57 protein-coding genes and 1 pseudogene (1 of these 58 running past the window's edge) are annotated in these 57671 nt (G+C 45.1%); 9 read left to right on the forward strand and 49 right to left on the reverse strand.

Annotated features, from left to right (window positions below):
- Positions 1-258: 258 nt before the first annotated feature.
- The 6 genes from AC1DLI_RS00005 to AC1DLI_RS00030 form a co-directional block, all read right to left on the reverse strand.
- Positions 259-1188, reverse strand: a complete 930-nt coding sequence (locus AC1DLI_RS00005; protein ID WP_477598745.1) for a tyrosine-type recombinase/integrase — start codon at positions 1186-1188, stop codon at positions 259-261.
- 166 nt (positions 1189-1354) lie between these two features.
- Complete coding sequence (locus AC1DLI_RS00010; RefSeq protein ID WP_477598746.1) at positions 1355-2569, reverse strand: Ger(x)C family spore germination protein; 1215 nt, start codon at positions 2567-2569, stop codon at positions 1355-1357.
- The gene (locus AC1DLI_RS00015) at positions 2550-3668 is read right to left on the reverse strand and encodes a spore germination protein (protein WP_477598747.1); all 1119 of its coding nucleotides are present in this window, start codon (positions 3666-3668) and stop codon (positions 2550-2552) included. Before AC1DLI_RS00015 ends, AC1DLI_RS00010 begins: the two co-directional genes overlap by 20 nt.
- A gap of 24 nt (positions 3669-3692) precedes the next feature.
- Entirely contained in the window at positions 3693-5144 is a 1452-nt protein-coding gene (locus AC1DLI_RS00020; RefSeq protein WP_477598748.1) for a spore germination protein, read from the reverse strand.
- A gap of 5 nt (positions 5145-5149) precedes the next feature.
- Positions 5150-5275: a hypothetical protein gene (locus AC1DLI_RS00025; RefSeq protein WP_477598749.1), complete on the reverse strand. Its 126-nt coding sequence runs from the start codon at positions 5273-5275 to the stop codon at positions 5150-5152.
- 357 nt (positions 5276-5632) lie between these two features.
- Entirely contained in the window at positions 5633-7573 is a 1941-nt protein-coding gene (locus AC1DLI_RS00030) for an ATP-dependent DNA helicase (protein WP_477598750.1), read from the reverse strand.
- A gap of 167 nt (positions 7574-7740) precedes the next feature.
- Between AC1DLI_RS00030 and AC1DLI_RS00035 the strand changes: the two genes are divergently transcribed.
- Positions 7741-8163, forward strand: coding sequence for a DUF5658 family protein (locus AC1DLI_RS00035; RefSeq protein ID WP_477598751.1), 423 nt, complete (start codon positions 7741-7743; stop codon positions 8161-8163).
- A gap of 67 nt (positions 8164-8230) precedes the next feature.
- The gene (locus tag AC1DLI_RS00040; protein WP_477598752.1) at positions 8231-9460 is read left to right on the forward strand and encodes a voltage-gated chloride channel family protein; all 1230 of its coding nucleotides are present in this window, start codon (positions 8231-8233) and stop codon (positions 9458-9460) included.
- A 41-nt stretch (positions 9461-9501) separates the two neighbouring features.
- Here the strand turns inward: AC1DLI_RS00040 and AC1DLI_RS00045 are convergent, their stop codons facing one another.
- The 17 genes from AC1DLI_RS00045 to sleB form a co-directional block, all read right to left on the reverse strand.
- A complete protein-coding gene (locus AC1DLI_RS00045; RefSeq protein ID WP_477598753.1) occupies positions 9502-10344 on the reverse strand; it encodes an undecaprenyl-diphosphate phosphatase in 843 nt (280 codons plus the stop codon).
- 103 nt (positions 10345-10447) lie between these two features.
- The gene (locus AC1DLI_RS00050) at positions 10448-11128 is read right to left on the reverse strand and encodes an ABC transporter permease (protein WP_477598754.1); all 681 of its coding nucleotides are present in this window, start codon (positions 11126-11128) and stop codon (positions 10448-10450) included.
- A complete protein-coding gene (locus AC1DLI_RS00055) occupies positions 11121-12044 on the reverse strand; it encodes an ABC transporter ATP-binding protein (protein WP_477598755.1) in 924 nt (307 codons plus the stop codon). The genes AC1DLI_RS00050 and AC1DLI_RS00055 overlap by 8 nt, the downstream gene beginning before the upstream one ends.
- A gap of 183 nt (positions 12045-12227) precedes the next feature.
- Entirely contained in the window at positions 12228-13157 is a 930-nt protein-coding gene (locus AC1DLI_RS00060) for a sensor histidine kinase (protein WP_477599327.1), read from the reverse strand.
- Between the two features lie 7 nt (positions 13158-13164).
- On the reverse strand, positions 13165-13875 hold the full coding sequence (locus tag AC1DLI_RS00065; RefSeq protein WP_477598756.1) for a response regulator transcription factor: 711 nt from the start codon (positions 13873-13875) through the stop codon (positions 13165-13167).
- A gap of 31 nt (positions 13876-13906) precedes the next feature.
- The gene (locus AC1DLI_RS00070) at positions 13907-14782 is read right to left on the reverse strand and encodes a radical SAM/SPASM domain-containing protein (protein WP_477598757.1); all 876 of its coding nucleotides are present in this window, start codon (positions 14780-14782) and stop codon (positions 13907-13909) included.
- Between the two features lie 131 nt (positions 14783-14913).
- Complete coding sequence (locus AC1DLI_RS00075; protein WP_477598758.1) at positions 14914-15591, reverse strand: DUF4166 domain-containing protein; 678 nt, start codon at positions 15589-15591, stop codon at positions 14914-14916.
- Positions 15564-16520: a DoxX-like family protein gene (locus AC1DLI_RS00080; protein ID WP_477598759.1), complete on the reverse strand. Its 957-nt coding sequence runs from the start codon at positions 16518-16520 to the stop codon at positions 15564-15566. The genes AC1DLI_RS00075 and AC1DLI_RS00080 overlap by 28 nt, the downstream gene beginning before the upstream one ends.
- A complete protein-coding gene (locus AC1DLI_RS00085; protein ID WP_477598760.1) occupies positions 16510-16977 on the reverse strand; it encodes a thiol-disulfide oxidoreductase DCC family protein in 468 nt (155 codons plus the stop codon). The genes AC1DLI_RS00080 and AC1DLI_RS00085 overlap by 11 nt, the downstream gene beginning before the upstream one ends.
- A 123-nt stretch (positions 16978-17100) precedes the next feature.
- The gene (locus AC1DLI_RS00090; protein WP_477598761.1) at positions 17101-17748 is read right to left on the reverse strand and encodes a response regulator transcription factor; all 648 of its coding nucleotides are present in this window, start codon (positions 17746-17748) and stop codon (positions 17101-17103) included.
- A gap of 22 nt (positions 17749-17770) precedes the next feature.
- Positions 17771-19084 (reverse strand): sensor histidine kinase, encoded by a 1314-nt coding sequence (locus tag AC1DLI_RS00095; RefSeq protein WP_477598762.1) that lies wholly within the window; start codon positions 19082-19084, stop codon positions 17771-17773.
- A 141-nt stretch (positions 19085-19225) separates the two neighbouring features.
- Positions 19226-19441 carry a cold-inducible protein YdjO-related protein gene (locus AC1DLI_RS00100; RefSeq protein ID WP_477598763.1) on the reverse strand — a complete coding sequence of 72 codons (216 nt, stop codon included), beginning with the start codon at positions 19439-19441 and terminating at the stop codon, positions 19226-19228.
- A gap of 46 nt (positions 19442-19487) precedes the next feature.
- Complete coding sequence (locus AC1DLI_RS00105; RefSeq protein WP_477599329.1) at positions 19488-20570, reverse strand: lactonase family protein; 1083 nt, start codon at positions 20568-20570, stop codon at positions 19488-19490.
- Positions 20571-20685: 115 nt separating this feature from the next.
- Positions 20686-21099 carry a VOC family protein gene (locus AC1DLI_RS00110; RefSeq protein WP_477598764.1) on the reverse strand — a complete coding sequence of 138 codons (414 nt, stop codon included), beginning with the start codon at positions 21097-21099 and terminating at the stop codon, positions 20686-20688.
- Between the two features lie 29 nt (positions 21100-21128).
- Entirely contained in the window at positions 21129-21332 is a 204-nt protein-coding gene (locus tag AC1DLI_RS00115) for a hypothetical protein (protein ID WP_477598765.1), read from the reverse strand.
- A 23-nt stretch (positions 21333-21355) separates the two neighbouring features.
- Entirely contained in the window at positions 21356-22075 is a 720-nt protein-coding gene (locus tag AC1DLI_RS00120) for a DsbA family oxidoreductase (protein ID WP_477598766.1), read from the reverse strand.
- A gap of 160 nt (positions 22076-22235) precedes the next feature.
- Entirely contained in the window at positions 22236-22892 is a 657-nt protein-coding gene (sleB, locus tag AC1DLI_RS00125; RefSeq protein WP_477598767.1) for a spore cortex-lytic enzyme, read from the reverse strand.
- Positions 22893-23223: 331 nt separating this feature from the next.
- On the opposite strand from sleB, the gene AC1DLI_RS00130 reads away from it, so the two are divergent.
- The 3 genes from AC1DLI_RS00130 to xerS all read left to right on the forward strand — a co-directional run bounded on the left by AC1DLI_RS00130 (position 23224) and on the right by xerS (position 26183).
- Complete coding sequence (locus AC1DLI_RS00130; protein ID WP_477598768.1) at positions 23224-23856, forward strand: NAD(P)-dependent oxidoreductase; 633 nt, start codon at positions 23224-23226, stop codon at positions 23854-23856.
- 157 nt (positions 23857-24013) lie between these two features.
- On the forward strand, positions 24014-24832 hold the full coding sequence (locus AC1DLI_RS00135; protein ID WP_477598769.1) for an SDR family oxidoreductase: 819 nt from the start codon (positions 24014-24016) through the stop codon (positions 24830-24832).
- A gap of 256 nt (positions 24833-25088) precedes the next feature.
- The gene (gene xerS / locus AC1DLI_RS00140) at positions 25089-26183 is read left to right on the forward strand and encodes a tyrosine recombinase XerS (protein WP_477599331.1); all 1095 of its coding nucleotides are present in this window, start codon (positions 25089-25091) and stop codon (positions 26181-26183) included.
- Positions 26184-26230: 47 nt separating this feature from the next.
- Here the strand turns inward: xerS and AC1DLI_RS00145 are convergent, their stop codons facing one another.
- The 3 genes from AC1DLI_RS00145 to AC1DLI_RS00155 form a co-directional block, all read right to left on the reverse strand.
- On the reverse strand, positions 26231-28039 hold the full coding sequence (locus tag AC1DLI_RS00145) for an ABC transporter ATP-binding protein (RefSeq protein ID WP_477598770.1): 1809 nt from the start codon (positions 28037-28039) through the stop codon (positions 26231-26233).
- 20 nt (positions 28040-28059) lie between these two features.
- Positions 28060-29805, reverse strand: coding sequence for an ABC transporter ATP-binding protein (locus AC1DLI_RS00150; protein ID WP_477598771.1), 1746 nt, complete (start codon positions 29803-29805; stop codon positions 28060-28062).
- A gap of 315 nt (positions 29806-30120) precedes the next feature.
- On the reverse strand, positions 30121-30663 hold the full coding sequence (locus AC1DLI_RS00155; protein WP_477598772.1) for an ADP-heptose synthase: 543 nt from the start codon (positions 30661-30663) through the stop codon (positions 30121-30123).
- Between the two features lie 218 nt (positions 30664-30881).
- Between AC1DLI_RS00155 and AC1DLI_RS00160 the strand changes: the two genes are divergently transcribed.
- Positions 30882-31856 carry a YpdA family putative bacillithiol disulfide reductase gene (locus tag AC1DLI_RS00160; RefSeq protein WP_477598773.1) on the forward strand — a complete coding sequence of 325 codons (975 nt, stop codon included), beginning with the start codon at positions 30882-30884 and terminating at the stop codon, positions 31854-31856.
- 45 nt (positions 31857-31901) lie between these two features.
- Here the strand turns inward: AC1DLI_RS00160 and AC1DLI_RS00165 are convergent, their stop codons facing one another.
- The 10 genes from AC1DLI_RS00165 to AC1DLI_RS00210 all read right to left on the reverse strand — a co-directional run bounded on the left by AC1DLI_RS00165 (position 31902) and on the right by AC1DLI_RS00210 (position 40970).
- The gene (locus AC1DLI_RS00165; RefSeq protein WP_477598774.1) at positions 31902-33254 is read right to left on the reverse strand and encodes a DUF4129 domain-containing protein; all 1353 of its coding nucleotides are present in this window, start codon (positions 33252-33254) and stop codon (positions 31902-31904) included.
- Positions 33251-34393: a DUF58 domain-containing protein gene (locus AC1DLI_RS00170; protein ID WP_477598775.1), complete on the reverse strand. Its 1143-nt coding sequence runs from the start codon at positions 34391-34393 to the stop codon at positions 33251-33253. Before AC1DLI_RS00170 ends, AC1DLI_RS00165 begins: the two co-directional genes overlap by 4 nt.
- Positions 34394-34404: 11 nt before the next feature.
- A complete protein-coding gene (locus tag AC1DLI_RS00175) occupies positions 34405-35364 on the reverse strand; it encodes an AAA family ATPase (RefSeq protein ID WP_477598776.1) in 960 nt (319 codons plus the stop codon).
- 15 nt (positions 35365-35379) lie between these two features.
- Positions 35380-36303, reverse strand: a complete 924-nt coding sequence (locus tag AC1DLI_RS00180; protein ID WP_477598777.1) for a polysaccharide deacetylase family protein — start codon at positions 36301-36303, stop codon at positions 35380-35382.
- Positions 36300-37283 carry a phosphotransferase gene (locus AC1DLI_RS00185; RefSeq protein WP_477598778.1) on the reverse strand — a complete coding sequence of 328 codons (984 nt, stop codon included), beginning with the start codon at positions 37281-37283 and terminating at the stop codon, positions 36300-36302. The genes AC1DLI_RS00180 and AC1DLI_RS00185 overlap by 4 nt, the downstream gene beginning before the upstream one ends.
- Positions 37284-37288: 5 nt before the next feature.
- Entirely contained in the window at positions 37289-37969 is a 681-nt protein-coding gene (locus AC1DLI_RS00190) for an MOSC domain-containing protein (protein WP_477598779.1), read from the reverse strand.
- Between the two features lie 470 nt (positions 37970-38439).
- Positions 38440-39045, reverse strand: a complete 606-nt coding sequence (locus tag AC1DLI_RS00195) for a response regulator (protein WP_477598780.1) — start codon at positions 39043-39045, stop codon at positions 38440-38442.
- Positions 39046-39108: 63 nt separating this feature from the next.
- Complete coding sequence (locus AC1DLI_RS00200) at positions 39109-39720, reverse strand: DUF3298 and DUF4163 domain-containing protein (protein WP_477598781.1); 612 nt, start codon at positions 39718-39720, stop codon at positions 39109-39111.
- A gap of 15 nt (positions 39721-39735) precedes the next feature.
- On the reverse strand, positions 39736-40248 hold the full coding sequence (locus tag AC1DLI_RS00205; RefSeq protein ID WP_477598782.1) for a GNAT family N-acetyltransferase: 513 nt from the start codon (positions 40246-40248) through the stop codon (positions 39736-39738).
- Positions 40245-40970, reverse strand: coding sequence for a phosphonate ABC transporter ATP-binding protein (locus tag AC1DLI_RS00210; RefSeq protein ID WP_477598783.1), 726 nt, complete (start codon positions 40968-40970; stop codon positions 40245-40247). Before AC1DLI_RS00210 ends, AC1DLI_RS00205 begins: the two co-directional genes overlap by 4 nt.
- 159 nt (positions 40971-41129) lie before the next feature.
- Here AC1DLI_RS00210 and AC1DLI_RS00215 point away from each other — a divergent pair, with 159 nt between their 5' ends.
- Together AC1DLI_RS00215 and AC1DLI_RS00220 are read left to right on the forward strand one after the other, a co-directional pair.
- Positions 41130-41354, forward strand: coding sequence for a hypothetical protein (locus AC1DLI_RS00215; protein WP_308994891.1), 225 nt, complete (start codon positions 41130-41132; stop codon positions 41352-41354).
- Positions 41355-41697: 343 nt separating this feature from the next.
- Positions 41698-42432 (forward strand): HAD family hydrolase, encoded by a 735-nt coding sequence (locus AC1DLI_RS00220; protein WP_308994892.1) that lies wholly within the window; start codon positions 41698-41700, stop codon positions 42430-42432.
- A gap of 85 nt (positions 42433-42517) precedes the next feature.
- Here AC1DLI_RS00220 and AC1DLI_RS00225 read toward each other — a convergent pair whose 3' ends face one another.
- The 11 genes and pseudogenes from AC1DLI_RS00225 to pdhA form a co-directional block, all read right to left on the reverse strand.
- Positions 42518-44782 (reverse strand): type IA DNA topoisomerase, encoded by a 2265-nt coding sequence (locus tag AC1DLI_RS00225; RefSeq protein WP_477598784.1) that lies wholly within the window; start codon positions 44780-44782, stop codon positions 42518-42520.
- A 239-nt stretch (positions 44783-45021) separates the two neighbouring features.
- The gene (locus AC1DLI_RS00230; protein WP_477598785.1) at positions 45022-46170 is read right to left on the reverse strand and encodes a hypothetical protein; all 1149 of its coding nucleotides are present in this window, start codon (positions 46168-46170) and stop codon (positions 45022-45024) included.
- 50 nt (positions 46171-46220) lie between these two features.
- Entirely contained in the window at positions 46221-46541 is a 321-nt protein-coding gene (locus tag AC1DLI_RS00235; protein WP_477598786.1) for a hypothetical protein, read from the reverse strand.
- Between the two features lie 215 nt (positions 46542-46756).
- Entirely contained in the window at positions 46757-48244 is a 1488-nt protein-coding gene (locus AC1DLI_RS00240) for a glutamate synthase subunit beta (protein ID WP_308994896.1), read from the reverse strand.
- 247 nt (positions 48245-48491) lie between these two features.
- Positions 48492-48980, reverse strand: a complete 489-nt coding sequence (locus AC1DLI_RS00245) for a dihydrofolate reductase (protein ID WP_477598787.1) — start codon at positions 48978-48980, stop codon at positions 48492-48494.
- Between the two features lie 39 nt (positions 48981-49019).
- Positions 49020-49979, reverse strand: coding sequence for a thymidylate synthase (locus AC1DLI_RS00250; protein WP_477598788.1), 960 nt, complete (start codon positions 49977-49979; stop codon positions 49020-49022).
- Positions 49980-50038: 59 nt separating this feature from the next.
- Complete coding sequence (locus AC1DLI_RS00255; protein WP_477598789.1) at positions 50039-50524, reverse strand: acyl-CoA thioesterase; 486 nt, start codon at positions 50522-50524, stop codon at positions 50039-50041.
- 114 nt (positions 50525-50638) lie between these two features.
- Entirely contained in the window at positions 50639-52054 is a 1416-nt protein-coding gene (gene lpdA, locus AC1DLI_RS00260) for a dihydrolipoyl dehydrogenase (RefSeq protein WP_477598790.1), read from the reverse strand.
- A gap of 3 nt (positions 52055-52057) precedes the next feature.
- Positions 52058-53380, reverse strand: coding sequence for a dihydrolipoamide acetyltransferase family protein (locus AC1DLI_RS00265; protein ID WP_477598791.1), 1323 nt, complete (start codon positions 53378-53380; stop codon positions 52058-52060).
- Between the two features lie 15 nt (positions 53381-53395).
- A complete protein-coding gene (locus AC1DLI_RS00270; protein WP_477598792.1) occupies positions 53396-54373 on the reverse strand; it encodes an alpha-ketoacid dehydrogenase subunit beta in 978 nt (325 codons plus the stop codon).
- Between the two features lie 20 nt (positions 54374-54393).
- A pseudogene (gene pdhA, locus AC1DLI_RS00275) lies at positions 54394-55461 on the reverse strand (pyruvate dehydrogenase (acetyl-transferring) E1 component subunit alpha).
- Between the two features lie 290 nt (positions 55462-55751).
- On the opposite strand from pdhA, the gene AC1DLI_RS00280 reads away from it, so the two are divergent.
- Entirely contained in the window at positions 55752-56489 is a 738-nt protein-coding gene (locus AC1DLI_RS00280; protein ID WP_477598793.1) for an alpha/beta hydrolase, read from the forward strand.
- A 172-nt stretch (positions 56490-56661) separates the two neighbouring features.
- Here AC1DLI_RS00280 and AC1DLI_RS00285 read toward each other — a convergent pair whose 3' ends face one another.
- Both AC1DLI_RS00285 and AC1DLI_RS00290 read right to left on the reverse strand, forming a co-directional pair.
- A complete protein-coding gene (locus tag AC1DLI_RS00285) occupies positions 56662-57150 on the reverse strand; it encodes a low molecular weight protein-tyrosine-phosphatase (protein WP_477598794.1) in 489 nt (162 codons plus the stop codon).
- Positions 57147-57671, reverse strand: the 3' portion of a protein-coding gene (locus AC1DLI_RS00290; protein WP_308994964.1) for a trimeric intracellular cation channel family protein. Its footprint extends 117 nt past the window's final position; 525 of the gene's 642 nt are visible here — the last part of the coding sequence; the start codon falls outside the window, past its right edge — the gene reads right to left on this strand; its stop codon occupies positions 57147-57149. Before AC1DLI_RS00290 ends, AC1DLI_RS00285 begins: the two co-directional genes overlap by 4 nt.

Here is a 57671-nt window from a genome sequence, read left to right on the forward strand (position 1 = left end):
CAATTCAATAGCCTTCATCTTTGTTTCCACCAATTCAATAGCCTTCATCTTTGTTTCCACTGGGTAGCTTACTCTTGTTGCCAACGCAAAAACACCTCCAAGGTTGTATCCACATCTTACGACATGTTCACATTCTCTTGAAGGTGTTTTGATTTGTCTCACTCTAGGGGGTCAGTCCCATACGCTAAGTATCTGTCAACAGCTTTTTTTAATAAAAGAAACGAATTTGTTGTATTTGTTTACATAATTATAATTACGTTATGTATTATGAAACTTTAATGGAATTTTGCTTGCAATGTTGTTCATTGCGCTCCGAAGCTGTTTATTATCAATATGCGTATAAATTTGCGTAGTTTCTATGCTCGCATGACCGAGCAGCTCCTGCAAGGTTCGAATATCGGTACCGCTGCGGATTTGCATAGTCGCGAAAGAGTGGCGCAGTTTATGGCTTGATAGCCGTTTATCAGCTAAGGCCGGCATCCGTTCCTTTAGCTGCCTGATCGTTTCATCTGCAACAGTCTGAATCATGCGAATGGACAATCTCCGTCCAAATTGGGAGACAAAAAACGGCTGCTCCTTGCCCTGCTTTGACTCCTTACGATCCGCGAGCGCTTCATTCAGCATATGCTGCAATGCTTCCGGCAGCGGGATAACGCGCCATTTGCGTCCTTTCCCAAGAATATGGATGGACCCGTCCTGCCGGAAATCCTGTACATTCATCCGGTGGACTTCTCCCACGCGCAATCCGGCATATGCCATCAATAGTACAATTGAAACATTTCGAATATAATATTTGCCTTTCATCGTATGGATCAGCGCTTCAAGCTCGTTCTCCTCCAAATAGACGGGAATTCGATTTTTCTCCTGCTTTGACTTCGCAATGAGCGCTGCGGGGTTACTCTCCAAATGCTCCATTTCGATCAACGCTTTAAAAAAAGAACGCAAGGAAGAGAGCTTCCGGTTCCGCGCCTCATCACCTGCTCCCTTTTCACGGCAGACGGCCATATATCTCATAATATCCATTTTCGTAATTTTCTTCGTATCTGTCGGATGTACCGTCTGAAGAAAATAGTTGACATCACTTATGTAGGCTTGATGCGTTGACTTCGTCATCCCTTTATTCTTCATCCAAATGGAAAATAGATCCATCTCTAACCCGTAGCTATCCTTTACTTCATGTTGACCCATATAAATTGTAAATCCTCCATATGTATCCATATTATTCACTCTATTTAGTTGATCACTATGCTAGTATGATAGCTTAAAAATCGATATAAAAGCAAACTGCGTGAAATATGTATTTCACGCAGTTTTTTGAAGCGTAAAAACAACCTTTTCCGGCTTATTTAAACGATTAGTGTCCTTGCTTTGAGCCCGATTCCGTTATTGAGACCTTCACATCATAAGTAATGGGAACACCGCTAAATTCCTCATCCCAATCCTCTTTTATCGTTTTCCATACCTTGGGGTGCTTTATACTCAATTTTGTTCCAAAACCAACAACATCCGTTTTATACTCTTTCTGTATTTTAATAAGTCCCAGATTGATCAGCCGTTTTATTTCCTTCTCCACTGACTGCTCCGCCTTACTTAAAAATTTTTCATCTATAGGTTCATTCGTAACCAACCATTCTTCAATTAACCGTCCTTCGGTTTCGATGTTGACTCGAAAACTGATTTTACTGCCTTCGACGTAAGGAACAATTTTGCTCTTCATTGATTTTAATTCGTACGTGATAACCTGTTTGGTTTTTGGATCATAGCTCTTTACGACGCCGCCTTTCCCATCGCCTTTTAACCAGGTTACCCCTAACAATTCTTCCTCGCTTAATCTCCCTCTAAATTTCTGTGTCTTGCCTTTGATAACGGCTGCTCCCGAAAATTCCACTTCGCCGTCAACCGCTATGACGTTTTGCAATAAATAACTGGATTTGGAATTCATTTTTCCTTCAAGCTTGATGAGAGACATTGGCGGCAAAATTTTATACGTGCGATAACGATTGTCAACCATGCCAAAGAGCCGAAAGGCAGGAATAATTGCTTTCCCTTTTGCTTCCAACACATCTCTTGCTATCCCTCTGCTCATGACAACTAGGCAATTGAGACGAATATCGTTATCCCGCAGCATGAAGCTGAGAAGATTATTCATATCATAGCGACGAGATAATGACTCATTGATGACGATCACTTTCATATGATGACCGATAATCGGCCGTTCCAAGCGGGCGGAAAATTGTCTGATCATCTCGAAGAGTGAATCTCCGGTTTCCGATACGTTAAGATAAGGTTTGGCCGAGGTATCGCTTTTCGTATCTCCGCTCCTCGCCTCCGACTGCTTATCTACGATTTGTAACGTATAGGTAACGATGTCTTTCTTCCGGTAATTTGAACCACGTTTCTCCAACTTTTCCTCAAGCTGCGTTTCATTTGCCATATCTAGGCCCATGCCTACAATGATACTAAGATCTTCAATTTCATCCTTGCTCCAGCAGCCCGTTTGAAAGAGCAGCGCAATTAGGCAAAGAATGATTGCTATTGGGCGAAAATTACTATGACTTCGGTATCTCATCATCCTTCGCTCCTTTATTGCTTTTCTTCCATTTAGTTAGTATTAACATCAGGATCGGAATCGGAATAAACAAATACAAAGCCAAATTGCCAAGAAAATCACCAAATGCAAACAACGCGCTTATATCTTTGGGGAGCGTTGAAATCATAAATATGATCGTGAGCAGCACGTACAAGCATTTTATGATTTTAACCTTAAAAATCTGCGACATCCCTAAAGCCGCTGCATAATACGTAATCGTGAAGGTGGAATAAATTTGCATAATCCAGATGACCAGCAGCAACGACTCGAATCTCTCAAAAATCAAGCCTGTAAACTCAAAGCTTCGAACAAGATCAAGAGTCGGCCATGTTCTCGTACTTACCCCGTCAATCGATAACCCTCCAATAACGACAACTACGGTGAGAATATAAATAATCATAGGTATGGCTGTGCCAATTGCAACGGCTTTTACCGATTTATTAGGGTTACTCATAAAGGCAGTAATAACCAAAATAATCTCAACACCTGTGAATGAAAGTGCTGTTGATCGAATACCGTTAAAAACAGGTAAAATACCATGTCCCAAAAAAGGCCGCAAATTCTCCCAGTCAAAAATCTTAAGCGACATAAGCATCACCAATAAATAGATGACGATCGTTACAGGCAAAATCAATTCAAACAATCGCGCGATTGGATTTATTCCGTCGGTCATCAAATAGAGACTAACCCACATAAATACCATGACAATAGCCCAAGATGGCGTTCCTTCAAGCAAGAATAGCCCCGTTACTTCTGACAGTGCGCGCACCTGATATGCGGCAGTCATGAAAAAATAAATGATATAAGCTAAACCGATTAAACCACCAATCCATTTTCCCACCAGCAATTGATAAAATTGAAAAACAGTTAAGCCTGCATGTGATTTTGATAAAACGGCCATGATGACACCAGCGGTAATGGCAACCAAACCGCCTAACAAAACCGATAACCATACATCCGGCGTCCCCACTAGATCTACGGAAGCTCTGGGCAAGGTCAGGATCCCCGATCCGAGTATAAAATTGGAGACGATCACAGCGGTTTGTACGGTAGTAATTCGATCCTGAGCTTTTTTCATTGGAGCCTCCTTCTACTACAAGAACTACTTTTTTTTCCTCCTTACATTTGCAGGATGCAGCATTTCGGGTCTCTTTTTCATCAAAAAAATAGGTGCGCGTACAAAAAAGTCCTTCCAATCTCCTACGCGATAAGGTGCTCCGGGACTAGCATAGGGTACGCCAAAGCTCTTCAGCTTGCATATATGCGCGCATAACAGAAGAACAAACAATACGACGCCATAAAGCCCGAAAGCTGCCGCGCAAAACATAGCTCCAAAACGAAGCATGCGAAGCGCGATACCCGCACTGTATTGCGGAATTGAAAAGGACGAAATAGCCGTTACCGCAACAACAATGACAAGAATAGGACTGACGATTCCAGCTTGCACGGCAGCTTCGCCGATGATCAAACCGCCCACGATGCCCATGGCTGGTCCGATTGGTTTTGGCAATCGAAGCCCGGCTTCCCGTAATATTTCTATCGCTAACTCCAAGATTAATGCTTCTACTAATGAGGAAAAAGGAACGCCAACCCTTGCTCCGATAATCGAAATCGCAAGCTTTGTAGGAATTAAGCCGGGATGGAACGATATAAACGAGATATACATGGCAGGCGCCAACAGAGCAACCATTGCCGCGAAAAAACGAAGGATTCGGAGGAACGAAGACGCAAGCCAGCGTTCATAATAATCCTCGGGAGATTGCAGCAGCATACTAAAGGTAACCGGCGCTATTAAGGCAAAAGGAGTACCGTCAAGCAGAATCGCAACCCTGCCTTCCATCAATGCCCCTATGACACGATCCGGTCTCTCCGTGCTCTGAATCTGCGGAAACGGACTGAGAAAATTATCTTCGATTAACTGCTCGACATAGCCGGATTCCGGTAAATTATCAATATCAATTTTATTGACTCTGTCCTTAACCTCCTCCAAAAGTTCAGGATCAACAATATCTTTAATATAAGCAATAACAAGCTCTTTTTTCGCGCGTGATCCCACCTGCATGCTAATAAAAGCCATACTATCATTTTCGCCATGTCTGCGCAGCAGCGCTGTGTTATCGGATATGCATTCATTAAAGCCTGCACGCGGTCCCCTTACCAGTGCTTCTGAAATCGGCTCCTCGATGCTCCTCGATTTATTTTTTGCCGTCCCGATCAAAATCATTTCCGGCATTCCATCGATAATTAGTGCAGTTGCGCCCATCAGCACCTTAGGAATCAACTCATCTAAAACATTTACTTCCGTTAGCTGACTGACCGTTAATACCTGGTTAATCAAATAAGATTTTGTAACAGGCAAACAATCCCGTGACAAGGACATTAACGGCCGCAAAACATGAAGATCTATCAAATCACGATCGGCTAATCCATTCACAAACACAATAGCGGCTTTAATTTCGGTATCACCAAGCATAAACTCTCGTATCGCAACATCGGAATGAAATGACATTTGCTGGCGTATATCAGCAATTTTTATCGTTAAGTTTTCATTCATCTCCATTATTCATCCCTTGTTTGACGGATCCTTTTAAAAATACAAGAAATAGTAAGCGGAATGATTAAGACAACAATTGCTTCCAAATAAACAATCCATTCGGGAATTTTCAGTTCAATGCCTGTTGTCATCGATAAGCCCCCCCGTAGAATTTTGTCGAATAATCAATATTTTTGCCGTAATCAGATKGTTATAAACACCAATGTATAGCATCTCAAAAATTATGCGTTTAAATATCCAAAAAGCTGGCTCAACAGGGTTACCCCCGTTAAACCAGCTTAATAAACGATTTATGACAAAATATTCGCGCTGCTTGGCGTGACGGTCACGTTGCTCCAACTCGAAGCCATCGCGGGAAAATCATACGGGTAATCCCAGTTGGAAATCATTTCATTTTCATTTGTTCTTATATTGCAATTTGATCACTCAACATAAAAAAGAGAAGAAGGATTAATCCTTCTTCCCGAAGTGGCGCAAGCCACTATTCCCTACTGCTCCACCCGAACGTTGCTCGGTAGGATGTGCAAAATTTGATCGCGTACCGCTTGCTCGCTCAGCTTCTCACCAAAAATAACGATTTTGCCGCTGTCCTCGCGCGTCCGTATCAAGCGTCCGATTCCTTGTCTTAAGCGAAGCAGCATGTAAGGCATGTCCACCTGCTCAAACGGTTCTTCCGCATCGTTTCTTCTAGCCGCGAATAAGGGATCATTCGGAGGGAACGGAAGCTCCCATACAATAACCTGGGATAAGGAAGGTCCCGGTATATCTAAGCCTTCCCATAACGTCACCGCGCATAATATACTCGCTTCATCATGCTGGAACTGTTCAATTAGATGGCTTATTTCGCTTGTTCCTTCATAATAGAACGTGTAATCTGCCGATGAGGCATGCAAGTCCGCATTAGCTTTGAATTGCTCCAGCTGTTCCATAGAGGGAAATAAAATAAGAGTCCGGCCGCCGCTTTCATTCAGTAAGCGAAAGGTCTCCTCAACCTTATCATTTAACCCCATTAAATGATTCGTTTTTGGAATGGAAACCGTCATTTGCTGCTCATAGTCATAAGGTGATGGCACTGAGAAAGATAATGAGCTTTCCATGCCCAGAATCTCCATCATGTAATTGAAAGAGCCATTCACCGACAACGTAGCGGAGGAGAAAACGATTGGCATTTTACGGGAAAACACCTGCTCCTTTAGCACTTCCTTCACCCATTTAGGCATGATAACAAGTGAGGTTCCTTCCTTGTCCTGCGACACCCAGCAAATCGGCTTGTCTTCTTTCTTGAACAGCGAAAGCGCAAATTGAATCATTTCCAAATGCTCTTCAACGATTTTCAGCTGGTACGTATCAATCGTGTATAAGCCGCTTTCGAATACAAGCTCCTCTTCTATGACAGAGAGCGTGTCCTGCAAACGATTGATCTCACGAATCAGCTCAGCGCTCCATATGATCTCCTTACGATCCGATGCCGGAACCTTTTGGCTGTGTTTATTCATCATTTTAAACAAATATTCACTTTGCGTTATGGCATCCTCCACTGCAACGGCTAACGACTCGCGTATCTCCTCTTGGAGCAATCTTGTCACAATGCCTTCAAATACGGCATGATTGAGTTTATAGGTTAGCGCTTGCTGCGCAGCGGTTTCCAACAGATGGCCCTCGTCAAAGACGACAGAGCTGTACTCAGGCAGCAAAGGAAGCTGACCCTCGCGTTTTCTAGCCTCATACGTCCAAATATGCTCCATGTAGAAATCGTGAGAGCAAATGATCACGTCTGCCGCTTTACGATAATGATCGCGCGAGAGGGTTTGACCGCAGCGATGTCTGACATCGCATACCAGACAATCCTGAAAAACATCCCAGCCGAGCTCGTTCCACTGCTCATCGTTCAAGTTCGGATAATCCTTGCGATTTCCATAGGGATGAAAACTTTGCATGGAATCCGGCTTGTGAACGAAGCTTGGAAGCTCACGGTAAATACTGTCGAACAGCTCCGCGTTATCCTGTCCTGCTCTCGCGTCTTCAAGCTTATTCAAGCAAATATATTGATCCGCGGATTTCCCCAATCTCGCATCAATCGTTAACTCCAAATAGCGGGCCAGCTTGGCGATATCCCCTTCGGGCTTCACGAGCTGTTCAATTAACGATTCATCTGCGCATGCAATAATAGCCGGTTTTCTCGTATATCTTGCATACGTAATGGCATACAGCAGATATACGAATGTTTTTCCAGTTCCCACTCCTGCTTCGGCAAAAATGGTTTGTTTATCGGCATAAGCGCGTTCCAATTGAAAAGCCATATAAATTTGTTCATCTCTTATTTCAAAACCGGCTTCAGGCAGCTTCTCATAAAAAACATCAGCGATCCAATCGCTCGCCTGAGCCATAAAAGGTTGTTTCGGGTCAAAATCAAACGGATATTTATTCAAGGGTAGCTTGCCTCCATATAATAGGCACAAACAGCTGCGTGGATGCACACAACCGGCTGTGAAATCTCCTGCACTTATCGCACACTCAAATATATCACTAGATTGTATGCGGAGTCAAAGTTTTGATGGTAACATACTTCTTTTAATGCTATCGGAATCCCCGTGGAATGATAAGCCATAGGCAACATATGCATCTTATATGGGCTTCATCGCGATTTTCTATCGATTGGAGGACGAATGCCATCTCTGCTATCGTAAAATGGGATTTAAAAGCGCTGCTTTTCGGATTATTATTATTATCTTTCGCGGATGCTGTATTTACTGACATCGGACTGCGTTTTTTCCTGATCGACGAGCTCAACCCAATCGTTAAGCGCATTTATGAATGGAATATCGTCAGCTATTACGCCATGAAGCTATTGCTTCCCATGCTCCTGATCGTCATATATTACTTTACGAAAAACCGGAAATGGATTAATCCGTGTATTCTTCTCACGGTGGTTCTCTATTTCTTCGTCAATATCTATCATTTGATTTGGATTTCACTCGGTGTTCAAGGCGGATGGCTATCCTTTAATCCTTTGGCATGATTTTCTTTACCTCTTAGAAGGGAGATGTATAATAGTTGTTAGGAGATCGGCGAAGGAGTTATTCAGCATGGTTGAGGCAAGACATTTAAACCCCGTTTATCTATTGAAATTTATGTTAAAATGGCTTCTTATGGCCGGAAGCGTAGGTATTCTCTCCGGCTCTGCTTCCGCGTTGTTTCTGACCAGTCTTGACTGGGTTACAGAAGCCAGATATCAGCATCCATGGCTGTTTTGGCTGCTTCCCGCGGGCGGTGCGTTCATTAGCTATCTATATCTCAAGGTTGGGAAAGAATCAGGCAGAGGCAATAATCTCATTATCGAGCAAATACATTCCGGAGAAGGCGCGGTTCCTTTAAGAATGGCACCACTTGTTTTATTAGGAACGCTTACGACGCATTTGTTCGGCGGGTCAGCCGGCCGGGAAGGAACGGCCGTTCAAATGGGCGGCAGCTTATCTGAAGGGTTAGGCAAGCTGTTAGAATTAAATCGGCTGGACCGTAAAATTATTTTGATGTGCGGGATCAGCAGCGGCTTTGGCGCCGTATTCGGCACTCCGCTAGCGGGTACGCTATTCGGATTAGAGGTTCTTGCCATCGGCGTCATCAGCTATGAAGCGCTGCTGCCCTGCTTCATTGCAAGTTATGTGGGTCATTTGGTTACCACCGCATGGGGAATCAATCATATCCATTATGCAATAGGCGATATCCCTCCGCTTGGCTGGCTAGTCGTATTAAAAGTCGTTTGCGCATCGGTGCTTTTTGGTTTAACGGCTATTTTATTTACTCAGCTAACCCGGAGCCTAAAGCAGTTGTTTAGCAAATGGTTTACGAATCCCGTGTTAAAGAGCGCAATTGGAGGCTTGCTCGTCATCGCTCTTGTCTATGCTCTCGGCACACGTGATTATTTAGGCCTTGGTATTCCGCTCATGCAGCAGGCCTTTCAAGAAGCGCTATCCCCTCTCGTTTTCCTGCTCAAAACTCTATTTACGGCCTTGACCCTTGGGACAGGCTTTCAGGGCGGAGAAGTTACGCCGCTCTTTGTTATCGGTTCAACGCTAGGGAGCGCGCTTGCCGGATTGTTTCAAATATCCGTTCCCTTTCTCGCAGCCATCGGTTTCATCTCGGTATTTAGCGGAGCTGCGAAGACCCCGCTTGCCTGCTTCATCATGGGCATTGAGCTATTTGGCTCCGAAGGGGCGATTTACTTGTTCATCGGCTGTATGATCGCTTTTCTTTGTTCGGGCCGCATCGGTATTTATGAAGCTCAAAAACCAATCGCTTACCGCATCGAAAAATAAAAATGGCTTGCTCACCTTTTTCGGGAGAGCAAGCCATTTTTTTAGAAGTAAACGATATAGATAACAGCTGCGAGCACGATGCGGTAAATCGCAAAAGGAACCAGCTTGATCTTATTAATCAGCTTCAAGAAGAAACGAATCGAAATCAGTGCGAATACGAAAGCACTTAGAAAGCCTGCAATAAAAAACGGCAATGAATCCACTGTGAAGTATTCCCAGTTTTTAGCCAAGGACAGCAAGCTTGCACCCGCCATGATCGGCACCGCCATAATGAATGTGAAATCCGCCGCTGCCCGATGGCTCATTCCAAGCAATACCCCACCTGAAATCGTCGAGCCCGAACGTGAGAATCCCGGCCAAAGCGATAAACATTGAATCAATCCCACCGATAGAGCCTGCTTGTAAGTAATTTGGTCAACAGTCTCAATCTTAGCCTTGGCAGGTCGGAAGCGATCAGCGATTATCATGAAAATTGCTCCGATAACAAGCCCTACGAGCACCGTTTTAATCGAAAACAAATATTCATCGATGTAATCGTCAAACAAAAGTCCGAACACGCCTGCAGGAATGAGTCCTACCAGCACATGCGTAAGCTTCAGCTTTCGCTTTGGCTCCGAAGCACTCTGAACTGCTTCCTGCCCTCCGCGCCGCAATCCAAGCAAATCAATGAAACGATATCGGAAGATAATGACCACAGCCAGAATCGAGCCTAACTGAATAACGATTTTGAACGTGTTCGCTACGTATTTCGTCAAATATAGCTCTGACTGAAGCCACATATCATCGACGATAACCATGTGTCCCGTCGAGGATACGGGGGCAAATTCCGTCAGTCCTTCCACAATGCCCAAAATAATCGCTTTTAAAATCGTGAGAAAGTCCATTTGTCTTTGAATCTCCTAACTTTTTTGAATGATAGATTGATAGAAAAGAACAACATGAAACAAATCATAACACAAAAGGTCCCCGCCCAACAATTCCAGCCTCTTACATAATGTCCTCCCGTATAGCTTTGCGAATCGAAACGATAGCGGATATCAATCCTAAAACAAGGCAGAACATCGCGATCGAAATCGCTCCGGACCAATTACTGCCGCTTTCATCATGCGTGCTTCCGAACATCAACGCCAAAAACATGGAACAAACCATAAAGGCAGGTACAGACTTACGGATCAGCCCTATGTAAAGCGGGATTATCCCCAGACCCACTACGGAACAGCTGTTGATTACGATTCGAAAGAATTCCTCGCGCAGCATAAGCAAAGTCAGAGGCTCAGCTATAAAGCTTCTCTGCGAGTCAACGAATAAAAAAAACGCGGCAACAAACCCGTTGGAAAGCAGCGCCGTCAAAAATGAGAAAAGACAAAACAAAATTAGCTTTGCGATAAGAATATGATGTCTTGGCACAGGATAAGTGAACAATACGGAAATCGTTCTGTTTTTGTATTCATCCAGGAAAAGCTTAGAAAGCAATACCGAGGAAAATACGATAAACGTAATCTCCACATAAGATCGAATGCTGTAAAAAGCCTCTAAATAGCTTTTCACCCCTTCATCCGGCAAATTCGTGCTTACCCAAAGACTGATCAAGAGATTTGCTATGATTGCACATATCAGCCAATTTCTCAGCTTTATTTTTTGCAGCTCCAACATGATGAGCTTACCCATTATCGCTGCCTCCTTGAATCCATTTGACGAAATGCTCCTCGAGTGAAATGCTTTTCCGGGTCAAGGATTCAATTCCGATATCATTTAGCACCAGTGACCTTGATAATTGGACGGCTGTAACACTAGGGTCATATACTCGAAGCGTGTGATCATCCGTTACTTTATAGTTTACAATACCCAGCTTGTCCTCTAGGACAAAGGCCGCCAGCTTGCCATCTGTCGTAATCACTTCGATATATTCGGCTTGCTCGCTGCGCACCTGCTCCATCGACAGTTCCTCAATCAGTCTCCCGTTGTGTATGACGCCAATCGTATCTGCAAGCAGCTCGATTTCCTGCAAAATATGGCTGGAAATGAGCAATGTCATACCGAACTCCTTGCTCAGCATCGTGAACAATTCCCGTAATTCACGAATACCTACGGGGTCCATCCCATTTACCGGTTCATCCAATATGAGCAGCTCAGGCTTCGTACTAATCGCCCGGGCGATCCCTAAGCGCTGCTTCATGCCGAGCGAGAACGCTTTTACCGGCTTATTCCCCGTCTGCGAAAGCCCAACCAGCTGCAGTGCCTCGCTAATCGCATGCGGCTCATAGCAGCCCATATAGTCGCAATGCAGCTCTAAATTTTTTTGAGCCGACAAATGCTCATAAAATATCGGATACTCAATAATACTACCCATTCGTTTCATCAACTCGCTCGCCTTCCGGTCCATCGTCGATCCAAACAGCTCAATCGAGCCGCTTGTCGGATTGATAAGCCCCGTCAGCATTCGCATGATCGTCGTCTTGCCCGCTCCATTAGGACCCAGGAAACCGTATATTTCGCCCTTCTTAATCGTCATGCTGACCTCTGAGACGACCTCTTTCCCTTTAAATGACTTGCTTAGTTTGTTCGTGCGCAGTAATATGCTCATCCTCTTCCTCCTGCATGCCATAAACATCATTCCGTTACCTTCGATAACTAGTGTATCAAAACAAGCTGTCGTTCCCATTTCTAAAAACTTAAGAATTCCTTTCGAAATGTCACCTGTATGAAAAAAAATCGCCGCAGGCTCACCCGGAGCGTAACGACGATCTTCATATTTTATGTTTTTTGATTAATAATTAAGCTTGTTCAATGTGACCGTAAAAATCGTTTTCTTAAACGGAATGCTCTTCACGTTTATGTTCCCGCCCAGCTTTTCAACCAGCCGTTTAGTTATGGTAAGTCCGAGGCCGCTCCCCTGATATTCCCTGTTCCGTGAGTCCTCCAGCGTATATAAGCGCTCAAATATTTGTAATTGATCGTGCTCACTTATTCCGCGTCCGCGATCCCATACCTCGATATTGACTTTCTCGGCGTCAGCGCTAAGTGAAAACCCAATGGCATTGCCTTCACTGCCGTACCGGATCGCATTTGATATTAGATTGCTGCATATACGCTCAAGGGCGTCTTTGTTCCCAAGCGCAAAAATCGTTTGCTCAGGAATCGCGATATCAACCTCCAGTCCTTTGGAAGTGATCGTATCGTAAAAAAATAAAATGATATTTTCGCATAACAAATTCATGTTTATTTTGGCTAGCGGAACATGCTGATCTTCGGACTCCAGCTTGGCTAAATCAAAAAACTTATTTAACATAGCAACCATTTCCATTGCTTTCCCATGGACCTTCATCAATAATCTCTTACGTTCTTGTTCATGGAGCGTATGATCCGTGGCAACCGTTTCCGTAAGTCCAAGCACGACCGTTAGCGGCGTCTTCATATCATGGGACATATTCGTCAGCATTTTTCGCATCGACTGCTCATGTTTCACATGAAGCGCTTCCGTATTGCGGTTGTTTTCAATTAATCGATTTATCTCAATTAATAACGGCTGCAGCGCACGATCGGCTGAGAATAACATTAACTTCTCCGATGTTTGGCCATTATTCCATTCATTAACCTTGCTATGGATGTATCGGAGCTGTTTGCTGCGCCTAAGATGGCGATAGCAGAGGAAAATCAACAAGCCCCCTGCAGCTGCTAAGCTAATAACTAAGAGAATCTCCACATTAAAACTCCCCCAGCTTATAACCGATTCCCCAAACCGTCTTGATATACTGCGGCGAAGAAGGATCGTTTTCAATCTTTTCTCTCAGTCGGCTTATATGAACGTTGATCGCATTATCGTCTCCTAAATAATCCTCATCCCAAACCTTTACGTACATTTGCGCTTTAGAGAAAGCACGCTTCGGATTTAGCATAAGCAGCTTTAGGATTTCAAACTCCTTGCCCGTCAGTTTAATTTCTTTTCCGTTTTTACTCACGATATGCTGCTCCGTATCAAGCGACAGCTCATGAATGCGAAGCTCAGTATGCCGTTTCAGGCCCTCCTCGGCGCTGACATTCCCAGTATAGACAGTAGCTCGCCTCAAACAAGCCTTCACGCGGGCGGAAAGCTCTATTAGCGAGAAAGGCTTCGTCATATAATCATCTGCGCCGAAGCCAAGTCCCAGCGCTTTGTCATGCTCACTGTCCTTGGCCGATACGATAAGTATGGGTACGAAGCTTCTTGTCCGGACCACTTTCAAAAACGCCGTCCCGTCCAGCTCCGGTAACATTAGATCGAGCAGGATCAAATCAATTTTCTCAAGGTCAAATCGTTCTAACGCGGCTAGGCCGTTCACAGCGTGAACAATACGGTATCCTTCCTTGCTCAAATGGTCGGACATCATTTCCGCAATGGAAAGATCATCCTCTACGATCAATAGATTCTTTTGCATATCCTGCACCTTCTATACCCTTTCCGTGCGATCAGCCAAAACGCTGGCGGTAGCCGCATTTTCGGCAAAGCTCCTCCACGGCTTCACGTCTTGAGAAGCCGTCATAAAGCTTTGTTGACCGTTCATTTTCAATGATTTCCGAGAAGTGAGTGTCATGGATATTGCCTAAATTGATGACGCCTTCTCCGTCTAAGCAGCAAGGAATAACGGTTCCATCAATCAAAATGCCTGCTTGATTGCGGAGGGCGTGACAGAAGCCCTTTCCGTTATACTCTGGCTCCTTCAAATCAGGCCATTTGAATTCGGGATCTTGATTTAAATAAATGCGTTCCGCGATTTTCACGCCGGAGCCCGGAATGAACTTCTCTTCGATTTTATAATCGAGATCAAAGGCCTTCTCAATCATGGCAAGCAGCTCGCGGTTTTTGTTCTTCTGCTGATTCGTTTCATTATCCATGTCCAGATTCCAAAGTCGAAACGAAATGATGATCTTGCTGCTTGCTACCGCTTCCTTAACGAAAGACAAAATCTCTGCGAGATAGCCTTCTTTATCTTTAGAGCCTGCGTGGCCGTCAAAACTATGAAGCGAGAAATTGATTTGGCGCAGCGCGGGTTTATTCAACAGCTTTTCCCTATTTTTCGTGATAAGTGTTCCATTTGACGTAATATTCACTTTAAAGCCCTTCTCGTAGCTAATATCGAGAAGCTCATCCATCTTAGGGTGAAGCATTGGCTCACCTTTTACATGGAAGTATATATAATCCGTGTGCGGTTTGATTTGATCAAGCGTTTTTTTAAAATCCTCTACTTTAATAAAGCCTTTCGCGCGCAGTGTTGGCGGGCAAAAGCTGCATGATAAATTACATATGCTTGTTGTCTCTATATAAAACTTTTTAAACTTTTTCATTCGTCAGATACTCCATTTCCTACGGACTCCACTTTCTGATCCTTGCCAGCGTGAATCTCCCAATCATGTCTACCGCTATTATACAACGCCCAGCAGGCAAGTGACAAAAAGGAATAAACGGCAGATGCCGATTATTCCCGTTTCTCGTCTCGAAGCGGCCGGATACCTACCGGTATTGCCTCCGGTCCAGCCTTGATAAACGTGGCTTGGAAGGAGCCTACATAGCGGAATATCTGCCCAACTACGGGATTGCGCACATCGACAGTGATTCGATAACAGTCCGCTTCGTCATCATACCACTCATTAACCTCTGCTTCACCCGTAAACAGCCTTGGGAAGCGGAACTGAAGCGGCCCCTCATAGAATCGCTGCTCGCCGGAGCGTATCTTAATTCCTCCGTTAGCTGAAACCGCAATATCAAGATCAACCGCCAAATGCTGTTTATTGCCTAAATAATCTACGATTAGATCCCGCTTGCCGCTAAATACCATTGTCGCATCGAAATGTCTAACCGATCTCGGGAACTTGAATTTACGAATCCATGTTACGGTTTCTCTTCCGAATGAATCTAAGTAAGCAAAATTTTCTATCGTAAATGGAATGTTTTTTCCGCCCTGAGGAAACATGATATGTCGGAAGGTCCCGATAAAAAGCGGCAGTGTTACCAGCTTATTGTACCAGATTCGCTGCATAACGCCATGTCCTATCGAAGCAGTCTGATCCTGGCTGTTAAAGCCGAAACGCTGTTGAATACGCGGATGGAGCTTGAGGAAATCCGTACCTAGCGCTTGCTCGTAAATCGATCGCATGTTATCCCCTCTTTTCGAAGTGATGGGCTGTACTTGCGTCTGCAGCGGCTTGCTTGCGGCAGGTACTTGCTGCTCCAACGGGCAGCGAAGCAAAGGCCAATCATTGGCAGCGCCAACGTAAGCGGATTGAACGGCGCTGCCAGCAGCTCGGGAGCAAATAAAATCATAGGAGCAGTAAGCAATAGCAGCAGCAAGGCTTGAACGGTATACATACCGCTTCTCCGGTGCCAAAATGCAGTAATCAAGCCTAATCCTATTTCGAGAATGCCAATCAATGGAATGATTTGCAGCTCACTTCCTTCAAACCAACCTAGCTTTCTCATCAGATACAGCTCCCCTGCCTCAGGAAAGAGCAGCTTCGGAACTAACCCTTCATAGCACCACAGCAGCATGATCAAGATGACACTCATATAATGAATCAAGGCCCTTTCCGCTATGACGGAAGGCGGAATACGCTCTTCCAGCCATATCCGCAATCGATCAAAGCTCCAAGCTGTGGCATAGCCGAATAGAGGTCGGAACAGGTACCGATCCAGTAATTTTCCAGCGAAACCAAATCGGGTCTTATAATCAAATAACGTAATAAAAGTCAGCCGATCTCCGTTTTCCTCGTATTTCCAGTAACCTCCCCCTTTACGAATTAACGAAAGCGGCTGCTCGGAAGCGAATGCTAAGGTAGACAGTCGTATTCCTTTATTTGGAGCAGGAGTACTGCATGTCTCACCCATTCCAGCGATTTTAAAGCCAAAGCCGATTCTCGTCGCATATCGAAACAACTGCTTTTCTGACGCGTCCGCTCTCGGCAGATACTCAATTTCCTTGAATCGAAGATCCCACTGCTCATGCAGCCGTGGATCTTGCGTATGCTCCCAAAGTTCTGATAAGGCAGCATCGATATCAAGCTCTACATAAATCGGCTTATTTTTCATCTAAAATGTTCTCCTTAGGTTCAGCATGTACGCCATTCTCCAAGAAACGGTTGATCAGCTGAGATGTCGGTAAACTACAAGCATCAGCCGTCCCGAACCAGCGAAAACGATTCCGAGCAATGAAATCATAGAAGCGATTGCGCCAATTTAGCGGTACCGCGATAAATATATAAAATATCCGCCACCAGCCATCAAGCCTGCGCAAGACACGTAATGCAGCATCTGATTTCGTATAATAACGGCCATCCTGTATCATGACAAAAGTGTCGATATCGTCAGTCGGTAAATTCCCTGCCCGCAGCAGTGCCTGCCCCGCTTGAGATTGCAGAGAAGCGAACCGGAATATTAAATTTTTATCTCTCTTGGCCACAAACTTCGTAATTCCATTGCACAACAAGCAGTTACCATCAATTAACAGTATGATCGGCAAATCAGAGCAAGCTATGGCTTTATCCATCCCATCGCGTCCTTTCATCTCCTATTTTAAAGGCATTAGCCGGTTGACCGGCAGTTCCAACTTTCATAGAACAATAAAGAAAGAGGTACTACGATTCGTAGTACCCCTGGTAAGGTAAATGATTTATTTATCATGATCCTGCTCTTCCCGCTGAAATAGTCCTCTTCGCCTGACCTTCTCCACCGCTTCTTTGCTGCTGCGGACGCCGAATTTCTTGAGCATTTTATTGACCTGGTTTTTCAGTGTGCTTTCGGCCTTAAATAGCTTTTGTTCAATTTGGGACTGCGTATAGCCACACTCAATAAGTTCAAATACCTCACGTTCAGCTCCGGTCAGCTCCTTAAGCTGCTCCTCCCGTTTCAATCTTGCAAACTCTTTGAGCAGCGCCTCCATCGGTGCCGGATGGTGATAAGCACTTCGTATCGCTTGAGGCAGCTCTTGAAAGCGCGTTTTCTCCAAATATTGAACCGCACCTGCAGTAAACGCCTGCGTCATGGATTGTTCATCATTTAATGACGTTAACATTATGATTTTGGCAGAGGAATGCTCCTGCATTAACATTGCCGTATGAATACCATCGAGCCTGCTGCCATCGAGCTGGATATCCATGAGTACCACATCAAAAGGAATGGTTTGCGCCATGCTTAACGCTTCTGTCGAATTGGATGCCGTTCCGACAACAAGCAAATCAGGTTCGCGACTCAAGTAAGAAGTTAACGCCTTAATCCAGTCAGAGTCATCCTCTACAATAAATACCTTAATGTGACTCAAGGTGTTCCCCTCCAATAAAAACTTATAAAATCTTTTTTCTTGACCAAATCAATACAGCCCTCGTACCTTGCCCTTCCTCGCTGGTGAGCACTATTTTTGCTCCGCTTTTCTGCATGACATTATACACATAGGACAATCCAAGTCCGAAATTTTTACCGCTTTTCCCGCTGCTGTAGAACGGATCGAATACTTGGCCTAGTTTTTCTGCCGGTATTCCAGCGCCCCTATCTTGTACGGACAGCTCGACGCCATTTTTATACGCAGTCAGCTTAACCTCTATTTCTCCTCCATTCGGCATCGCCTCAGCGGCATTCATCAGCAGGTTGCCAAATGCTTCGCTTATATGGATGGAATCGCACAAGATGACAGGATCGATCTCATAAACCGCCTCTACGGTAATGCTGTTCCTACTAAGCAAGGCTTTATGCTGCAAGAGACTTTTCTCAATCATCTGCTTTAGCTGAACAGCCTCTTCCTTCAGAACAATATCCTTTATCTGACTATGAATCCGGTTCATCATCTCCAGCATATGATTGGACGCATTCATAATGATCTGCATATGCTGCTTGGATTGCTCGCTCTGATCGGGCAATAAGCTGTTTAAATTTTCTGTACTGATCGCGATTTTGCCAATCTCATTCTTGATGGTGTGATTTAGCATGGATGCTCCAGAGCTGACCGCTCGCATGGTGCTTTCCATCGGATCATGCTCAAAACGCAGCCTTACGCCTAAAACGCCATACATAAACGTACACAACAGAGCAACAACAAGCGAATAGATTATAAAAACCGAAATATAATTAAAAAATTCGAAATCAGGAGAAACCACCTTCGCCACATAGATGAAAAAGAGCACAGCTAATAAAGTCGGAGCAATGATAATCGTTGTGATGAATCGATTACGTTTTAAYCGTGGCTCGCGTTCTCTCCAAACCGAAATCACTAACAGATAACAGGATATAAGATAATAAGGAGCGCTCCATAGCAGCAGCAAATTAAAAAACCATTGATTGTTATCCGATAGCATCTCGAATACAGCCATTGTGATAAGCGGAAGCATCAGATATAACTTGTGCTTCCATCTGGAACGTTTAGCGTCCGCTGCATTTGTATAGATCAATGAAAAAATGAGGACACCGTACGGAGTGACCGTATAATTAAGAAATTGCAACACATCCGCTGCATAAGCATATCCATTTACCATGAGTACATCTGAGAGACCGCCTGTTGATGCGCTGCATAAGAAATAAGCCGCCCAGCGGTTCGATTCATTCCTGCGGTTATTTAACCAAATGATTACTGCAGCCGTAAACAAAGCAATAAAATAAAACAGCATTCTACTATACCATCCTGTCATTGTTTGGTATATCTATCCTAACATAACAGCCTGCTGGTTCGTCCATTCTTTCTATCTGCACCAACGAAAAAATCCCAATCCGCATGTAAAAAAGCGGATTGGGATTTTTTTAGGATACAATTAATAGTCCGATTTCGGCTTGCGAGGCTGCGGCTTTGGTTTATTCTGAACCGCTGGCAAATGACGCATGCTCCTTAGCATAGGACCTTTGCAAATCGGGCAGGTTTGTTCGGTTGCTGCAAACTCATCTCTTACCCATGCTTTGCATTCCGGATTTTTGCATTTAAGAATTTTAGTCGCTTTTAGCTTCGGCTTTTCATCTTCGGTAGTAGCCACGCTTCTGTATTCCCCTTTTCATCTCTATACTTATGTCGTTAATTATTTATATCGTTAAATAAACAGGGATGACACAAACTGGCTTCGCCAACGTAACACTTTTTCCTGTAAACGATAACTTCCCGCTGCTTTGATCGACTTTAAACGTCACAATGTTATCCGAATCCCGATTTGCTGCCAATAAATAACGCCCATTCGGTGTCAATGCAAAATGACGCGGGTGACCGCCCTCGACAGAAATATGCTGAACAAGCGAAAGTAGGCCTGAAAGCTCGTCAATGGCATATACAACTAGGCTGTCGTGACCGCGATTAGAGCCGTACAGATACTTTCCATCCATAGATACCGTTATTTCAGCACAAGAATTTTCACCCTCGAAGCCAGCCGGCAATGTGCTTACTGTCTCCTTGGTCGTTAACCGGCCTGTCTCTTTTTCGTATGTAAACGAAGTAATAGTCGAATCCACTTCATTAATTACGTAGACAAAACCGCCGTTTGGATGGAAGGACAAGTGACGCGGACCTGCTCCGGGATGAAGTGCAACCTCACTTTGATGAACCAGCTTTTGAGCGGCTGTATCAAGTTTATAGGTAACGATACGATCTAGGCCCAAATCGGCTATGAGCAAAAATTGTCCGTCTGGACTGTAGAAAGACGAATGCGGGTGCGGCCGATCCTGTCGTTCAGGATTCTGGCTTCTACCTTCATGTTGGACGACATCCAGCTTTTGACCGATTGCGCCATCCTCAGAAACGCTGAAAAGTCCAATCATTCCGCCATGATAGCTAGTTACCGTCAAAAATTGGCTATTCACATCGCGTTGAATATGGCAAGTGGTTGAATCAACCGTTATTTCACGATTTATGAGTTGAATCGAGCCCTTTGCAGAATCAATGGCGAATGCGGCTGCTTCTCCAACCTTTTGTCCGGATTGATTAACCGTTTCTGCGATAGAGTATAATAACCTGCGATCTGCATCCACGTTTAGAAAGGTCGGGTTCTTAAATCCCGCAATCGAGTCCGTCAGCGTTAATGTACCCSATTCTTCATCAAAAGCATACACATAAACGCCGCTCTCTTCTGCTTCTGCATAAGAACCAGCGAATACAAGCAGTCGTTGTTGTTCCATTGTCAAAATGAATTCCCCCTAAACTTTTGCATGTCATCGCCTAAGATTCAGCGACTGACACTTTACCGTTATCTATTATAAGACTTGAACGCGTTCCAGACAAACGTAATATTTATTATAGCTGATCTTCGCTTGTGCTCTCGAACAGTTCGATAATCTCGCCCTCAGGACCCTTGAAGAAGGCAATGCGGACAGGAATACCTCCAAGCACGACTTCCTTGGGCTCTACAGTAACTTCCATTCCGGCTTCTCTTGCAAGCTCAACCGTTTCCGTTACTCGATTTGACCGTAATGCCAAATGCAAAAATGCACCTTCATCCTTTTGCCCTTCTTTTCCGCCCGCGAATACCTCTAAATAATTCCCATCGCCTGTATCGAGCATTATTGCGCGTTTGTCCCCTTCTCCCCAACGAACCCGCTCAGTAAATCCTAGAATCTCCGTATAAAAGGCAACCGTTTTGTCAAAATCAAATACGCGAATCGCTATATGATGAAACCCGCCGCCGCCTATTTTGGCATTCGTTCCCATAATAATCCACATCCCTATAGTTTATTATTTCAACCTTTAGTATCTGTTCTCTTACTCCAGCATTTTCCTGTCCAGACGACTAGGTMGCCGAGAGCTATTCCTTCGGCGACCTTGTTTTTTGGTACTTCAATAGACTTTCCATTTATCGAAATTAAAGAAAAACTCGCTTGAATTTCAAGAACTTCACCAATTCGTTCAATCTGACAGCTTGTTTTGCTCTCTGCGTTATCCATTTAGCATTCGCCTATCCCTTTGATTAGGATTTTGGAGAATCAGTGGCACAATAACCATCCGTGCAGAGTGCATCCGGGTCATCTTCATTCACTTGGATAAAAGCAGGATGTTTTGCTTCCCATGCTTTATTTAGCGTATCCAGGAATACTTCAGGTGATTGAGCGCCGGATACTGCATACTTACGGTCAATCACATAAAAAGGGACGCCGCGAATGCCTAGCTGGCTGCCTTCTGCTTCTTCTTCGCGAACAATATCCGCGAATTCGCTGGTCTGAAGCATCTCCGCCACCGCTTTTTCATCTAATCCTACTTGCGAAGCCAAAACAACTAACCTCTCGCGGCTGCCGACATTTTCACCTTCTGTGAAATAGGCTTTGAACAATCTCTCCGACATCTCTTTCTGCTTGCCAAACTGCGCTGCATATTGAACTAGGCGATGCGCGTCAAATGTATTTGTTGAAACCGTGAGATCGAAATGGAAGTTAAGTCCGACAGCTGCTGCTTGTTCCGAAACATTAACGGTCGTTTCCTTCGCTTTCTCGATGCTCATGCCATATTTGGCCGCCAACATGCTGTACGTGCTAATATTTGAGTTTGGATCGGCGCCAGAATCAAGCTCGAAGCTTTTGAACACTACCTCGATCTTATCCTTGTGCGCGAATTTATCCAGTGCGAGCTCGAACTTTCTTTTACCTATATAACAAAACGGACATACATAATCCGACCAAATTTCTACTTTCAACACAGACACCTCCGATATTTTCGAAAAAAAGTTTGATGCTATCTTAATTATTGTAACATGAATAGTTACGACTTTGAAAACAGGTATTTGTCGATTATTTATAAATACAAAAAAAAGATCCTTACCGCAAGCGATAAGCTTGCCGATAAGAATCATATGACTAAACTGCAAAGATATGACGTCCGATTTTCACCGTTTGCTTCCGTGTCCAAATCCAATCCGAGGTTGCCGTATCCGGATTAAAATAATAAAGCGCTCCGTTTGTCGGATCATATCCTCTCACAGCATCTTGAGCCGCCTGATATGCTGTTTGATCCGGAGTTAGCTGATATTGTCCGTCATCGACTGCCGTAAACGCTCGTGGCTGCTCAATGACACCTCTGATCGAATCAGGAAATCCTGAAGCAGACATACGATTCATAACTACGGCTCCGACCGCAACCTGCCCTTTGTAAGATTCCCCGCGTGCTTCCGCATAAATAATTCTTGCAAGCAGATCAAGCTCTTTTTGGTTTGCGGATACTTTCTTTAACGTTTCCCACGTACGTTCACCTGCAACACCATCTTCAACTAATCCGTAGTCCTTCTGGAATCGTTTAAGCGACTCCAGCGTTGTCGTACCAAAATAACTGGTTACATCCGTATTAAAATAACCCATTGTCTTTAACCGGTATTGCAAATCCGGAACGTCAGAATTGGAGCTTCCAACTTTTAATGTTGCTGGCGATGCAGCATTTGCTGCTTCTAACGGAATGCTCAACACCATCATAAAAGTGATAATAAGAGCCATGCTATAGGTTATGAATTTCTTGTTCATTATCGGAAATGAACCTCCCTTTTCATTTGCGCGTGCACGATACCTTCGCAAATTGGAATAAGTTTGGCAACCTGTCGACTGGTTCGTTCGAGTTTAGCACAGTTACTATTGAAATGTAACCGAGATCGTGGAATTACATACATTTACTAATTTACAACAATGAAAAAATCTGAAACATAAAGTTGACAAAAACATCTACCTGTAACTATAATAGTTACATCAAACAAACGTTGTTGTTTCTCTTTTTTTGAAGTTATTGTAACTATAAGAGTTACATGCTAAGACGTTTGTATTTGATACAAAAAATGGAACTAAAAAGGAGTTTTTTTCAATGAAAATAGCTATAATCGGTGCTGCTGGGCGTGCTGGAAGCCGTATTGCTCAAGAAGCGAAAAGCCGCGGTCATCAAGTAACTGCAATTGTTCGAGATGCCTCTAGGCTTGCTGGTACGGAGGGCATTGAAGTGCGAGAATCGGATGTTTTTCAAACGGGTGCTGAACTTGGACAATTCGATGTTATCGTTAACTCCTTCTCTGCTAAGCCAGACGCTGAGCATCAGCATGTTGAAGTGATTAAACATCTGATTGCTGTTCTTAAACCATTCCCTGACACAATTCTTTACAACGTTGGCGGCGCGGGCAGCTTGCTTGTAGATGACAAAGGCACTCGCCTGTTAGAAACGCCAGAGTTCCCAGCCATGTACTATGCAACGGCGAAAGCACAAAGCGATCAGCTTGACGTGCTTCGCGGAGAATCTGATTTGAAATGGACCTTCTTCAGYCCGGCAGCGTTATTTGAACCGGGAGAAAAAACCRGAAACATACTGCTAGGCAATGATCATTTCCTTCTTAACGAAAAGCATGAAAGTAAAATCAGCATGGAAGATTATGCTTCAGTTTTGCTTGATGAAATCGAAAATCCGCAATTTACGAATCAACGTTTCACAGCCATCCAATCTAAATAACGTGTGTAATTGAATAATTAAACTTAATTTGTCGATTAAGCAAAGCAGCTCGGTCCTAATCTAAGGATGGCTGCTTTTGCTATTTATACGAAGAATAAACAAACATCCCCGTGGCACACTAATCCGGATAATTTGCGTACTACAGGAGGGATTCATCATGACCATTACCGCAGACAAGAAACAAGAGCAAGGCAGCAAGCTTCGAGTAAAAGATAAAGTAGCCGTTATCACAGGTGCCGGCTCCGGGATTGGGCGCGCAGCCGCATTGCTATTAGCTCAAAATGGAGCAAAAGTATGCCTTATTGATTTAAATAACAATCGCAGTGAATCAGTAGAAGAACAAATTAATCAAATGGGCGGACAATCATTATTTATCGATACTGACGTATCCGACCCCAAACGGGTACAGGAAGCAATAAAGTCTGCCGTTGATCAATGGGGGCGAGTCGACATCGTGTTTGCAAATGCCGGAATCAACGGCATCGTCTCGCCTATCGAAGATTTAACGCCGGAAGCATGGGATCACACGCTGACGACAAATTTGAAGGGTACGTTTCTGACCGTAAAATATGCGATTCCGCATATGAAAGAAAACGGCGGAAGCATCATTATTACGAGCTCGATTAATGGCAGCCGATCATTCTCGGGTTTCGGCATGTCTGCTTACAGTACTTCCAAAGCAGGGCAGATCGCTTTTGCTAAAATGGCGGCGCTTGAGCTCGCACGATATAAAATTCGAGTTAATGTGATCTGTCCAGGATCCATTCAAACCAATATCGGAGAAAGTACGAAAGAAACTCCTCAGCTGGACAAAATCAAAATTCCGGTTAAATATCCTGAAGGCAGTCAGCCGTTAGAGCATGGCCCCGGTTCGTCTGAGCAGGTTGCTGATTTGGTTTTATTTCTTGCTTCGCAAGAATCAAGCCATATCTCAGGTACAGAAATCTTTATTGACGGTGTGGAATCGCTATTATAAATCACGCTTGAAAAGCTGCATCAGTTGAATAAAAAACATATTGGCCCAGAAAACTAATAAKAGCAGCTCATTCCTCATCAGAGGGTGAGCTGCTTTTTTTAAATTACATGACTTATAACATTGTAGACTTCCTGTATGAATTGTTACAATATAATGGAATCTATTATTATTCACGGTAATTTGTTTACATAATATTATTTATGTTCATTTAATACCATTAATGATTAATCGTATAAAATAAAGGGGCTGAGCTGACATCAATATTTTAAAACAAAAGGATCGCGAAGAATTGGATAAGAAATTACCCGCCATGCCCTGGTACATCGAAAAATTTATCAACTATAAGCTTCCGGATTTATCCCCCTCTTCTTTAGTGGAATATATGAGAGATTACGAAACGTTTCTGAACTGGCTCATGGCGGAGGGGCTATCTGAGGCCACGAACCTAAGAGATGTGTCACTGCTAGAGCTGGAGAAGCTGCATATGGACAGCATCGATGGATTCCGGATGTATTTATCCACTTATAAAGTGGAACGCAACAGCAAGACCACCATCTCCCGCAAACTTTCCTCCCTTCGCTCTTTGTTTCACTACCTCAGCCAAATCGCCGAGGATGAGGAGTTTTATCCGCTGCTGAAGCGCAATGTGATGGCCAAGGTGACCATCAAGCGCACCCATAAACCAAAGGATACGGCGGCTAAGCTGGAAGGCAAGCTGCTGCAGGAGGAAGAAATAACGGAGTTTATGTCTTATATCAAGCAGCATTATGGAACCGATGTAGCCTCGAACAAGCAAGCCCTCTACGCTTATGAATTGAACATGATACGCGACGCTTGCATCATAAGCTTTATTTTGCATTCGGGTTTGCGCGTATCGGAGCTCGTGAATTTGAATGTCGACGATATCGAATTAAAGAAAAAGCTATGCTACGTTTATCGCAAAGGTAAAAACGATGATACCTTTAAAACGCCTGTATACTTCCGCCAAGAGGCCGTTGAGGATTTGCAAGCCTATCTGACTTTGCGGGATGTGCGGTACAAAGCTCCAAAACGCGAGAAAGCCTTGTTTCTTGCTATTGCCAATGGAAAAAACGAAGGCTCCCGCATGACTAAACGTGCGATCCAAGAGATGGTCATCAAATACGCAAAACGGTTCGGCAAGCCTTATTTATCCGTTCACAAACTTAGGCATAGCTTCGCGACTGATTACTATTTACGAAATGATATTTATAAAACGCAAGAGCAGCTTGGGCATGCTTCACCGGAAACAACGCAAATCTACGCTCATTTGACGGACAAAACGATGGCACAAGCGATTGATCGCACCAAAAAAGAGGAGGAGCAAAGCTAGCGCTTCATCAGCGCTTGCTTGACTCCTCCTCTTTTTCTAAAAGACATTTATGAGTTGGTTTGCAAAATAACCGACTCCTGCATAGAGAGCTGCGTTAGTACGAGATTCGCATAAATACCTCCTTTTTTCATTAACTCGGTATGCGATCCCTGCTCAGCAATGGTTCCATTTTCGATGACTAGAATGAGGTCTGCGTCTTTGATGGTTGATAAACGATGAGCGATTATAAAGGCAGTTCTGCCAGCGAGCAGCGTCTGCAAGGCCTCTTGGATATGCTGCTCTGTTTCCGTATCAACGCTTGATGTAGCCTCGTCTAAGATAAGTATTCTTGGGTCGGAAAGCAGCACGCGCCCGAATGCGAGCAGCTGCCGCTGTCCTACGGATAGCTTTGACCCGCGCTCTTCCAGCTCCGTTTGATAGCCATCAGCCAGCTTAGAGACGACACGGTCCAGCCTGACGCTCTCCCCTGCTTTGCGCAGCTCCTCATCACTCGCAGTCTCGTTACCGTAACGCATGTTCTCTTCCACCGTGCCCGCAAAAATAAATGAATCCTGCAGCACGATTCCCATTTGCTTTCGCAGCGATTCTAGCGTTGCTTGCTTTACGTCCATGCCGTCAATGCACACAGTGCCCTCGCTTGCATCATAAAATCGCATCAATAAATTGACGATTGTGCTTTTTCCGGCTCCCGTTGGACCAACAAGCGCTACGCGCTGGCCCGGCATGACATGGAAAGAAACCTTTTTTAACACCTCAGGTTTATTCTCCTCATAGCGGAACGATACGTTTTCGAAGGATACTTCGCCACGAACCTGTGGCAGCTCGCGCGCATGGCTGCTGTTCTTTACTTCCGGATCTGTATCCAGCACTTCAAAAATGCGTTCGGCAGATGCCATTGCTGAAAGCAGCTGGCTGTACACCTTAGAGAGCGCGCTGAGCGGACCCCAGAAACGCCAAAGATAATTAATAAACGCCATGATAAACCCAAGTGTGATCGCACCATCCATGACCCGTGCTGCCCCATACCAAACGACAATACACGTACCCAGCATGCCGATCATTTCAACCAACGGGTAAACCGTCGATTCTAACGTAATTGCTCGCATGAACGCCTGTTTATTCCGAAAGTTAATGCCATTAAATCTTTCGTTATTCGTCCTTTGCCGCGAGAAAGCTTGAATCACGCGAATACCCTGAATCGTTTCGTTCAAATTGCCGTTAATTGCCGACATGGTTGAGCGCGAACGCGACCACGATCCTTCAATTTTCGGACGCAGCTTCGAAACAATGAGATAAAGCAGCGGCATCATAACAAACGATAAAAGGGCAAGCTGCCAATCCATCCAAACCAAGATAATAACGATGCCCAGTAAATGCGTTACTTCCATGACCATCGTAATCAAACCGCCGTTGATCAGCTCGCCAATCGCATTCGTATCGTTTGTAATTCTGGACATGATTTTACCTGCCGGACGTCCATCAAAAAAACGAAAGGATAAGGTTTGCAAATGATTAAATAATTGCTGCCGCAGATCAAACAATATACGCTGGCCCGTAAAATTGATCCACCTCGTATGCATCCAGCTGAACAGCCAGCTGAGGAGCTTAATGCCCAGAAGTACCGCGCCCAGCACATGTATAACGGTAAAATCCTTCTGTACGATCCCTTTGTCGATGATATAGGCCAGAATGATGGGCTCAGATAAGCTCAACAACATATTGAGGAGGACGACTATGACGACCCATGTCATCAATTTTCGATACGGAATAAGATATTGCATCATCCTCCGCATATATTTCCCGTTAAACGGCTTCTCCTCCAGATCCTCGTCCAGATCCCACTCCACTTGACTCATGCTATTCTCTCACCTCTTCTCTATTGATGAGCGATTTGCTTCTGTCTATCGAACAATTGACGGAAGAATCCGCTGCCTTCATTTAATTCCTTATGGGTGCCCTCTTCAGTCAAGCGGCCATTCTCAAGCACGATAATTCGGTCGGCATGCTGTATGGACGAAAGCCTCTGTGCAATAATGAACGTTGTCCGCCCTTTCATGACTTCAAGCAAGGCCTCGTGAATTGCCGATTCTGTCGCCGTATCCACGCTTGCGGTTGCTTCATCAAGAACGAGGATCGGAGGATCCATTAAGATCGCCCGTGCCAAAGCAACGCGCTGCCTTTGTCCGCCAGATAAGCCTACGCCGCGCTCGCCGATTCGCGTATCGTATCCGTCAGGCATCGTTTCAATAAAGGAATGGATTTGTGATTTTCGGGCTGCATCTTCGACCTGCTCTTGTGTTGCTTCCGGAAAACCGTATGCGATATTGTCGCGTATGGATGCCGAGAAAAGGAAGGTCTCTTGAGGAACAATACCGATGCTTCTGCGCAAACCGCCCAGTTCATACTCCCTCACATCAATCCCGTCGATTTGAACACTTCCATCCGTTACATCATAGAACCGTGAAAGCAACCCGATCAGACTGCTTTTACCCGAGCCTGTAGCGCCGAGCACACCGATTACCTCACCTTGTTTTACCCGGAAAGAAACCTGGTCCAATATCGGTTTTTCCTTTGAAACATCCTGATCGGCAAAATGGAATGTAACACGGTCAAACACAACGTTTCCGCTCATATTTGCGGTATCGACTCCGTCTGTGGGATTGTCAATATCAATCGGCGTATCAAGAACTTCAAATACACGGGGAGCTGCTTTAATTGCCTGTTGAAAAATATTAATTTGCCAGCCGAGCATGTTTAGCGGCCATATAATTCCCCATGTATACCATTGAAAAGCCATAAACGTACCGAGCGACATTTCACCGCGCACGACAAAGATCGCGCCGATCCATATCATCATGACAAAAGTAAGACCCCCGTATAAGCCCATTAGAGGGAATGCTTTGGCCTCCAGCTTTGCGCGATCCATATTCGTATCAAAGTTTTGTTCGTTGCGCTGTGCAAATTTTCTTTGTTCGACCGACTCGGTCGCAAATGATTTAACGACGCGAATGCCGGAAATGTTTTCTTGCAGCGTTGTGGTTAATCGTCCCATTTGCTCGCGAATATTGGACCATGCCGGTCCAACCCGATGATTAAAGCGAAATAACACAAACAAGATAAAAGGAATGGTAATCAAACTGATAACCGTAACTTTCCACTGCATCGTCATCATAAAAATGGTCGTTCCAAGAAACGTGAGCATGCCGGTAAACAAATTCATGGCTCCGAACCCCACGAAGTTTTTTACCGCTTCAATGTCTCCGGTCATTCTTGACATTAATTGACCTGTCTGCGCCCGATCGAAATAGGAGAACGACAAACGCTGTAAATGCTCGTATAGCTCCTTACGAAGCTTAAACACCACATTCTGGCCGACAAGCTCTTGCGAATAGCCTTGCACGAACATCCCAATGCTTTTCAGCGCCTGTATGCCTGCTAACGCAAGAGTTAACCCAATGACCACAGACATATTCCGTTTGCTAATTCCTTCATCAAATATTTGGCCTAAAATCCATGGTGCTACCAGATCAAATATCGTTGCCATAATCATGATCGTAATTGCAAGAATGACCCATTTTGCATTTGGCCTTACATAAATCATAATTCGTAAGAGCGTTTTCATCGGACAACCCCTTTCCATTTTGGAAACAAAAAAAAGATCTCAAGCCAAATTTGGCTTGAGATCTCCGTATGACAGCTAGCAACGTAGGCTACAAGAGCTGCGTTGACACCACTGGACGAAGGCAGGCCGGTCGGCATGTTAGATTGGAAATATGGAATAATAAGCTAGTCTGCGCGTTAGCAACCTTCATTCCAAACCAATTGTTAAACATCCTAGAGCCCCCCTTTTCATTTCCATTTGATAATATCTTCCTAACCCATCCAAATCTTAACATCCTCTTTCGGCTTTGCGCAAGAGGTCTTTGAAAAAAAATTTTTAAAATCTATCCGACTCATGGGGCTGCTCAAAATCACTTGAGGAAATGCCTTCCTCCACGGCAAATTCAAAGTCTTCGATGTCATAGATTTGTACCGGAACCTCTGCTTCGATTAGTTTATCCTGAAACTCAAACTGGTCAGAGAGTAAAGGTACACTCAGCTTCAAGCTCGTAAGCAGCAGCTCGGTTTCAATAGGATCAAACAATTCGCCGTAATGCGCGTTATCGACAGCGTGCACCACCGTAAATTGTATCGTTTCGTTTAGCAGCAATGGCGAGCTTTCTCTCCAAGGCACCTGCATGGCCTTTTCAATTTTCTTGCGATTGAGCGAGTCCTCGAAAAAAGTTATCAGCTCATTTATTTTGTTTTTTACATGCCCATCATCGTCAGGATCATCCATAACGGGTTCGACACCGTCTCTCATATCATACAGCTCTGCTATGGAAGAATAAGGAACGACATAATCAATCGGACGACTTGGTACAAGAAGATGTCCATACGTTGCCACCAAAACTGCCTCTATTACAAAACGCCGCCGCATGTGATCTCCTCCAATTCATTTATGAAATAAAGCTAGCTTCCTATCTATTAGCTTTCTTATTATGAACGTTTCTACATTATTATACAATATTCCAAGGCCTATACACGAGAGTCAATCATCCAAATTTGCGCAATATGTGCGCCTCGAAGTAAAATGTACGTTAAGCGATCTAATAGAAACCATGATAGCTTCGCTATCTTTTTAGGAGGGTACTACCCATGCAAAATGAAGAAGCCATTATTATTGGAGCAGGTCCTTGCGGCTTGGCGGCAGCCATCGAGCTCGAACGTATTGGACTTCGGCCCCTTGTTATAGAAAAACGAAATATTGTTCATTCCATCTCCCAATATCCAACTTATATGCATTTTTTCAGCTCCCCGGAGCTGTTAGAGATTGGCGAAATTCCTTTTACAACCGCCAATGAAAAGCCTTCCCGGCTAGAGGCTTTGAATTATTACCGGACAGCAGCACAGCGTCATCAAATTCGCGTAAAAGCCTATGAGTCGATAACTAGCATTATAGCTGACGGGGATTCTTTTATTTTGCAAGGAGAGAACCGCTTCGGTGAGAAAAGCAGCTATAGGAGCCGATATGTCATCATAGCAACCGGATATTTTGACCATCCAAACGAGCTTGGCATTCCAGGTGAGCAGTTGGATAAGGTCAGCCATTTTTTTCGCGAATCCCATCCCTATGTTGGCATGAAAGTCGCAATTATTGGCGGCAGCAATTCGGCAATTGATGCCGCACTCGAGCTTGAGCGGGTTGGTGCTGATGTTACGGTTGTTTACCGAGGCGATGATTATTCCAAGAGCATCAAGCCTTGGGTCAAACCCGGGTTCCAAAGCAAAGTGTCCAAAGGATCGATTCGGATGCTTTTCCAATCCAAGGTTATCGGAATAGAAAACCATGCGATTACTGTCCAAGGGCCTGAAGGTCCTCTTCAAATTGAAAATGATTTTGTACTGGCATTGACCGGCTTCCACCCCGATCGCCACTTCCTTAATGCAAGCGGGGTTACGATTGAGGTAGAAGGCTTTCCAACCTTCAACGAGGCTACGATGGAGACCAATGTCCCAGGCATTTATCTAGCGGGAGTTGTAGCATCCAGGCATGAAGCAAATGAAATTTTCATTGAATCCGGCCGCTACCACGGGTGTAAAATAGCTGAACATATTCAAAGTCTAAAATAAGCGTATTTCATAGATTGGTCATCAAAAAAGAAAGGGAATCAGCCTTTACCGGGCTTGATTCCCTTTCTTATCGAATTGCTGCTTAAAGGTATCCACCTGTTGCTCATCGGGCAGCTTGTCGCCGTAACGAACCTTCTCGTATTCGTCAATAAAGCTTTGCAAACTGCCTTGCTTTAGCGACCCGTCTTTCCACTTCGCCATATCATCCACCGTTTCACGCGGTGTCAAATAATCTTTAATAACATATCCCTGCTCGGAGCCGTTCCGCAGTAAACGAGTGTACAAATATCTTATTTTTTCAGCGCTCGTCCGCAAGTCGCTCCATTCTTGCGCTGACGAGCGCTTCTTAGGAAACAGCTTCTTAAGCTGATTTCCCATCTGTTCACGCCAACTAGTTAATGACATTAAGCTTTCGACTTCATCCGTAAATCCTGCTCCGTCGTTTCGATGATCTGCTCCTCGCTCCTGAAGCTTTGCTGCGATCAGCTTCCCCCATTGAAGCAGCTTTTTAGCAAGAAAATAAAGAAGAACGCATACGATAACGATCAAAAGCACGATACCTATGATTTTTAGAATCTGCTCCAACAGCAGCATCCACTCCGAAGGAGCTTTCGCTTCTCCGGCAGGCAGCTGGGGTTCAGCCGCATCTGGCAGCTCCTCTGCAGGTGGTTGTACTTCTTCTGGTCGGCTGAGCCAGCTCATCAATCGTTCCACGATAGAATGAAAAAATCGCTCGATCATTTGCTGAATTTGACGAAACAATGCGATCACGCTGATGACAATAACAATGACAGCCATCATTATGCGATTTTGACGTTTAAAAGTATGCGTAGCGGATGTTTTCCCCGTGTCAACGGTCTCGCTGTTCAAATGCCGTTCATTGGCAAAGAAGAAAAATAAAATAACCGCAATAATGCCGCAAACGATTAAGACTCCGTTATAATCAATTAACTTTTTAAACACCATCAGCTTTAAAGGCTGCATCGCTACATAAAGCATAACTCCGATTAGCATTTGGGTATTAGGAAAAGTAACAGACCATCCCCGCGACTTTGCGGACATGCCTCTTGCAGCTGAAAGTGCAGCAATAAATGCACAAATTGCAATAATCCATATTGCCTCTATGCCAACCCCGGCACCAATCAATAGCACACTGTGTAATATTCCAAGCGCGGCGGCCAGAAGCAGTTTTACGCCTAATCGCATGCTCGTCCATTTCGCAATGACGAATGAGCCTCCCCAGTAACAGAAAGGCAAGGTGGCAATCCATAACCAAATGGCTGACGAGGGCAGCAGATAAACTGCAGCAATCAATAAGATTGGCAAATAAAAAAACAATTCAATGATCGCTTGTCCAAAATCTTTTAACGAAACGGATGGCTTCGTCGGATTATTCACGCAATCACCTCTTCCCTGCTTGCGTTTGTCGAAGCTTGTCCATCCTTGCCATGATTAGCTAAAGCTTTATCGGTCAGTGTCCATACCGCTACGGCATTGCCGTTATATCGAAGCTGATTAGCCTGCTGCTCTAACTCATCGTTCCAATAGGATGTAATCATGAGAATATCTCTTTCGCTGTACCCGCTTTGCGCTTCTCGTTCCAGCAAATGATGGAAAAGCTCCGTTCTTTCGATTTCGAGCTTTGCCATCTCTTCGAATAAGCCGATCAAATGTTCATGACCCCCGCGCGGCTCAATATGAACGCTTTCTTTCATGCCGGCTGTGGGCATATTCGCAGCAAAACCAACCTCCATGCCCTGCTGGATTACAGCCTCTGCTGCTCCTGCCGCCCACTCGATCCCCCGTTCAATCAGCGCGAGATCCGTTACGCTTCGCCACATGCCTTCCGCATCATCCACATTTAAATAAATCATCAGCCTGCGGTCTGCCGTAAAATCAAATTGATGGACTTGAAGATTTCCCGTCTTCGCTGTTGCCTTCCAATTGATTTGCTTAAAGGTGTCACCTGCTTGATAATCACGAACGCCTGCAATGACAAAGGGATCGTTGATAATCCAGCGTTTTACCGACTGATCTCCTTGCCAGCTATGGTAAGGCAGCTCATGGATAGGCACCTCTGCAGGCTTAGGATAAACGAGAAGCTCGCCATGCAGAGCAATTTGCTCAGAGGCTTTGGATAAACCTAGCAAATCACCGCCTGTCAGAGTTACCGTTTGAAGCTTATACCAACCGCGCTTTGCACATGTGATGCGATGAGTTCGCGTAATTTTCGTATAAGGTGCAAGGCTGAAGAAACTTTTGTGATTCTGATAAAGCTGCCCGCTGCTCACTGAAAAATTGTCCAGCTGCTGGAAGTGCAAATGCGTGGACAGCTGGGACTCTACTCTTAGCCATGGGACAGGCAGCCACTTTGCATTGGCCATTTCCTCCAATAACTCAACTTGATCGCCGCTGTAGCATGTCTTAGAAGTGAAGCGGCGTTCATATTTGATGCGCCGCAGCACGAACCGCTGAAACACTCGGCTCTGCACGGACAAGATGGCAACAGCGGCAACGATAAACCAGAATAAAATCATCGCTCAGCCGCCTAATGGACCGAAACGCCGGCTTCAGCAGGCACGGCCGTTAAACGAATGATATCATCGATAATAGCATCCGCCTGGTTAGCTGTACGCTGCATGCCGCGAATGGCTAAACGATGCGCCAACACAGGCTTCGCCATCGCTTTAATATCATCTGGCGTAACAAAATCACGACCACGAAGGATCGCATGAACCTGAGAAGCACGCAGTAGCGCTTGACTTCCCCGAGGGCTTACACCCACTGAAACCTCTTCACGCTTACGCGTCTGTTCAACGATTTGCAATAAATATTGGAGAACATCGTCCGTTACCTTTACGGCTGTATAAGCTTGTTGTGCCTGCTGGATAACGTCGATTCCCGCAATAGGCTCAAGCTCGGATAAAGGATCATGGGCTTTAAAACGCTTTAAGAGCTGCAAACCCTCTTCTGTAGTGGGATATCCCATTTTAATTTTAAATAGGAACCTATCAAGCTGTGCTTCAGGCAGTGGAAAGGTGCCTTGGTGCTCCACGGGATTTTGAGTGGCAATGACCATAAAGGGACGCGCAAGCTGCTTCGTTTCCCCATCTATGCTGATCTGGCGCTCTTCCATACATTCAAGTAGGCTGGACTGCGTGCGCGGAGTCGCGCGATTGATCTCATCGGCAAGCAATAAATTTGTGAATAACGGACCCGCGCGGAATTCAAACTCGCTTAACTTTTGATTATAGAAATGAATGCCGCTCAAATCGGAAGGCAGTAAATCCGGCGTAAATTGAATGCGTCTAAAAGTTAAATCAAGCGACTTAGAAAGTGATTTTGCAAGCAATGTCTTGCCTGTGCCAGGTACATCTTCTAACAGCACATGACCGGATGTAATAAGTCCGATAAGCAATAAATCGACGACTTCCTCTTTACCGACGATGACGCGGCCAATATTCGTTTTCACTTGCTCTGCTAACTGCTTGATTACTTGAAAAGACATAAGTCAGCTCCTCTGTTAGGTTATAAATCCAGTTCGATCGCGCTGCAGCTTCTGAAGCTCGCGCCAACGGATCATCCGTATGCCTTCTTCCTGTAGGGTCTTCTTCATTTCCAGATCACGAAACAGCTCCAGCTCCATCCCACGTTTAAGCGGCTGCCCGTGAAAGGCATTCAGCTCATCCGTTACGAGAGAAGGATGGATGATGAGCTCTGTCACGCCCGGATGAAGACTTTTTAACAGCTGCTGCATGTTTGCTTTTAAAGATTGGAAGTCTTCTCCGTCCTGCAGCTGAAAAGGCAGTCCAACCAAATAATCCAAGATGACGACTCCCTTCGAATCTGCCAGCTGTGCCAGCTGCTTCGCTTGCTCCGCAAGCTCTGGAGGCGCGATTTGTCCATTTTCCTGGAGCAAATATCGCGGTAGACGAAATGGCAAGCCGTAGGAAGCGCATACATCTAGAACAATGGGCAAGAAATGGCGACCAGTCGCTAATCCATATAAGCTTCCCATATGATTATCGGCATGGGATGGCTTCATCCCCAGCGCTATTGCCATTTCGATTTGAGCAATTAGCTCTTCTTTCACTTGGTCCGGATCGGCTTGCTGTTCAACGGATTTGCTGTCCTTAGGGAAATAGTTTTCACTCGTGACCAGAGAATCGGTTTTTCCTTTACGATTAACCGGACCCCAGCGGTAAAGATCCCATTCGCTCGTAAGCGTAAAGTGAACGCCTACGTCAATTTGCGGATGACGTGCACTCCAAAGCGCAGCTTCCCGTGCCCAGCCGCAAGGCATCATTAATGTTGCCGAGCTGACCGTTTGCTCAAGCAAGAGCTGCTCGATGCCGGTATTAACAGAATGACATAATCCAAAATCGTCGGCGTTTATAAGAAGCAGCTTTTCTCCTTCATCGTATCCTAACGCTTTGGCTAAACTCATACCCTCTCATCCTCCCAATGTTCGTTAATCCATTTGCAGCCAAATGCTGATTGATCGATAATTTCGCAAAGAACATCCTGATGATCAAGCTGATCCCTTAAGCGCACAGCGAAATGCAAGGCAACATCGAGCAATCTTAATTTCATTAATAAGGGCAATTTCTTTAGTTCCTGTTCCGTTAGCGGATTCGTATCCTGAAAGCCTTTAAGCAAATGCCCCACTTTTTCATGCAATGCGTCGTTATTAGGCTTTATTAAATCTACAGCAATAACCGCAAGCTCCATAGCTCTTACATCCATTGTCGCGAATTCAAAATCAAGCACGCCAATGATCAGATCATCCTGTGACACCGTATTATTGAAAACAAGATCCCCATGTATCCATTGCTTCGGCCACTGCTCGAGCTCTGCGCATCCTTCTATTAATCTTTGACGCTCCTCTTGAAGTGCCAAGAAACCGGGCTTCCTAGCGGTAAGCGCCTCGGAACGGTCTGCCATTGCCAAGAATGTATTACCATTCATTGACGCGTACGTCTCCTCTAGCATGTAATAAGGACTATATTGCGCCTTGCGATCGGGCCGGATCAAAGCTAATGCCCGAGTTAGTTTCGCTGCTATAGCGCCTAATGCGTAAACGTGAGCAGGTTTGGACGAAGTAGGACGCTCACCATCTATATAATGAAATAATGAAGACAGCGTGCCGTCACTCGCAATGGTTATCGTATCTCCCCGTTTATTTTGAACTGGAATCGGAACTTGAAAGGGAAGCTCCTCCTGAAGAAGAGCGGATAGAATCTCCTGCTCAAGCCTTACAATCTCGGTATCCTTGTGGTTATTGTAAATACGCAGGACAAATCGTTTATCGCCCGAGGAAATAATCCGGGTCGTATTATTCATCCCGCTTTCCAGATTCTCGATGAGACAAGGACCAGAAAATTCATATTCATTTAAATAGGATGAAAAATCTATGCTGACAGTCAAACCGTTTATCCCCCTTGATTATCCTTGAGCAATCTTGTCAGTCGACCGCCAAGCTGTTCCTGCCAGCTCGACGCCAACTCCTTAACCTCCAGCAATGCTCGGATGCCGTCAAGATCTTCTTTGTCTTTATACATGATGCGGTTGGCTTCTGATATGGTTTTGCGTGCAGGATGCATATGCGTAACCGCAAACTCTGATCCTGCCGAGATGCTGCCTTCTTTGATGACACGGAAATAAAAACCCGTATAACCTTTCTTCTGGACATGAACCGGCAAGTCCGGAAGGTTATGTCTTAACCCGAGCTTAAAGCAAGGCTGCCTTGGTTGACTGACCTGAAGGATGACCTCACCGCATTGAATGATGTCGCCAATACATAAATCATCCTCTGTCCAATCGGACAAAGTGAAATTTTCTCCAAACGCGCCATATTCAAATGAACGACCAAGCTGTTCCCGCCAGTAAGGATACCTTTGCTCGAAATAAACACACACGGCCTTATCCGGACCGCCATGATTAACCGTGTCTCCTTGGCCATCGCCTTGAAGCCCTGTTAAGGTTAGTTGATGCGATACGGATGAAGGTTTTTTGAAAATGCCGGATAATATTTCCTTAGAGCCGTGTGCGATGGCTGCCGGCTCGCCAACGTTGAGCGAAATGAGTCTGGCTCTCCCCGTGAGTTGCGTCATTCTCCTCTTTCCTCCTAAGCGATTTTCTTATCAAACTATTATAATCTTCACAGGGAGATGTTGGCAAAGAGATATAACCACATTAATTATTAATTTCATTAAATAATATCCGAAAACACTTTCGACAACTTCTCCACGCCAACCGCTTCACGCTGTCGAAAAGCTCTCTTTTATGTAGCTTATTGCGTTTCCCCGGGAAATGTTTTTGCAATTGTCCGAATATTTCCTACAATTTATTCTCTTTATTTCCCGCGTTCATTTCCGGATATCACTGCTACGAAAACTTGTTTCCATTCGGTTAACCGCCGTTGGTTATCGAAGGCTCCTTCTCTGCATGCTTGCAAAATAAAAAACGATATCGAAGTTCGATAATCAAAACGGAAATCAAAATAATCTGCAGCACGCTAATTGCATATAAGAAAAAACCTTCCATCGAATACAATGGAAGGCATCGGTATTAAACCAAAATTCTATTCATCAGCTTGGGAGTGATGGTTATTGATAATACGCATAATTTCCACTCGCAGTTCAATGATATCAAAAGGCTTCGTAAAGCAGTGACTAATTCCTAAAGTTAAAGCATCTTCCATCTTTTCAGGTGCAGCATACGCGGTAAGCAGAACGACCGGAACGTCTACCGTGAGCGATCTTATCTCCCTTAAAATTTCAATGCCATCCATATCTGGCAGTTTCAAATCCAGCAAAATACAATCGAGCACTTGGTTCCTGCATATTTCTAATGCGGCGTCGCCATTAGCTGCTTCAAAAACAACCATTCCCTGCGCAATAAATAATTCCGACAACATCATCCGAATCGCATACTGGTCATCCACGATTAATAGATTATGTTTTTTGAAAGACGGTGTTTTTTGCTCATTTCCATGAAAACCACTGGATTCCATGCCTGCGCGGGCTGGTATTGAATGGATCGACTGTGATGAAATTGCAACGGAAGGCTGAATGGCGGGAATATTCTTCAAGCTGCCCTGCTCCTTTTCTAATTTACGCGGATGGTTGAAGACAAACGATAAAACAACAATCAATACTGCTGCGAAAAGGATGAAAAAATTCGTCAATTCATGGTCTCCTTGAAAGCCTTGCGTCTGTTATGCAGCTTAGCAAAATATGCTTATAAAGCATCAATCGTTAACAAGCATCGCTCCCAGAGGACCGTCCTCATTAATGATATCTTGAAGCTCGTAGACAGAAATCGGAAAATACACAAAACCAAAGACATACGCTGCCAGCTCATAAAGCTGAAAGTAAACAACGAGCGAACGATCGGCCACATAATAGTCTTGGTCTGGCCGGATCTCTTTGAAAGGCTCTAGCGTATCAATATTTCTTGCCTTGATTTGTGCGCTTACAATTGCGCTTATTCGACCCACATAGTCCGCACCCGGTTTAAAGAGTTGTGCGAGCGTATATGTTTGGCCTGTCGACTGTTTAAAGGTCAGTGATTCCTGCAGAGTCAAGCCATGAGCCCCGCCCGTAAAAGCATAATTGAACAATGATAAACTAAGGTAGTCCTTTTGATTATTCTTTTGTTCAAAATAACCAATCATTTGTGCCCTCGGATCGTCTAAGGAGCCTTGATTGTGAACCAATTGCTGTACGATTTTGTGAATCGTGTGGTTTATTTTGTTATCCGCGGCTTCGCTTTTCCCTCCGCTTATGTACGGCAATGACAAATCTGCCTTTGGAAAATGAGTCTTGGCAGTTTGTACGACGACTGGCGATTGAAATGGCATGTTGAAGACACCTTCCTATTCGGTAAGATGCTCAATTGTATGCAGCGAACGGCTCATCTCATACCAAGTTATTCCGCCATGCTTCGAGGCTGAAATGCCTCGAAGCTCAAACTGCTCTGCTTCATAGAACGGGATTAGATGCTCCTCGCACATTAAAATAACATTTTCGATGTCGGAAGCCTCACATTGTGCAATAAGCTTGCGCAGCAGTAACGCTCCGATCCCCTTCCTGCGATGCTCTTCGTCTACCGCCACCGTTAGGACACAAAAATTCATTCCATTTAGAATACTCGTTTGATTCCCTTTCATCTCATCTCCGCAAGCAGATTGAGACGTTCGAATGCCGTTTGTGATACCCACTAATTGCCGGCCAATCCATGCTGACAAGAAAAAAGGGCGATAATTAGCATATCGATATTGAAAGCCAGCCCAGGTTGCTGCCGCTTCAGGGGAATAACAGCGCTGCTCAAGCGCGATAGCTGCTTCAAGCTCGTCTTCTGCGATGATGCGGAGTTCGATATCACTCACAGCAGTGCCTTCTCGCGTTCTGTGAGTCTTCTGCCGCTGACATCAAGTACAAGCTTGCCTTTTTTTAAGCCGAGTATGCGATCCGCGAAACGTTCCGCCCAATCGCCTTGGTGCATGACCGCAATGACGATTACGCCCTGCTCTTTGCACAGCGCTTTCAAATCACTCAGAACTTGATCGGCCGTATGAGGATCGAGACCGGACACCGGCTCGTCTGCCGCTATTACCTTCGCACCATGAACAAGCGCTCTAGCTATTGCCATACGCTGCCGTTCTCCGCCGCTTAACGTACTTGCCTTCTGATGAGCTTTCTCGAGCAGCCCGCGCTTCTCTATCATATCCATGGCGCCCATGTAATCATCGTTCCGAACCATACCGGTCCATCTGCGCCATGCAGGCGTTTGCGAGACAGAGCCGATGATCACATTTTTGAGACCCGTCTTATTCGGAAATAGAAAAGGCTTTTCCTCCACGTAAGCAACCTCTTGCTTCACTTTTAGCTTGCCGGATATACCCTGCTTAAAAATATCCTTGCCATCAAATTGATAGGAACCCTCACTCCATTTCTCTTGCAGCGCGAGACAACGAAGAAGGGTAGACTTTCCGCTTCCGCTATCTCCTTTTATCGCAATAAAATCTCCGGGATATGCCTCAAAGCTAATATCATCGAGTACCTTCGGCCCGCCGGGAATACGTCTGGATAGGTTCTTTATTCTGATCATTTTCCGCGCTCCTTCTGTTTGTAGCAACTGCTTCTATGAATCTAGTTTACGTTAAACAAAAAACAGTTTCCATACGAACAAATGTTTGGTATAATAAAAAACAAGAACAAACGTTCTATTGATCATCGAATTCAACATTTTGAAGGAGGCCTGATCACCATGAATAACATCTGCGAAAATTTCCGTTATGTAGAGAATGAACGTCCTGGACGTGACTTAACCTTTAAGTTTTATGCCGATGGACGGCTTATTATCATTGATAATGTTGCAGAGGAGGTGATCACTCCCAAGGATTTGAAGGGCGCATGCAAGGACTTTTACGTTCGCAGGCGAATTGCTTTTATTAAAAATCAATTACGGGCTTCACAGCTTAAATATGCTTAAATATACGTAGGAGGAGAGCTGGAACCATTCACGCTCTCCTTTCCGTATCTTCAACGATTTCTATGGAAGCTGCTTATTAATTCCGTTTAGACTCGACGGGCGTTTCGCGAACTTGTCTGTTTTTAGCTTTCCTGACTGTCCACGTAAGCCAGCATGGTTTTGACGACTATCGTTTTTATTAATCTTATTAATTACCAAATCAATCACCTCCGCTGTTTATGATGCCATTTTTTCTGGATAACTATGTAAAAGTTGTTGAACCTATCCGCTTACATTGACTCACCCCCTCCAATTGCGGTAGATTGATCATACAGTTTCAAGTTCCGCAAAGGAGATCGCATATATGAAACAACAAATTATGTTTGACCTCGACGATACCCTAATACACTGCAACAAATACTTTTACTTGGTCATCGATCAGTTTATTGACGCGATGTCAACTTGGTTCGGCAGCTCTTCTCAAGTGTCTGTCCAAGCCATTCGAGACAAGCAAATGGAGATCGACATTGCGGGTGTTGCTGTTTTCGGCTTTAAGAGCGAGCATTTCCCCCAATCGTTTGTGGATACTTACATTCACTTCTCTCATTTGACGGGCCGAAAGCGTTCAACAAATGAAGAAAATTTTTTATGGAAGCTTGGTCTTAGCGTTTATGAGCATGATACCGAGCCTTATCCCAATATGGAACAAACTCTTTTCTCTCTTGCAGAAGCCGGTCATGAGCTTCATTTGTATACCGGTGGCGAGCTGCCGATTCAGCGCAGGAAGATTGAGAAATTGAATTTAGAGCGTTATTTTGAGTCGCGCATCTACATCCGACGTCTTAAGAATAGTGACGCGTTGGAGACGATTCTCTCTACTGGAGTCTTTGACCGAAACAGCACCTGGATGGTCGGCAACTCCATTCGAACGGATGTTGTGCCTGCGTTAACAGCAGGTATCCATGCCATTCATATGAGAGCGGTATCCGAATGGGAATATAACGTTATTCAAATTGACGTGGAACCTAAGGGCGCTTTTTTAACTCTCGATCATCTTAAGGATGTACCCGACGCGATACATGGTTACGTTAACCGATAATTTAAGCATTTTAACGAAAAGACCCGAATTCGTCTCATGGTGCATGAGACGAATTCGGGTCTTTGTTATACATTTTCACTGCTCTCTACTGCTCAACCGCCAACTCGCCAGTATCTATATTTCTAATTACGATTCTGCCCTCACTTGGCGTCCCATCTGCTAATTCAAGCTTGAGCTTCGTAGTCTTTCCCTTCTCTACTAAAGCCTTGACCTGTGAATCCGTTAAGCTCCGTCCGTAGCTTTCCTTCCAGATAACGAATTTACAGCCTTCTTTGTAATGCGAGCAGCCATAGCCCTTCCGACCCATGAAAATCGATCCGCCGCAGCCAGGTCGCGGACAAGCAGCAATCGTAGCCATGCTGCCTGTTGCTGTTGCTGTTGCAGCCGCTGCCGCGCTTTTCTTTGTTGATCCTGAAGCCTTCGGCTTCGCGGAACGAGTCCGTGCTGCTGCAGCAGGCTTGCCAGACGATCCTTTGCTTGCAGCAGCCGGATCGCTTTCAAACGATGTTTTTGCCGCGCGGGACTGAATCCGTACCTTGTCTACGATCATGGTCGCGAATTTCTTCACGTTTTCCATAAATTGTCCGTCAGAAGCAGTGCCTCTCGATATTTCGTTTAAACGTCTCTCCCAAAGCCCCGTCATTTCCGGCGAGGTAAGCAAGTCGATGCCTGCCCCGCGAATAAGCTCGATGGCTGTCCTGCCTTTTTGCGTGACTTGAATCTTCTTGCCCTGCATTTCGACATAGCCAACGTTTTTCAGCCTTTCAATCGTTGCAGCGCGCGTAGCAGGAGTGCCTAATCCCGAATCCTTCATCGCATCGCGTACATCCTCGTCCTCAATCTGCTTGCCTGCGCTTTCCATCGCTTTCAGCAGTGTTCCTTCCGTGTAATGCTTTGGAGGCTGCGTATCCTTCTCTTTCACAATAGCATCTGAGCATACAATACTCTCTTCTGCATTGATCGAGAAAGGCTCATTTACTTCAATTTCTTCCTCTTCTGCATCGTCTTTTTCCTTGCTTTTAGCTGTCGACTTCGCTTTTTCTTTCTTCTGATCGGCATAAATAACCTTCCAGCCTAAGCTCAAAAGCTCCTTAACCGTTGTCTTGAAATTTTCGTTTTCCACCTCGGTAAGCACCGTGTGCACTTTATATTCAGCCGGCGGATAAAACTGCGACAGAAATCGCCGTACAATTAAATCATACAGCTTCTGCTCGTCGGGACTTAGTCCGTTCGCCTTACGGTTTGTCGGCAAAATTGCATGATGGTCTTCTACCTTTGTCGGGTTGCAAATAAATTTGTTCCCCTTATGCACAAGGCTCCGATTTGCTCCTTTTACAAGATCATCGTAAACCGTGCCTTGAAGGGCATTCAGCGTCTTGTGCATCTCTGGTATGTTTTGCTCCGTAACATAGTTTGAATTCGTTCTCGGATACGAAATAACTTTATGCTTCTCATAAAGCGCCTGCGCGGTGTCTAGTGTCTTTTTCGCAGAAAAAGCATACTTACCGTTAGCTTCCCGTTGCAATAGCGTAAGATCATAAAGCTTGAAGGGATACTCCTTCGTCTCTTTCACCTCGTAGGAAGCAATCCTTCCCTGCTTCCCCTTGACCTTGGCAGCGATCGCTTCTACCTTCTCTTGATCGGTCGCCCGCTCTCCCTGCCACATGCCTTTGTAGGTCATCTCCATTTGGGAGAAATGTCCCTCCAGCTCAAAAAACTTCAAGGACGAGAACGCCTCAATCTGCTTCTGTCGGTCATAGATAAGCGCTAAAACTGGCGTCTGCACACGGCCCACAGAGAGCAGCACATTGTGCTTGGTCGTAAATGCCCGGGAACCATTCATCCCAATCAGCCAATCCGCTTCGCTTCTTGCCGTAGCAGCCCGCGTTAAATTCTCGTATTCGGCCCCTTCCTTCAGCTCCTCAAAGCCCTTGCGGATGGTCTCTGGCGTTAAATCTGATATCCATAACCGTTTTACCGGCTGGTTAAGCTTTAAATGACGCTGAATCAATGAAAAAATATATTGCCCCTCGCGCCCGGCGTCACAGGAGTTTACGAGCAGATTGCTTCGCTTTGCAAGATCTCCTATGACCTTGAGCTGATCGATTGTTTTTTTATTTGGTACAAGCTTGAACTGCGTTGGAATAATAGGCAAATCATTTATATTCCACTTCTTATAACGGTCATCGTAAGCATCGGGCTCTGCCAGTCCAATCAAATGACCGATTGCCCATGTGATAATGTAGTGTTCGCCTTCTATGTAGGAACGGTGATTTTTTGCTTTTGGATCGATTGCGGCTGCAATGTTTCGCCCCATATCTGGTTTTTCCGCAATGATTAATGTCTTCAAAAGATATTCGCTCCTTCGTTAAGCATTTCGCAAGCGAGCCATTAACCCAAGCAATATTCGGCTTAAGCTAGCTCCGCACTGGATTTCCACTTTAACATTTTACAGACTTCCGGTTCAAAATGGAATCCTTTTTGCCTAATCAGAGTATGGAAATCGCTGAAAAAAAATAAAACCCAAATGGACTTGTATCCCATCTGGGTTTTTAATAATGGCATTTTATGAATGCATGCAGCTCGCTATTATTGGCCTGGCGGGTTTTCTAAATAGCTGATAATCGATGCGAAAATAGAACGTACGCCGTCTGACCACTTTGGATCCTCCGCATATTTACGATTGATCCATTTGAAAGGGTCTATCTCTGCCGGCCTATCCTTGCTTAGATTATACACGGTTCTTGCTGCGATTTCTGAAGATTGTTTAATATCGGTATTAAACTCCTGCCAGCTATGAAAAACATTAAAAGGATTATTGGCGATTTGTTTATGCTGCTTATTCGTTTTAGGTACAAATCCCTGCTCCTGCCCCGTAATGGCAAATAAAATAACAGGATGAATGTCGAACGCCTGGGCAGCAGTGACGATGGCGTCAAAATACGGCTGTTCCGCTAAAACTGACGATTTGGACTCCAAAAATTGCGTCAAACGTTTACCATCAATGTCATGGTAACGCAGCTCGGCAGGAAGACCGTTCAAAGAAACGGCAAGCGGTTCAGCAGGCTTCATCGCAACCGGCGGCTGAAGCTTATAGAGCGACGGCTTGCTTAATGACCAGCCATACAACAAGCTTGCCGCGATTATAAACAAACAAAGAGTGCTGTAAATATACGAACGCCAGCTTGTTTTTCTCGATAAGTGATTTCGCCAATTTAATCGCGGGAGCGAAATGATCTCAGCATGAACCGAAATTGCATCCGTGCTTCCAAGCGCAACACCCTCAGCAATAAGTTTCCCTCTTAGCAGCGCCAAAATGCCATTCTCAGCAGTTTTCACAGCAGTACCCGATTGCTCCAAGGTCAAAGACAGCTCGTCCAATATACGCTGCATGAGGGGCCTCAGACAGCTTACATGAAGCTGTTTCTCAATCCAGTCATGAAGAGGCTCATAGATTGTAGAATCTGTTCGATCGAGAGCTAAACAAGCCTGAAAAATATCTTCGGCTCTTACGGGCCCTTGTTTTTCCAACACAACAGTCTTTATCAACATTTCCGTGACGGTACGCTTTATGCTGCTCTCGAAATTCGGCAATTGCTTATATATGATTCGTTTGACTGCATCCGCTACGATTTCCGCGCGCTTATCCTGCGGCATCGCAGCATATTTATGCTGAACGTAGCTTCTAATGTTCCGAACGTCTGTCGGTGACAGAACGTATGCTTCATCGGCTGGCATGACGAATCGCCCCTTCGCGTCATCTCAAACCGATTTTACCACAAACTTCCTTAAAACGGTGAGCTTAGTTTTCTAATCTTTTCTTGCACATCCGGCTGCAAAATAAAAGCAGAGATTTGCTCCTTCTCACTAAACGTGAATTGATATTCGCAGTCGCAGCCTTCATCATGCGGTACCATTTGTGCAATCGTCCCATCTATCGTACAGATCACAAGTGCCGTAAAATCGATCAGATCATCCGGGACTTCTGTCTCTGGTTCCAGTTCAAATCGCAGCATAATGTCGACCCATTGTTCATCTCTTTTCTCGATAATGGGCAGAAAGGAGCGGAACTTAAGCTCTGTTATTCGATCTAATCCATATTTAATCATAGGACAACCCCACCATTCTGAACTTATCATAAGACACTCAGCGGCGTAAACGACTGCTTATGCCGCCGTTCTCTGTCGCATAAGCAGTCGTTTAGCGTAGATATAATCACATTATTAATGTGATTACGTTTGAATTCATATATATCAAGAAAAGCGCCCGAAGGCGCTTCTCTTCTTGCTTATTAAGCTACTCTTGCCGACTTCTAAATCATCCATTAAGGAAGCATCGAAGTTCCCATCAAATACTTGTCTACCTCACGAGCTGCTTCGCGGCCCTCGTTAATTGCCCATACAACTAAGCTTTGTCCGCGGCGCATATCGCCTGCAGCAAATACTTTATCGACATTTGTCGTATATTTCCCATATCTTGCTTTTACATTAGTACGTTTGTCCTGCGCAAGGCCAAGTTGTTCGATCAGCGTCGTTTCCGGTCCTTCAAAGCCTACTGCGATGAATACGAGATCTGCAGGCCATACTTTTTCTGTTCCTGGAATTTCGCTATATATTTTACGACCAGTTTCATCAACTGTGCGTTCAATTTGAACGGTATGAAGTTCTTTCAGGTTTCCGTTTCCATCACCGACAAATTTCTTAGTCAATACGGAGAATGCCCGAGGATCTTCGCCAAATAGTGCTTTCGCTTCTTCTTGAGCATAATCAAGCGTGTAAACATTCGGGAATTGCGGCCAAGGATTGTTTAGGCTATCACGCTCCAGCGGAGCTTTGGCATGCGTACCGAATTGCGTAACCGACTTACAGCCATGGCGCAAAGCAGTTGCTACGCAGTCTGTACCCGTGTCGCCGCCGCCAATAACGATAACGTCCTTGTCTTTTGCGGAAATATAGTTCCCATCCTCAAGATTGGAATCAAGGTAGCTCTTAATTGTGCCATTGAGATAATCCATCGCCATGTGAACGCCGTTCAAATCGCGGCCTTCCATTTCAACGTCGCGCGCTCTTGTAGAACCGCCGCAAAGTACAACAGCATCAAAGTTTTCAACAAGCTCGTTAGCCGTAATATCTTTGCCGATTTCCGTATTGGTTACAAACTCAACGCCTTCTGCAGTCATCAAATCAACACGGCGCTGAACCACATGCTTCTCCAGCTTCATTGTTGGAATTCCGTAAGTGAGCAACCCGCCGATGCGGTCTGCGCGTTCATAGACGGTTACGGTATGACCTGCTTTGTTAAGCTGGGCAGCCGTTGCCATACCTGCAGGTCCAGAACCTACGACAGCTATACGTTTGCCTGTACGTACTTTCGGCGGCTGCGGAACGACCCAGCCCTCATCAAATCCACGATCAATGATCGCTTGTTCAATGGTTTTGATAGTAACCGCATCGCCAATCAATCCAACCGTACAAGATCCCTCACATGGAGCCGGACAAACGCGCCCTGTGAATTCCGGGAAGTTATTCGTTTTATGCAGACGGTCAAGCGCTTCGCGCCACAACCCGCGATAAATCAAGTTATTCCACTCCGGAATCAGATTGTTTACTGGACAACCCGAAACAGAGCCTGCAAGTTCGATTCCTGTATGGCAATATGGCGTACCACAGTCCATGCAGCGAGCTCCCTGCGTCTTTAGCTGTTCATCCGAAAAATGCTTATGAAACTCTTGCCAGTCCTTGATACGCTCCAGCGGGTCGCGATCGGCCGGCAGTTCGCGTTGATATTCCATAAAACCAGTAGGTGTAGACATGATCGCATTTCCTCCATCCATATTTCCCGTTAACCTATGTTTCAATTCTCTTCAAACTATATCGGGAATCAGCCAAATATTCAATAACAAACTTTCTCAAAAACGAATATTTTGTCAAAAGCACTCGTTTACTATTTTACAACATCCTAGCATTCAAGTGCTAAAATCGTTAATGGATTATCCGTACAATCATTTGCACTTTATGACATATCGTTCGTCAAATGTTCGCTTTTAGCCCCAAAGGCAACTAGGATTGCCGGATATACGTCTGAAACGTAAAGGAATACTTATTCTTTTCGTCGCTGTCCCGAGCTTCGCTTTCCACTTTATTCCATTCCGTTTCTGAGAATGCTGGAAAAAACGCATCCCCGCCCTCGATTTCGACATTTACTTCCGTGAGCAATATCTTATCCGCAAACGGAAGGAATTGAACGTAAATATCAGCCCCGCCAATCACAATCAGCTCATTTCCATTATATCGCTCAAGTGCTTCCTCAACCGAATGGACAATTTCACAACCCTCTGGGTGAAAATCGTTTTGGCGCGTCAAAACGACATTCAGGCGATCTTTCAGCGGCTTAGGGAGCGATTCAAATGTCTTCCGCCCCATCAACACGGTTTTCCCTAATGTAGATTTCGTGAAAAATGCCATTTCCGCTGGCAGGCGCCAGGGAAGTTTGTTACCGATGCCAATTGTACGGTTTCGATCCATTGCTGCAATTAGTGTGACAGCCATCCTCATCTGCACCTTTCTATCTATAGACTTGTCTTTGCTTTAAACGGCAACTGGCGCTTTAATGGCTGGATGCGGCTCGTAGCCCTCAATACTCAAATCCTCCACCGTAAAATCAAAGATCGATGTTTTATCGGCGTTCAGATTGAGCTTAGGCAATGCCTTTGGCTCCCGGTTAAGCTGCATATCGATCTGTTCCAAATGATTTGTATAGATATGTGCGTCTCCGAGCGTATGGATAAAGTCACCTGCTTCTAGGCCGCATTCATGAGCAATCATKTGTGTTAGCAGCGCATAGCTCGCAATATTAAACGGAATGCCGAGAAAGATATCCGCACTGCGCTGGTAGAGCTGACAGGACAGCTTTCCGTCCGTCACGTAAAACTGAAACATCGTATGGCATGGAGGTAGAGCCATATTGCTTGGCACGTCCTCCGGATTCCAAGCAGAGACGATCAGCCTTCTCGAATCCGGGTTTTTCTTTATCGTCTGGATGACATCTTTTAGCTGATCGATCGTTTCGCCTTGAGAGGTCTTCCACGCCCTCCACTGCTTGCCGTAAACATTGCCAAGTTCTCCAAATTCCTCTGCAAATTGATCATCTGACAGTACTCGCTGTTTAAACAATTCCATTTGCTGATCATACTCGGCTGCAAAATTGGCATCGGATTGCGCCCGCAAACCAAAGTTCGTCATGTCGGGGCCCGTATATGCATCGCTTTCGATCCATCTCTTAAATGCCCATTCATTCCAAATATTATTATTGTGTTGAAGCAGATAACGAATATTCGTATCTCCTTGAATAAACCAGATTAGCTCACTGGCAATAAGGCGAAAAGGAACACGTTTTGTCGTGAGCAATGGGAAACCCTCGCTCAGATCAAATCGCATTTGATAACCAAAGGTAGAGATTGTCCCCGTACCTGTGCGATCTTCCTTCTTTGTTCCTTGCTCTAAAACATATTTTAACAATTGCAGATAGGTATGCTCGCTTCTACTCATCCGGATATCACACTCCAATCATGAAACAAAAATCGTAAAAATAACAATTAATTATAACATTATCCGCGTTGTCTGTCCTGCTTTCGTTTCTTCCGAAGTGCATATCGCTCAGGTGCAGATGCATGCAGCTTCTTTTCCTCGTCGGTTACCGGAACAACGGTTGGTACAAGAGCCGGTTTGCCGTTTTCATCTAATCCAACAAAAGTAAAAAAGGCGGTAACGGTCGTTTTCCGAAGACCACTGAACAAATTTTCAGATATAACAGACACATATACTTCCATTGAACTGCGATTAGTCCAGGTAACAAATGCTTCAACCTCAATGACCTCGCCTACACGAATCGGAGCCAAAAAATCAAGGCTGTCCGTAGAAGCGGTAACGGCCTGCATACGGGCATGACGCATGGCTGCAATGGCAGCAACTTTATCCATATACTCCATTACCTTGCCGCCAAACATCGTCTCGTAAGGGTTTGTATCCAGTGGAAATATAAGCTGTGTCATAATCGTTCTAGATTCGCTTGCCGGTTTCGCCGTTTCTTCCATGTGTCAATTTACCCCTTTATGTTGGATTGGATGCTCATGAAGCACAAAGAGGCCCCGTCGGCTGGGGAGCCGCGTGACCTCTTTGTGTGCGCTGATGAACAGCGATAATTCCGATTATTTTATGAAAGTATGAATAGGGTGGCCTAACGCAACTTCAGCAGCGTCAAGTACGATCTCACCAAGCGTAGGATGCGCATGAATCGTAAGCGCGATATCCTCAAGTGTTGCACCCATTTCGATTGCCAAAGCAAGCTCAGCGATCATATTGGAAGCTTCAAGACCGATAATTTGCGCGCCGAGTACAAGGCCGGACTCTGCATCGGATACGAGCTTAACAAAGCCTTCGTTAGCATTAAGTGACATTGCGCGTCCATTGATTGCGAACGGGAATTTGCCGACTTTAACGTTGTGACCATTGTCTTTCGCTTCTTTCTCGCTTAGACCGACGCTTGCGCATTCCGGATCAGAGAAGCAAACAGCTGGTACGCATTTATAGTCAATCACGCTAGCTTGACCTGAAATGGCTTCAGCGGCAACGCGGCCTTCATACATTGCTTTGTGTGCAAGAGCAGGTCCTGCAATGATGTCGCCAATTGCGAAGATATGCGGGATGTTCGTACGGCACTGCTCATCAACTTCAACTAATCCGCGATCGGACAGCTTAACATTGATAAGGTCAAGACCAAGCTCGCCATCGGTATTTGGACGACGTCCTACCGTTACAAGCAAATAATCTGCCGTTACTTTTTCTTCTTTATCGCCAACTGTATAAGTTACAGTAACGTCTTTATCCGTTTGCTCAGCGCCTTTTGCTTGTGCGCCGGTAATAATATCGACATTTGTGCTTTTCAGTTTCTTCGCGACGATTGAAGACATATCTTTGTCAAAGCCCGGCAAGATCGCATCCGAGCCTTCAATTACGGTTACTTTAGTGCCGAATTTGGAATACATTTGTCCAAGCTCGATTCCGATGTAGCCGCCGCCGATTACGACAAGGCTTTTTGGAATTTCCGGCAAGGACAATGCGCCAGTAGAAGAAACGATACGGCCGCCGTAAGGGAATGCTTTTAGTTCAATAGGACGTGAACCTGTAGCAATAATGCAGTTTTTAAAACGGTAACGCGGTGCTTCTTGATCGTTGAAAACACGCGCTTCGTTTTCGTTAATAAACATAACTTCGCCTTGGAAATATTGGACTTTGTTTGCTTTCAAAAGAGAAGCAACGCCGCCAGTCAATTTCTTGACGATACCTGCTTTAAACTCTTGTACTTTAGTAAAGTCAACTTTCGCTTCGCCTACTTCGATACCGAAAGCAGAAGCGTGGCTGATTGACTCATATTGATGGGAAGCAGAGATAAGTGCTTTCGATGGAATACAGCCCACGTTCAAGCATACGCCGCCCACATATTCTTTATCCACGATAAGTACGTTCTGACCAAGCTGAGCAGCACGGATTGCTGCTACATAACCGCCTGGACCCGCACCAATGACTAGAGTGTCAATGTCAAGGGAAGCATCACCTACGACCATGTCTTATACCTCCATTATGAACAATTCTGGTTGGCCCAGAAGTGTTTTGATGTAATTCATAAAGTTTTGTGCTGTTGCGCCGTCGATTAGACGGTGGTCAAAGCTAAGGGAAAGAGCCATTACAGGAGCAGCAACGATTTCACCGTTGCGAACAATCGCTTTTTCCGTAATTCTGCCCGTACCCAGAATAGCAACCTCAGGGAAATTGATAACTGGAGTGAAGAACATACCGCCAGCCGAACCAATGTTCGAAATAGAGATCGTGCTGCCTTTCAATTCGTTGGCAGCAAGTTTGCCGTCGCGGCCGCGAGCAGCTAGATCACGAATCGAATCCGCGATTTTGAACAAGTTTTTACGGTCTGCATCTTCGATTACAGGCACGATTAGACCGTTATCTGTATCGGTTGCGATACCGATATTGTAATATTTGCGTAATACGATTTCTTGGTTAGCTTCATCAAGCGTCGAGTTCAAGATCGGGAACTCACGGCAAGCAGCCACGAGAGCTTTCACGATGAACGGCAAGTAAGTAAGCTTGGAGCCTTTTTTCTCTGCATAAGGTTTATATTTAGCACGAAGAGCGACAAGTTCCGTTACGTCAACTTCGTCCATAATGGTTACGTGAGGAGCCGTGTACACCGATTTGGACATCGCGTTGGCAATAATTTTACGAATACCTTTGAACGGTACGCGCTCTTCTGGACGGTAAACCGATCCGGAAACGGTTGGCGCTGATTTAGCATCGCCTGCACCTTTTGGCGCAACTTCAGCATTACTCGATTGTTCAACTGCCGGAGCTACATCCGCAGTAACAGCTGCAGGAGCGCCGCCAAAGCCGTTAACATCTTCGCGGGTAATGCGGCCATTCTTGCCAGTTCCGCCGACTTGAGTCAGGTCTACACCCTTCTCGCGCGCAAACTTGCGAATACTTGGCGTTGCAAGCACAAGACCGCCAGCTGCTTTAGGGGCTGCCGCTGGAGCTGCTTCAGGCGCTTCTGCCTTAGGAGCTTCAACTGCTGGTGCTGCTGCAGGAGCTTCTGCTTTAGGAGCCTCAGCTGCTGGTGCTGCTTGCTCAGGCAACTCGCCTTCTGCATCAATCAAAGCCACGATTTCGCCAACGTGGCAGACTTGACCGTCTTTTACAAGCACTTCAAGCACTTTACCGTTTACTGGGCAAGGTACTTCAACGATCGCTTTGTCGTTTTGAACTTCCATAATAATGTCATCATCTGTAACCGTATCGCCGACTTTGATATGCACTTTAATGATTTCGCCTTCGTGCAAACCTTCGCCAAGCTCCGGGAAACGATATTCGAATTTAGCCACCGCTAGTAACCTCCTTTAAAAGTTCAGAACTTTTTGAACCGCTGCAGAGATACGAGCTACCGAAGGAAGCCACGCATCCTCAACAAGAGCAAACGGATAAACGGTATCCGGTCCAGCTACGCGTAGTACTGGAGCTTCCAAGTGAAGAATTGCATTTTCATTGATTTGAGCGATTACTTCCGCCGCTGCGCCGGATGTTTTTTGTGCTTCTTGAACGACGATCGCGCGGTTTGTTTTTTTGATCGAAGCAACGATAGTATCGATATCAAGCGGAACAAGCGTACGAAGATCAATTACCTCCGCTTTTACTCCTGTTTTCTCAAGCTCTTCCGCTGCTTTCACTGCTGTATGAACCATAAGGCCATAAGTAATGATTGTAACGTCACTACCCTCGCGAACTACGTTCGCTTTACCGATCTCAACGGTATATTCTCCTTCAGGAACGTCAGCTTTAAACGCACGATACAAATTTAAATGCTCCATGAAGAAAACAGGATCATTATCGCGAATTGCCGAAATCATCAGGCCTTTTGCATCGTAAGGGTTCGAAGGAATGACTACCTTGATTCCCGGTGTTTGAATCGCAAGACCTTCTAGCGAATCCGTGTGCAGCTCTGCCGCTTTTACGCCGCCGCCGAAAGGCGTACGGAATACGATTGGCGAGTTGTAGCGGCCGCCGGAGCGGTAACGCATACGTGCAGCTTGGACAAACATTTGGTCAAGTGCTTCATATATAAAGCCTACAAATTGAATTTCTGCGATTGGACGGAAGCCTTGCAAGCCCATCCCTACTGCCATACCTGCAAGTGCAGACTCGGCAAGCGGCGTATCGAATACGCGATCTTCGCCAAACTCTTCTTGCAAACCTTCTGTCACACGGAATACTCCGCCGACTTTACCTACGTCCTCACCGAAGATGACAACGTTTGAGTCACGTTTAAGTTCTACGCGCATCGCATCGCGAATTGCTTCCAACATATTCATTTGAGCCATGATCGTCTGTTCCTCCTCTACTATTGAAAATCAGCCTTTTGAGCTTCCAAGTGCTGCGGTGTTGTTTCAAACATGCTATCGATCAAGCCTGCTACAGTCATTTTTTCAACCGATTCAGCTTTTTTGATGTGCTCGTTAACCGTTGCTTTTGCTTCTTCTTTCACGCGGTTTGTATCTTCTTCCGTCCACAAACCTTTTTTCTCCAAATATTTGCCAAAACGAACAAGCGGATCTTTAAGCGCCCATTCCGCTTCTTCTTCTTTTGTACGGTATTTTGTCGCGTCATCCGCCATGGAATGCGGACGGAAACGGTAAGTGATCAGCTCGATCAAAGTAGCACCTTCACCGTTGCGGCCGCGCTCTGCAGCTTCTTGAACAGCTTTAATTACGGCAAGCACGTCCATTCCGTCTACTTGAACGCCTTTGATACCGGCTGCTACAGCTTTGTGCGCAATGGACAGCGCAGCGGTTTGCTTAGCGAACGGTGTCGTAATGGCATACCCATTATTTTGAACGGCGTAAATTACTGGCAGTTTATAAGCGCCTGCAAAGTTCATGCCTTCGTAGAAGTCGCCCTCTGACGAACCGCCGTCGCCTGTATATGTGATAGCTACACGCTTTTCATTCTTTTTCTTAAATGCCATTGCAACGCCTGTTGCATGCAAAATTTGTGCTCCAATAATAATTTGCGGCATAAGGACATGTACATCCTCAGGAATACGTCCGCCTTCTTGGTGTCCACGGGAATATAGGAAAGCTTGGTAAAGCGGAAGACCATGCCATACCAGCTGCGGCATATCACGGTATCCCGGGCAAATAAAATCGTCTTTGTTTAGTGCGTACTCACTGCCTACCATCGATGCTTCTTGACCAGATACAGGAGCGTAGAAACCTAGGCGACCTTGACGGCCAAGGTTAACAGCGCGCTCATCCCAAGTACGGGTAAATACCATGCGCTACATAAGTTCTTTTAGTTGATCATCAGACAAAGCCGGCAATAAATCCGGATTAACAACTTCCCCGTCGAGTGACAAGACAGATAGCGGAGTTACCGGTTCCGTTTGAACTTCGTATGGCAATTTGCTCATTTTGAACGCTCACCTCAATCGAAATATTTGAAAATCGTTTACCTCTGTTATAGAATTATTATAAACCTGTTTAACGAAAATGGTCAAAGCAAAAAACAAAAAAACCGTTGTTTTTTCGCTGATTCTCATCATTCTCTTAAGAAATTGTATATGCTACAGACTTATTTTTTCAGTATAACAGCATAATACAACAAGACAGAAATAGATGTGATTCCCATGATTACCTTTCTATTGTTTACCCACAACTGTTCGTTTCCATTCAATGAATTAAAACATGAGGAGAGAAAGATATGACAGATGAGCGCTATTTAAAAAGAACGATAGTGAAGGAAACTGTGCCAAGCCGTTTCCTGCCGGAACAAGCTCGAAATTTACGTATATTTTTGCCGCCTGGCTATAACGAGGTATTGAGCTACCCTGTCGTATACTGTCAGGACGGAGAGGATTTTTTCAACTTCGGGCGTATCGCAACGACAGCTACCCGGTTGATTTTGGACGAAGGCCTGGAACCCTTCATTATCGTAGGCGTTGACGTCGACAAAAAACTTCGTACGGAGGAATACACGCCGGACGGCAATCGACATGCAAACTATATCCGCTTTTTCGCTGAAGAGCTGCTCCCATACGTTGAAGAGCGCTATGCTGTAAGACAGCAACCTGAGCATCGCTTGCTTGCTGGAGATTCACTTGGCGGCTCGGTATCGCTGCATTTAGCGCTAACCTATCCGCATCTGTTTACGCGAGTGATGTCTTTATCTGGCGCATACTACGGCGTCTCGCAAAATATAATTTCAGAGGCCGGCGATCTGAGCTGGCTGACTATTTATATGATTGTTGGACTTCAAGAGGACGCATATGAGACGGACCGTGGCGTGTTCGATTTCGTGGCTTTGAATCGGAACGCTAAGGCGCTGCTGGAGTTGAAGCAAGCCACGATTTTCTACGAAGAGAAGGATGGCAAGCATCAATGGGGCTTCTGGCAAAAAGAGCTTGATCAAGCCCTCACTTATTTTATCGAAGTAGAATAAATCAAGCGTAAACGGCTGTCGCCGTCCTCAGTGGCAAAAGCTATCGTTTCGCGGAGATATATAAGCACATTTATAAGTGAAAACTTATAAATTCTTATATATTCAAAAAAAAGAAGCTGTTCAGCAGTCTCCATTCGGAACTGCTGAACAGCTTCTTTTTTTAAACACCATCTTAAACAAATTTCATATCCGCTTGAATCCGTTTCAGCAGCTCCTTGCAGCCGCTGTCCACCAGTTCAAAAACAAATGGAAAGTTTCCGTCATAATAAGGATCAGGCACATCAGCTATTCCCCTATCCGGAAGAAGCTCCATAAAAGTAAATAGCTTGGCTCCGCTCTCCTCGATTCCTGCTTTCTCGAGAAGCTCACGGACATCACGGAGATTCTTCGTATCCATACACACAATATAATCAAAGGATTCGAAATCACTCTCAGCGACCAATCTAGCCTTCATGCCCTGATGAGAAATTTGATGCTGATCCAGCAGCTTCCGAGTGCCTTCATGCGGAGGATGTCCCAAATGCCAATCTCCGGTTCCAGCAGAATCAACCGCAATACGGTCGACTAAATGAGCTTGTTCCACTTGATGCCGCATAACTGCTTCTGCCATCGGCGAGCGGCATATATTGCCTAAGCATACAAACAAAATACGTGCTTTCATGAGTTACCTCTTTTCTGCTGTTCATGAGTGGTATCAATATGAAGCGATCGACGGGGAAGCTTCCATTTGTAATATACCGAAAGCATACGGAAGCTAATGATAACAACAAATAAAAATAAGAGCTCCAAGGTCGATTTAACCCATCCGAGTCCGACCACAAGGCCTGCCAGCATGGCCCAAACGGCATAAATCTCGTCCTTGAGCACTAGCGGCTTGCGCCCTGCCAACACGTCGCGAATAATTCCGCCGCCGATTCCAGTAAGCATTGCCGCAACAAGAACCGCGCTTAGGGGATGCTTCATTTGCGTGGCATATAATGCACCTTGAATGGCAAACGCGGATAAACCAATCGCATCGAAAAAAGCTTCACTTTTGCGCCACCGCTGGATCCATACTACCGGCAAGAGAAACGCAATCGTCATTGCGATCATTGCTATTTTGAACAAATAACCTTGATTCCATAGCGATGTTACCGGCATCCCAATCAATAAATTACGTACAACCCCTCCGCCGAATGCCGT

This window comes from Paenibacillus sp. 01T443, from assembly GCF_056398325.1.

What these genes read in the sequence shown, in the direction of transcription:
- AC1DLI_RS00005 (WP_477598745.1), bottom strand. Translation starts at nt 1,188, where the DNA reads ATGGGTCAACATGAAGTAAAGGATAGCTACGGGTTAGAGATGGATCTA.
- AC1DLI_RS00010 (WP_477598746.1), bottom strand. Translation starts at nt 2,569, where the DNA reads ATGAGATACCGAAGTCATAGTAATTTTCGCCCAATAGCAATCATTCTT.
- AC1DLI_RS00015 (WP_477598747.1), bottom strand. Translation starts at nt 3,668, where the DNA reads ATGAAAAAAGCTCAGGATCGAATTACTACCGTACAAACCGCTGTGATC.
- AC1DLI_RS00020 (WP_477598748.1), bottom strand. Translation starts at nt 5,144, where the DNA reads ATGAATGAAAACTTAACGATAAAAATTGCTGATATACGCCAGCAAATG.
- AC1DLI_RS00025 (WP_477598749.1), bottom strand. Translation starts at nt 5,275, where the DNA reads ATGACAACAGGCATTGAACTGAAAATTCCCGAATGGATTGTTTATTTG.
- AC1DLI_RS00035 (WP_477598751.1), top strand. Translation starts at nt 7,741, where the DNA reads ATGATAAGCCATAGGCAACATATGCATCTTATATGGGCTTCATCGCGA.
- AC1DLI_RS00040 (WP_477598752.1), top strand. Translation starts at nt 8,231, where the DNA reads ATGGTTGAGGCAAGACATTTAAACCCCGTTTATCTATTGAAATTTATG.
- AC1DLI_RS00045 (WP_477598753.1), bottom strand. Translation starts at nt 10,344, where the DNA reads ATGGACTTTCTCACGATTTTAAAAGCGATTATTTTGGGCATTGTGGAA.
- AC1DLI_RS00050 (WP_477598754.1), bottom strand. Translation starts at nt 11,128, where the DNA reads ATGGGTAAGCTCATCATGTTGGAGCTGCAAAAAATAAAGCTGAGAAAT.
- AC1DLI_RS00055 (WP_477598755.1), bottom strand. Translation starts at nt 12,044, where the DNA reads ATGAGCATATTACTGCGCACGAACAAACTAAGCAAGTCATTTAAAGGG.
- AC1DLI_RS00065 (WP_477598756.1), bottom strand. Translation starts at nt 13,875, where the DNA reads ATGCAAAAGAATCTATTGATCGTAGAGGATGATCTTTCCATTGCGGAA.
- AC1DLI_RS00070 (WP_477598757.1), bottom strand. Translation starts at nt 14,782, where the DNA reads ATGAAAAAGTTTAAAAAGTTTTATATAGAGACAACAAGCATATGTAAT.
- AC1DLI_RS00075 (WP_477598758.1), bottom strand. Translation starts at nt 15,591, where the DNA reads ATGCGATCGATTTACGAGCAAGCGCTAGGTACGGATTTCCTCAAGCTC.
- AC1DLI_RS00080 (WP_477598759.1), bottom strand. Translation starts at nt 16,520, where the DNA reads ATGAAAAATAAGCCGATTTATGTAGAGCTTGATATCGATGCTGCCTTA.
- AC1DLI_RS00085 (WP_477598760.1), bottom strand. Translation starts at nt 16,977, where the DNA reads ATGGATAAAGCCATAGCTTGCTCTGATTTGCCGATCATACTGTTAATT.
- AC1DLI_RS00110 (WP_477598764.1), bottom strand. Translation starts at nt 21,099, where the DNA reads ATGGGAACGAATGCCAAAATAGGCGGCGGCGGGTTTCATCATATAGCG.
- sleB (WP_477598767.1), bottom strand. Translation starts at nt 22,892, where the DNA reads ATGAACAAGAAATTCATAACCTATAGCATGGCTCTTATTATCACTTTT.
- AC1DLI_RS00135 (WP_477598769.1), top strand. Translation starts at nt 24,014, where the DNA reads ATGACCATTACCGCAGACAAGAAACAAGAGCAAGGCAGCAAGCTTCGA.
- AC1DLI_RS00145 (WP_477598770.1), bottom strand. Translation starts at nt 28,039, where the DNA reads ATGAGTCAAGTGGAGTGGGATCTGGACGAGGATCTGGAGGAGAAGCCG.
- AC1DLI_RS00150 (WP_477598771.1), bottom strand. Translation starts at nt 29,805, where the DNA reads ATGAAAACGCTCTTACGAATTATGATTTATGTAAGGCCAAATGCAAAA.
- AC1DLI_RS00155 (WP_477598772.1), bottom strand. Translation starts at nt 30,663, where the DNA reads ATGCGGCGGCGTTTTGTAATAGAGGCAGTTTTGGTGGCAACGTATGGA.
- AC1DLI_RS00160 (WP_477598773.1), top strand. Translation starts at nt 30,882, where the DNA reads ATGCAAAATGAAGAAGCCATTATTATTGGAGCAGGTCCTTGCGGCTTG.
- AC1DLI_RS00170 (WP_477598775.1), bottom strand. Translation starts at nt 34,393, where the DNA reads ATGATTTTATTCTGGTTTATCGTTGCCGCTGTTGCCATCTTGTCCGTG.
- AC1DLI_RS00175 (WP_477598776.1), bottom strand. Translation starts at nt 35,364, where the DNA reads ATGTCTTTTCAAGTAATCAAGCAGTTAGCAGAGCAAGTGAAAACGAAT.
- AC1DLI_RS00180 (WP_477598777.1), bottom strand. Translation starts at nt 36,303, where the DNA reads ATGAGTTTAGCCAAAGCGTTAGGATACGATGAAGGAGAAAAGCTGCTT.
- AC1DLI_RS00190 (WP_477598779.1), bottom strand. Translation starts at nt 37,969, where the DNA reads ATGACGCAACTCACGGGGAGAGCCAGACTCATTTCGCTCAACGTTGGC.
- AC1DLI_RS00200 (WP_477598781.1), bottom strand. Translation starts at nt 39,720, where the DNA reads ATGCCATTTCAATCGCCAGTCGTCGTACAAACTGCCAAGACTCATTTT.
- AC1DLI_RS00210 (WP_477598783.1), bottom strand. Translation starts at nt 40,970, where the DNA reads ATGATCAGAATAAAGAACCTATCCAGACGTATTCCCGGCGGGCCGAAG.
- AC1DLI_RS00215 (WP_308994891.1), top strand. Translation starts at nt 41,130, where the DNA reads ATGAATAACATCTGCGAAAATTTCCGTTATGTAGAGAATGAACGTCCT.
- AC1DLI_RS00220 (WP_308994892.1), top strand. Translation starts at nt 41,698, where the DNA reads ATGAAACAACAAATTATGTTTGACCTCGACGATACCCTAATACACTGC.
- AC1DLI_RS00230 (WP_477598785.1), bottom strand. Translation starts at nt 46,170, where the DNA reads ATGCCAGCCGATGAAGCATACGTTCTGTCACCGACAGACGTTCGGAAC.
- AC1DLI_RS00235 (WP_477598786.1), bottom strand. Translation starts at nt 46,541, where the DNA reads ATGATTAAATATGGATTAGATCGAATAACAGAGCTTAAGTTCCGCTCC.
- AC1DLI_RS00240 (WP_308994896.1), bottom strand. Translation starts at nt 48,244, where the DNA reads ATGTCTACACCTACTGGTTTTATGGAATATCAACGCGAACTGCCGGCC.
- AC1DLI_RS00245 (WP_477598787.1), bottom strand. Translation starts at nt 48,980, where the DNA reads ATGGCTGTCACACTAATTGCAGCAATGGATCGAAACCGTACAATTGGC.
- AC1DLI_RS00255 (WP_477598789.1), bottom strand. Translation starts at nt 50,524, where the DNA reads ATGGAAGAAACGGCGAAACCGGCAAGCGAATCTAGAACGATTATGACA.
- lpdA (WP_477598790.1), bottom strand. Translation starts at nt 52,054, where the DNA reads ATGGTCGTAGGTGATGCTTCCCTTGACATTGACACTCTAGTCATTGGT.
- AC1DLI_RS00270 (WP_477598792.1), bottom strand. Translation starts at nt 54,373, where the DNA reads ATGGCTCAAATGAATATGTTGGAAGCAATTCGCGATGCGATGCGCGTA.
- AC1DLI_RS00280 (WP_477598793.1), top strand. Translation starts at nt 55,752, where the DNA reads ATGACAGATGAGCGCTATTTAAAAAGAACGATAGTGAAGGAAACTGTG.
- AC1DLI_RS00285 (WP_477598794.1), bottom strand. Translation starts at nt 57,150, where the DNA reads ATGAAAGCACGTATTTTGTTTGTATGCTTAGGCAATATATGCCGCTCG.